The following is a 57,671-nucleotide window of genomic DNA, read 5'->3' as shown; positions in this document are numbered from 1 at the left end:
CTGTCTGTTCATAAAATGTTTCTTTTCTATTCTCTGACTGAACCGTGACACCCGTCAAGACTTGATGTGTCTTTCCTGATAATAATTGAAGCATGAAAGCCGCTTCTTTCTTATCTTTTGGTTTCCCAAGACATTTGCCGTCAATTGCAACAATTGTATCTGCACCAATGATCACAGCTTTAGGATTTAATCTTTGAATATCATTTGCTTTTTGTTCTGCCAACCATTGGACGTTCTCAGCAGGAGAAAGGTTTCGATTTATTTCTTCTTTTAAATGACTTGCTTGAATGTCATAAGAAAACCCTGCTAGATCAAGCAATTCTTTTCTTCTAGGTGATTGAGATGCGAGAATCAATTGGTTCATGTTTGTTCATCCTTTCAGGGTTTAGCCTAAGAAGTAAGATACCCATTCATCCTAGCAAATGTACATCTTACCGACAATCTACGAAAATTCATTTTTCATGTACCTTCATCATTATGTTGGATGTAAAAGAAAAAAACTAGTCATTTTTTGACTAGTTTCGTTTCTAAAAAAATGATTTTACGTATTTAATTGATCAAGCAGTGCCTGCTGAGATTTCCAGCCGTTTTCAGCAGTTGGGTCATTTAATAGCTGCACAGCTTTTAGCAAACTGCTTTTAGCCGATGCGTCCGCTGTTTTGGCACTTTCAAGCTCAGAAACCAGCTGCGTGACTTCCTTTTGATCCACTTCATCGCCGGCAATCACTTTAGAGGATAATACAGATGCCTTTTCTATTAAACTAGTCAGCTCATCCGGTACTTGAAATGAGAGCTCCTTTCCTCCCCACGCCTCAAAGTGCTGATCGATCAGCTTCTTCCCTACAGCGCTTGTCATTCCCTGCTCTGTCGCAAGCCCAGCAATGACATAATATCCATCATCCATTGAGACCTTTTTCCCTGCATACCCTGCATCTTTTAAACTGCCAACTAAGTCATCTGCTCCTTTTTCAGAAGAAAATTTCCCAGCCTGTACAACAAAGGTTGATAAACTGCCAGAGGCACTTTTTTCATCGTTGTTCTCTTTTGAGTCATCCGTAGTACCTGCTTTCGGCGCATCCCCGCCGGCTTTCATCGATGATTGATTTCCAGATCCAGATGCCGAGACACTGATATCTCCTCCTGATGGACTTGGTGTACCATCTTGACTTAAACTAAGCGCAAACACCCCAAGGCCTGTCCCAAGAACCACCGCAAACACAATCGTTGTCATCACTCTCTTGAAGGGGCCGCGGTTTTTACCAAACTTCTGATCAAAGGAGCCTTTTTTCTTTTGATAAGGCGTGACGACCTTTGGATCAGAATGATAAATATGATCAGCTGCATCATCCCACTGGAAATCTTCTTCTTTCGGTTTAGACGAATCTTCCTGAGAAGCCGCTGTCTCCTGTTCCGACTGCCTCTTTTCCTCCCAATTCGAAAACGTCACTTGATCTTCCTGCTTTTTTGGCGGCTGATGATCATCTTCATGCAGCATTTCTTCCTTGCCATTAATATTGACCTTGAGCCCTTGTTTTTTTGCCTGCCTCTTTTTCACTGTCATTCCCCGCTTTCTGACATGTTTGTAAGAAAGACCTTTCTGTCCAATGAATCAGCGCGAATTTAACCCGTCCTTCTTTCTGTTTCACACTTTAACATAGCAGTAAAAAAAAAGAACAAGACTTTTGTCGGCAGGGCAAAAAAGTGTTCGCCAATTTTTTCACCCCTTCGACTAGCCAAATAGAAACAAGACAGGAGCACCAAAGAGATACAGCCAAAAAGAAAAAGCGATCGCAGGAACAAAGGGGAATGGCTCGTCTAATTGAAAGGAAAAGACCTTCGCATAGACCATTCCAGCGATACATGAGAGAAAAAGCATGAGAAGGAACGGCTTGAATCCAAAGCAAAACGCAAGCAAACTGAACAGCTTCATATCAGCTCCGCCCATGCTATTTGGCTTAAAATAATCTAGACTAGAAAACAAAAGAATGCAAAAAATCAGAGAAGCCGCTCCTTCCCACCAAATAAGGAGCGGTTCCAGCGTGCGGTATATGACGAAAAGAGGGAAAAAGAAGAGAAACAGCTCGTTCGGCACCCTCATATAGAGAAGATCACTCACGACAGCAATCACGAATAAACTACAAAGAATCACAAGGAAAAGACCTTCAAACGAAAAACCAGCGATCCTATAAACGAACAAAAAAAGACCGCCTGTCAGCAGCTCAACCGTTGGATATAGCCAAGACAACCGAGTGCCGCAATGTTTACAAGACCCCCTCCATACAACATAAGAAACGAGCGGGATCATCTCATGCAGGGAAAGCGGCTGTTTACAGACTGTGCAGTGAGAGCGAGGGAAGAGAATAGACCGCTTCACTGGCAGCCTTTCGCCAACGAGATGAAAGAACGACCCCATCGTGATGCCTGCAAGAAACAGAAAAATCTCAATCATACATGGTGCTCCTTCCGGGAATAAGATAGACCGGATTTTACCATGACCCTATCCACTAAAGCATCTAGTGAAAATATGATTTTCCCCCTTTTCTACATATAAAAAGAAAAAGACGCAGGAGGCATCAAAGCCATTTGCGTCTTTTCGTTACCCGATCATACGATTTCGTATATCTGAAATAAAATAAAGAGAACCTGTCACAAGGAGCACCGCTAAAGGATCATCACTCTTTTTCTGAATCCATTCAAGCACTGCACGAGGGTCATCACCATATGATTTTGCCTCTAACTGACTGCACGCATAAAGTTTTTCAGCTGATTCCGCTCTTGGAAAGTCAAACGAAACAAAATGAATAGATGAACTAACAGCTTCAAGCTTTTGAATCATTTGCTTGTACGGCTTATCCTTTAAAGCACTAAAACAAACATGCACTTGTTTACCAGAAAAATGAGCTTGTACCGTTTCAATTAAACGGTCGATTCCCTCTTCATTATGAGCGCCGTCTAAATAAACTGCTGGATGGTCTTTGACTTTTTCAAATCTTCCAGCCCAAACTGCATTCCGAATACCTTCATATACCTGTTCTTCTGTCACACTAATATAGCCTTCTTGCTCCAGCCATTCAATGAGTAGAACGGCAAGAGAAGCATTTTGCCGTTGATGCGTTCCAATTAATCCTGTTTCAAGCTGCGGATACTGCCTTTTTGATGTGTGTAACGTAAACCGTTCGCCTGTTTCTGTTGGCTGCTGCTCACCGAAGGTACAAGTATGCTGTAATGAGATGCATTCCGCATTCTTTTCTTTTGCGATGTTTTGAATGACCCCAAGTGCTTCCGGTTGATGAACAGCAGTGATCATCGGAATATTCTCTTTGATAATGCCCGCTTTTTCAGATACAATCTGTTCAAGTTTGTCACCTAAAATTGCCATATGATCATGACCAATTGACGTAATCGCTGTTAAAATAGGTACGGCAACATTTGTTGAATCAAGTCTTCCGCCAAGCCCTGTCTCTAATAGGACAAAGTCTACTTGGTGCACATCGGCAAAATAAGCAAATGCACATGCGGTAATGATTTCAAATTCTGTTGCTGCGCCAAGCTCGGTTTGATCTAATTCATCAACAAAAGGCTTGATCTTATTCACCAAACTCAGCCATTCTTCATCCTGTATAGGCGCTCCGTTCACGCTGATTCGTTCATTGAACGTTAAAATAAACGGGGAGGTGAAGGTTCCGACCGAATAGCCTGCAGCCTGTAAAACGGAACGAGTAAACGCAATGGTTGAACCTTTTCCATTTGTCCCTGCAACATGCACCGCTTTTATGCGTTGTTCCGGATGGCCTAGTCTGTTCATCAGCCACTTCATTCTTTCAAGACCCGGTTTTACACCAAAGGCCAGTCTACTGTGAATCCACTCAATGGCTTCATGATAGGTTGTAAACAATGTCATCTCTCATTTCATACGAAATTTTCAAAAAAGACGACTCCATTTTGTTAGGAGCCGTCTTTTCAACTTTATGCTTTCAGCTCTTCAATCCGCTTTTGAACAGCTTCGCGTTTTGCGACATAATCACGTTCTTTCGCACGCTCTTCTTCTACGACACTTTCAGGCGCTTTTTTCATAAAGCCTTCGTTGCCAAGCTTTTTCTGGACGCGTTCTACTTCTTTTGTCAGCTTATCAAACTCTTTTTGCAGACGAGCAATTTCCTCATCTAAGTTAATTAAGCCTTCAAGCGGCAGAATGAGCTCTGCTCCAGAAATAACAGCCGTCATCGCTTTATCACTAGCTGGGACATCTGTGCCAATTTCAAGAACACTTGGGTTCGTGAAGCGCTCAATATATGAACGATTCTTCTCTAAACGTTCTTGTACATCAGATGTGGATGCTTTGATGTAAAGTTCGACTTGTTTGCTCATTGGTGTGTTTACTTCACTGCGAATGTTACGAACAGAGCGAATGAGTTCAACAAGCAGTTTCATGTCAGCAGAAGCTTGATCATTTGAAAGCTCCGGCTTCACCTCAGGCCAAGCTGCTACAGTAATGGACTCACCTTCATGCGGAAGATGCTGCCAGATTTCTTCTGTTAAGAACGGCATAAACGGATGAAGAAGTCTCATCGTTTGATCTAATACGTACGCAAGGATCGAACGAGTCGTTTTTTTCGCTGCTTCATCTTCACCATAAAGTGGAAGCTTCGCCATCTCAATGTACCAATCACAGAAATCATCCCAAATGAAGTTGTATAAATGTCTGCCCACTTCACCGAATTCATACTTGTCAGCTAGCTGTGTGACACTTTCAATCGTTTCATTTAAGCGGGTTAAAATCCATTGGTCAGCGACTGATTTTTCTCCAGTCAAATCAAGTTCATCATACGTTAAGCCATCCATGTTCATTAAAGCAAAACGCGATGCGTTCCAAATTTTGTTCGCAAAGTTCCAAGTGGATTCAACCTTTTCAAAGCTAAAGCGAAGATCCTGACCTGGTGAGCTTCCAGTCGCTAAGAAATATCTTAATGAATCTGCACCGTATTGATCAATGACCTCCATTGGATCAATTCCGTTGCCGAGCGACTTACTCATTTTACGTCCTTGTTCGTCGCGGATCAGTCCATGAATCAGAACGTCTTTGAACGGTTTTTCTCCTGTGAATTCAAGACCCTGGAAGATCATGCGAGAGACCCAGAAGAAAATGATGTCATAGCCTGTAACAAGCAGGTTTGTTGGATAGTAGCGCTTGAAGTCTTCACTGTCTGCATCTGGCCAGCCCATTGTAGAGAAAGGCCAAAGCGCTGAACTAAACCATGTATCAAGCACATCGTTATCCTGTTCCCAGTTCTCCAGATCTTCTGGCGCTTCCAGTCCAACATATACTTCTTTCGTTTCTTTATGATACCAAGCCGGAATGCGGTGTCCCCACCATAGCTGACGAGAAATACACCAGTCACGGATATTTTCCATCCAGTGTAAATACGTCTTTTCAAAGCGGTCTGGAACAAATTGAACTTGGTCGTCCCCATTTTGAAGGTTGATGGCTTCGTCTGCCAGCGGCTGCATTTTTACAAACCATTGAGTAGATAAATAAGGCTCAACGACAGCTCCGCTTCGCTCACTATGACCAACTGAATGCATGTGGTCCTCAATTTTGAACAAAATACCCTCTTCTTGTAAATCTTTCACAAGCTGTTTACGGCATTCGAAGCGGTCCATTCCTTTGTATTGCAGTGCATTTGCATTCATTGTGCCATCTTCATTCATGACAAGAATACGCTCTAGCTCATGGCGGTTTCCAAGCTCAAAGTCATTCGGGTCATGGGCAGGTGTAATTTTCACAGCTCCTGAACCAAACTCCATATCGACATAGTCATCACCAACGATTGGAATCTCTCGGCCTGTAATTGGTAAGACCACTGTTTTTCCAATCAAATGCTGATAGCGTTCGTCATCAGGGTGCACGGCAACGGCTGTATCCCCAAGCATGGTTTCAGGTCTTGTCGTCGCAATTTCAATTGAACCCGTGCCATCTGAAAGCGGGTATCTCAAGTGATAAAACGCACCTTGAACATCTTTATAAATGACTTCAATATCAGAAAGTGCCGTTTTCGTCGCTGGATCCCAGTTAATGATGTACTCTCCGCGATAGATAAGTCCTTTTTCATACAATTGGACAAACACTTGGCGTACCGCTTTATTCAGACCTTCATCTAATGTAAAACGTTCACGTGAATAATCAAGACCAAGTCCCATTTTCGCCCACTGGCTGCGAATAAAGTCCGCATATTCTTCTTTCCATTTCCACGTTTCTTCCACAAATTTCTCCCGGCCAAGGTCATAACGGCTCACGCCTTCTTCGCGAAGCTTTGCCTCTACCTTTGCTTGGGTCGCAATACCGGCATGGTCCATTCCTGGAAGCCATAGAACATCATAGCCCTGCATCCGTTTCATACGCGTCACAATATCTTGAAGTGTAGAATCCCATGCATGCCCAAGGTGCAGTTTTCCCGTCACGTTTGGTGGAGGAATGACGACTGTATATGGATCTTTCGTTTTGTCATTTTGTGCTTCGAAGAATTTCCCTTCAAGCCAGTACGTATAGCGGTCTTTTTCAATCGCATTTGGATCGTACTTTGTTGGCATTTCTTGATTATTTGTTCCCATTTGTGTAACCTCCACATTTTTTCGGCTGATGAAACATAAAAAAAGCCTTTCCATCCTTATAAAAGGACGAAAAAGCTTTTTCGCGGTACCACCTTTTTTCATGGAACACATAGACGTGTCCCATACACTCTAAAGGATAACGGGGTTCTCCCGAATTTCTCTACTTGTTCATTCAAGAAATTAAGCTCACAGGCGACCTTCCAAACAAGTACATCCTAGGAAACCTTTCAGCTCATGGTCTCCCTCTCTTTAGGGTCTTGCTCGTACTCTTCCTGATCCACGCTTACGATATATCACGTTCATCAGCACATACTCATCTTTTATTTATATTACTAAATGCCTTTTGTTTTCGTCAATCATCTTTTCCGCTTTTCTTCTTCTTTATACAAATTGGGCAGGCACCCTTTGCCCTATTACCCATATGATAATAACAAAATGAAGAAGGAGGGCGTTTGCTTTGAAGAAGATCAATCCTTACACACTTCCCCCCTGGCTGAGACAAATTCGGGCAGTGGCCTCCCAAGTCGTTCTCCCGATTGCGATATTTCAAGGGTTTCGTACGATCATTTTCCCCACGACATTTGACGTCCTCATCCTAGGTATTTTGATTTTTCTCGCCTGCGCCTTTCACCTTGATTGGTTTTAAACTCTCGCGCTTATGTACCGGCCAATATGAACACAAAACAACCTCGTCATTCCGCTGATGACGAGGCACTTTGTTCTTCTTCAAGCCGTCTAGCCTGCTCAATCTCATGAATCTTCATGACGATCGGCTCTGAATTTTTCATCTGCCAATACGCTCTTAACAGCCGCTGACAGCTCTCCATTTCATCCTGCCCGCCTGCTTCATAGGCTTTTACTGTATCAAACAGACCTTGCGGATAAGCAAGGTAACTAAGAAACAAATGCAGCTCTTCCTCCCGAAGAGGATTTCCTTTTTGGTACGTATAAAACAAGGAAGTGCATTCAGGACAAGACGTAGGATAGGTTTTGAATGTCCGAAAGTAAAAGGTTAGAAGGTCATAAATGGGGGCGGCTTTTTTAGACCGCTCAAAATTGGTGAAATGTCCTGTGCCCACATCATTATACAAAAAGTGATGAATCGACAGCTGCCCATGATTTAACACAACACGTGTTGTCTCTTGATCTTTCATTTCTTCATGCCAATCTTCTAATCGTTCAAGCGCAAATTCGCTGGCAGACATCGCCTCTGAAAAATACATCGCAGCAGCCAGCTCAAATGGTGACATATACCAAGTCTGCTCTGCCCGCTCTATGAATCGTTCATACATGTCTTTCTCTGTTTCCCATTTGGTCTTGATTTGTGTGTAGTGCGCTTCTATCTCTTGCTCTGTGATATCCATCATCACTTCAGTCCGCTTATGAAGTCTTGCAATCTCTTGAAATAAATATTCATGTTTATCGTCCTGCTCTTCTCTCTTTTCATTCGTCAGCCACGGCATGAGATAGTATGCGTACTGGCTTTCTCGATGACTTGAGAAAAAAGAACCGCTCTTCGTCCGATAAATCGGCACAAAAGAGCGATAGCCCTTTGATTCTAGTTCAAGCATTTGCTCTGTAAACTGCATATGTCGACTGGCTTTTACTCGCTTTAGGGCAAATATGCCCTGCTTTGTATATACTTTGACAACAGCAGGACTGACAGGTTCAATGTATTCCGCCTCAAGCCCGTATTCGTATAGGATAGATTGGATTTCATCCACGTTCACTCACCACATTTTCTCGGTCGGTCATCGCTTGTTATGCATTGCTTTTTTGATATTCAGGAATATAAAGAATCTGCCCTTCTTCAAGCTCCGCATCAACCGATAATGAGTTTGTGCGAAGGAGCTGCTGCACATTCAACTGATATCGCTCACAAATAAGATCGACCGTATCTTCTTGCTGAACTATACATATTTTCATGCGAGAAAAATCTTCCTCCTCCTGCTTAGCAAATAGCTTTGTTAAATAAAGAGAGTTCTCACTGCCAGACGTTTCTCTCTCGTCATATTCAGGCTCCTCTTCTTCTTGAGCTGACTCATATACTTTTGGTGCTTCTCGTTCATATAACCGTCCGAGCTGGTTCGTATCATCCTGTTCCTGTTCCTCTTGCTCCTCTTCTACGTGGTAAGTGGGTGATTCAAATATTGGATACGGCTGAACCGTTTCTTCCAGCTCTTCGGCTGCTTCCGGATCTTTTCTCACTTCCACCTCAAAGAACGTATCTTCCCGCTTCTCTTCTTCTAAGAGCTTAGGCGGTTCAAAAAATGGTGGTTCTTGCACCTGAGCTTCAGGTAAGGAGCGATAACCAAGCGCCACTTCTTCTTGGCTCTCCGTTTCCTCCAGTTCTTCCGATTCTTCCGGTTCTTCGGTTTCTCCCTCTTCTTCCCTACTCACCAGCTCTATCTCAATTTCTTCTTCCTGTTCTTCTTGCTGTTCTTCTTGCTCGGCGCGTGTGTCATGCTGTAATACAGCCTGTTCCTCATATTCTTGGCTCTCCGTTTCCTCCAGTTCTTCCGATTCTTCCAGTTCTTCGGTTTCTCCCTCTTCTTCCCTACTCACCAGCTCTATCTCAATTTCTTCTTCCCGTTCTTCTTCCTGTTCTTCTTGCTCGGCGCGTGTATCATGCTGTAATACAGCCTGTTCCTCATAGACCTCACGTTCATTGCCTTGCAGCTCTTCTTGTTCCTCATGCTCTGGCTGCAGCTGATAATTGTAGGTCACATCGCCATATTCTTCTTCAGGACGATGGACAAATTCATACGGCTCCTCTACCTCTACAGGCGCTTGAGGCATTTTCTCGTCTAATAGACCCTCAATCGCCAGATCAGCTTGAATGGTGAGCAAACGATTTTCTGTCAGCTGGTAATCAAACGCATCAATAAACACAAACACATCATTTAAATGACTGATTTTATTCTTAGGGATGGTGATATCAACCGGGAATTGATGCAGAAGCTCCGCCGTTCCGTCTTCTCTTACCTTCACCTCATCAGCTTCCCTGTATGATGCATAGGAACTCAATTCACCCAATAGCTCCTCTTGATTTATGTTGTATTCTCCTGTTAGCTCGAGTGAACCTCTAATCGAAACATAATCATTCACTTCTTGAACGAGAATGTCAGGATCGAGAGAAATTGACAGCAGCTCACTGACTTCCTGTCCGCTTTTGAAATAAATGGATTCTTCTACCGAAAACTGTAATCGATTGTTTTGAGACAAGTCGGTGTCCTCCTTTCATCTAATCCTTCAAAATAAAATTAGATGTCAATACAGATGTATGTGAGAGGCAGTGAAAATATGATTGGTTTTCAGCAACACAAAAAAGCCGATATGTCCCCATACCGGCTTTCGTTTATCGACGCAGTTTTTGAAATACCTTTTCCACTGTCTCAATCGTATATTCGATGTCTTCATCTGTATGAGCTGTTGACAGGAACAGTCCTTCGAATTGAGAAGGAGGAAGGAAGATGCCGCGATCCGCCATTTCCTTGTAAAATTCAGCGAATAAAGCGAGATCAGCGGTTTTTGCTTTGTCATAATTGACCACTTCTTCATTTGTAAAGAAGAATCCAATCATCGAACCCGCACGGTTAAACGTTAATGGAATTCCGTGTACTTTCGCCGCTTTTGAAATGCCTTCTTCCAGCCGGTCTCCTTTTCGTCTAAACTCTTCATAAGACTCAGGTGTCAGCTGTTTTAAGGTTTCTAAGCCTGCTGTCATCGCAAGAGGGTTACCAGATAACGTTCCTGCTTGATAAATTGGACCGCTTGGTGCAATTTGTCTCATGATATCCGCTCTTCCGCCATAAGCACCGACCGGGAGACCGCCTCCGATCACTTTACCAAGGCACGTCAGATCAGGTGTGATGCCAAAATAGCCTTGCGCGCAGTGATAATCCACACGGAAGCCAGTCATGACCTCATCAAAAATGAGTAAAGCTCCGTATTGCTCCGTGATGTCTCTCAGCCCTTGTAAGAAACCTTCTTGCGGAGGAACAACCCCCATATTTCCTGCAACCGGCTCGACAATGACACCTGCAATATCGTCTCCAAACTCCTGAAAAGCAACTTGAATGCTCTCTAAATCATTGTACGGCACTGTGATCGTGTTGCTTGCAGTCCCTTCAGGTACACCTGGGCTATCTGGAAGCCCTAGCGTTGCGACACCTGAACCCGCTTTAATGAGCAAAGAATCGCCGTGGCCATGATAGCAGCCTTCAAATTTCACAATTTTATTTCTGCCTGTAAAGCCGCGAGCTAGACGAAGTGCACTCATGGTCGCCTCTGTACCAGAGCTGACCATACGAATGACTTCAATGGAAGGAACTCGCTCTGATACAAGCTTAGCTAATTCATTTTCAACTAACGTGGAAGCACCAAAGCTTGTCCCCTGTTCCGCAACTCGTTGAATACTTTCAACCACACGGTCATTCGTATGCCCTAAAATTAGCGGTCCCCATGATAAGACATAATCGATGTATTCATTTCCATCAATATCATATATCTTGGCGCCTTTGCCTCGTTCCATAAAAATCGGGTCTGTGTTAACTGATTTAAATGCACGCACAGGGCTGTTGACACCACCAGGCATTAAATGCTGCGCTTCTTCAAATGCTTGCTTTGATTTTTCATAGCTACGTCCCATTTCAACGTCCTCCTGTCTATCCGTTCTTTATTCTGAGAGCCATTTGGCTGCATCTTTTGCATGATACGTAATGATGAGCTCTGCTCCTGCACGTTTCATGCTTGTCAGCATTTCAAGAACAAGCTCTTTTTCAGAAATCCAGCCATTTTGAGCAGCGGCTTTGACCATTGCATATTCTCCGCTCACATTGTAAGCAACAACAGGGAGTGTAAATTCATTTTTGACATCACGCATAATATCTAAATAAGAAAGGGATGGTTTGACAATGAGGAAATCAGCCCCCTCTTCTACATCAGACTGCGCTTCTCTGAGTGCCTCTAAACGGTTTGCAGGGTCCATTTGGTATGTTTTACGATCTCCAAACTGCGGTGTGCTATGCGCCGCGTCACGAAACGGGCCGTAAAAAGCACTTGCATATTTCACAGCATATGACATGACAGGTACATGAATAAAGCCAGCTTCATCAAGTGCCTCACGAATGGCCACAACAAATCCATCCATCATATTGGAAGGAGCAATGATATCTGCACCTGCGCGCGCTTGGCTAACAGCTGTTTTCGCTAAAAGCTGAAGAGATTCATCATTTAAAATTTCACCATCTTCAACGATGCCGCAATGTCCATGATCTGTATATTGGCATAAGCAAGTGTCTGCAATGACCACAAGTTCTGGGAAATGCTTTTTGATCTCAAGCGTCGCTCTTTGAACAATGCCATGGTCGTGATACGCCTCACTGCCCACATGGTCTTTATGATCTGGAACACCAAATACAATAATTGATTTGATGCCTAGGTCGACAAGTTCTTGGACTTCTTCTTTTACAAGGTCCACTGAAATGTGATAAACACCCGGCATTGAAGGGACTTCTTTTCGGACATTTTCTCCCTCTACAAAAAAGATCGGATAAATGAAATCAGATGGTCTTAAAAAGGTTTCTCTGACTAATTCTCTCATTCCTGCGCTTGTCCGCAGTCTGCGGTGTCTGTTAAATTTCATCATTGGTTCAACTTCCTTTCAGATAAACGGCACATCAATTCAAGCATTCCGTCTACCGTATAAGTATCTGGGGTTTCAGAAGAAATCCCGTATTGAAGCAGTGCCTCTTTTGTCAGAGGACCGATCGTCACAAAACAGGTGCCAGAAGCAGCCAGCTTCGCTGCATCTGCCTCCATGGCATGCATAAATGAATGGACAGTGGATGAGCTCGTAAATGTAATAAAATCAAATGATTGCTTCGTCATCGCCGTTTTGAGAGCGGCAATACCTTCCTCATCCTTGACGGTTTCATATAAAATCCATTCCTTTACTTCTATGCCAAGCGGAATGAGGGTTTTCTTCACGACATCTCGAGACAGGTGTCCTTTTGCTACAAACACACGCTCTCCCCGACGCACATGGTCAAGTAACGCATCTGCGAGCTCTTCCGCTATGAATCGTTCTGGTACCACATCCACCTTCAAGCCGTGCTGCTCAAGATAGGCAGAGGTTTTCTCACCTACAGCAGCCACTTTCAAATGCGATAAACTCTTATGTAAATGATGGTCCTTTATGTAGCTCAGAAAAAAAGACGCACCATTCACACTCGTGAAAACAAGCCATTGGCTATTTTCTAAGTCCTTTAAAAAGGCCTGCGCTTTTTCTTTTGTGAGCGTAGGCTCAAACCGAATAAGAGAGGTTAAAACAGCATGGCCGTTCAGCTCTTCAATCTTTTGCTGAAACACACCCGCTTGACGTTCATTTCGAGTGACAAGCACCGTCTGTCCGTGAAGCGATTTGCCTATGGTCATTGGGAGGACAGATCCTTTTTCACCTTGTCGATTAAATCCTTTGCTCCCTTATCAGCCATCTGCTTCGCACATGCTGTCCCAATTGCCTCAGGGTCAGTGCCTGATACAGTTTCTCGAATAATCGTGTGTCCGTCAGCAGATGCCACAAGACCCGTCAGTTCAATTTCATCACGCTCATTCATCGTTGCATAGCCAGCGATCGGCACCTGACAGCTGCCATCCATTTGTTTGAGGAAGGCTCTTTCAGTGAGAACCGTTTTCTTCGTATATTCATTCGTAAATTGAGCGAGGAGCTGCAATAGCTCTTCATCATCCCCGCGGCACTCAATCGACAAAGCGCCTTGGCCAACGGCGGGCAGGCAAGTCTCAGGAGATAAAAATTCCGACACAACCTCTTTGCTCCATCCCATTCTGGACAGCCCAGCAGCCGCTAGAATAATGGCATCATATTCTTCATTTTTCAGCTTTTCCAATCTTGTATCAATGTTTCCTCGAATCCATTTAATTTCAAGATCTGGTCTTTCCTGAAGAAGCTGGGCACTGCGCCGTAAGCTGCTTGTTCCCACAATAGCACCCTTCGGCAGCTCATGAAGACGCAGATGATCCTTCGAAATAAGAGCGTCCCTTACATCTTCACGCTCAGGAATACAGCCGATGACTAAACCTTCAGGAAGAGCAGCCGGCATATCCTTCATACTGTGAACCGCCATATCGATGTCATGATTCAGCATCGCCTGTTCAATTTCTTTGACAAACAGTCCTTTTCCGCCAACCTTTGATAAGGTCACATCTAAAATTTGATCACCCTTTGTCACAATCTCTTTTATTTCAAAAGAATAAGAAGGGTTTAGTTCAGACAGCTTTTGAATAACCCATTTTGTTTGTGTAATTGCAAGCTTACTTCTTCTAGAACCTACTTTAATTGTACGCAATACGTCTTCCTCCCGACAATGCCCTTTAGACTCATCATTATTTATTGAAACCAATGAAAGGTTGATAAGCTACCAAGCAGAAAATAATTGATCATCAGCACAATGAATGAACCGACATTCCACAGTGCCACGATTTTGCCCTGCATATTTCTCACCAATCTGATATATAAGTAAAAGCCGTATAAAAACAGCATAATAAACGAACCAAGCACCTTTGCATCTGTCCAGTACAACGTATCATACGAAATATATGCCCAAATGATGCCAAGAATCAAACTAAGCAAGAGCATTGGCACACCAATAATGTTTAATACGTACGCCATATGATCAAGCTTCGATAAATCTTCAATTCTCAGAAGCCATTTTCCCCATTTTTTCTTTTTCAGCAAACGATATTGAAAGAGATAGAGAAGGGAGAAAGCAAATGAAAGTGAAAAAGCACCGTATGATAAAATCGCCATCGTAATATGAATCACAAGCAGTTCACTCGTCAGCTTCCCCGTTAGTTCTGCTGAGTGGAGATCAGATGGTGTAAAGGTGTGAATCGCCATCATGGAAAAACCGATGACATTTGTAAAAAAGACAATAAATTCAACACGCAATACTTTTGTGAGAACAAGTGAAAGTGTCACAAGCACCCACGTATAAAAATATAAACCCTCTGCTACATTCAACACAGGGAATCGGTCTGTTTCCATCATAATATAGAACATGTAGACTGTTTGCAGCAGCCAGACAATAGAAAGCAACCAGAAAGCCATTTTTCCAGCCTTCCGGTTGTGTTGAAGAAAATCTATGAAATAGAACAAGACACTTAGTGCATAGATCAAGGTCGTCGCTTCGCCTAGTCTCGCTACAATGGATTCCATCATCGCTTAATCACTCACTGGCAACTGTAGCAAAGCCTTGTGCCATATTTGGTTTGAACAGCTGAAATGACCCTTGCTCCACCTGTACAGGCTCCACCTTTTGCTCTTCATCTTCAACCTGTAAATCAAAGATTTCTTTGAAGAGTAAAAGTTTTTCCTCTGCATTCGGCTCCGCGGCAATTTCTTTTGCCTTTAAGATAGGATCTTTCAGCATTTGATTAATAATGCTTTTCGTATGTTTATTTAATAGCTTCATTTCACGGTGTGTGAGGTTCGGAAGCTTTCGTTCAATACTCTGCATCGTATCCGCTTGAATCGTCAGCGCCTTTTCTCTAAGTGCAGAAATGACAGGAACCACACCAAGCGTATTCAGCCATTGCTTAAATTCCACAATTTCTGCTTCAATGAGGAGCTCAACCTGCTCAGCCACCGCACGGCGCTCTTTTAAGTTGGCTGCCACGATGCCCTCAAGGTCATCAATGTCATACAAAAAAGCACCTTCTACTTCAGAAATGGCTGGATCTAAATCACGGGGCACAGCAATATCCACCATAAATAGAGGTCTGCCCTTCCGCTTTTTATTCGCACTTTCGACCATTTCCTTTGTAATGACAAATTGTTTCGCACCAGTGGAGCTAATTAAAATGTCCGCTTCGGATAATGTTTTTTCCAATTGGTTTAAGCTTTTAGGCTCTCCTGAAAAACGACCCGCCAATTCTTTTGCTTTCTCATACGTTCGATTGATGACCGTTACTTGACCAATCCCTTGACCTTGAAGGTTTTGAGCCGCTAGTTCGCCCATTTTACCCGCACCAAGAATCAGGACATGTTTATCAGAAAGACGTCCAAAGATTTTTTTTGCAAGCTCGACAGCTGCATAGCTGACAGACACGGCATTAGACGCAATGTCTGTTTCCGCATGAGAGCGTTTTGCAACGGTGACCGCCTGTTTAAATAAATAATTGAAAACGGTACCAATGGTCTTCTCCTCTTGAGCTACTTTAAAGCTAGAGCGCACTTGACCAAGTATTTGTGTTTCGCCAATCACCATGGAATCAAGTCCACAGGCCACACGGAATAAATGCTCAACCGCTCCATCATTTTCATAGAACTTCAAATAAGGAGAGACATCTTCTTTTTCTAAACCGAACCAATCGGCTAAAAATCTTTTTATATAAAACCGTCCAGTATGAAGCTGATCTACCACTGCGTAGATCTCTGTTCGATTACATGTTGAGATGACGATATTCTCTAGAATGCTTTTTTCTTCTTTAAGCTTGGACATCGCTGTTCCGAGCTCGCTCGGTTCAAAGCTCAGCTGTTCCCGTATCTCAACAGGGGCTGTTTTATAATCTAAACCCACAACAAGAATATGCATAACTTCAGCTTGCACCCCCAACGCCCTGTCTAATTTATAATAATTACAATATAGAATTTATTATTTATAATGATTATAACATATATTCATTTTTAACTGGATGAAAATTGTGAACAGATTTCAAAAATGTTGTGATATAGTAGAAAAATGTTCGACACTAATTATGCCATATCATCACTTCAAGCAATTTACCAGATTTGGCGCGTGCGGACAAATGATCTGCTTAAAAGAAGGTGACATCTTTGAAGAAAAAATCCATTTTGCTGCCGCTCACTTTGCTGGCTGTAGCGCTATATGCCATTCTCTCAGGAGGTCAATTTGACATTTGGAAGGATCAAGAGAAATGGTATACACTCATACTGCTTTTTGGCCTCGCTTTCTTATATCAAGGAAAGAAGGAGCAAGAAAGCGCTCATGTGTTTATCGGTATGCTTATGACGGGCCTTTCGCTACACTTTATTCTTCAACCAAAATTAGACCACTGGCCAGACACATTTACGATGATCGTATTCATCGTTGGACTTGCACTCTTTATGAAATCATCTCAGAAAAAAGAATATCGTATTGAAAGTGTTGTTCTCATTGCACTCGGTCTGTTCCTTTATTTCTTTCAGCAAATTACAAAACAGCTAAGTTCCCTTTCGATCCCTACTTCCGGTTTTGAATTGTACTGGCCTTATGTACTGATTGCTGTCAGTCTCCTCTTATTATTTTTAAAAAGGAAATAACTTATACAATAAAAAGGCATCTGTCCATGACAGATGCCTTTTCTTTTAGCTGTTAATCTTCGCAAGGATGGCATTCCAGGCTTCGTCTTTTCCCTTTTTCGTTTCAGAAGAGAACAGGACTAGTTCGTCTGATGGGTCAATGTCGAGTGTCTGTTTGACGACTTTCGCATGTTTTTCCCATTTGCCTTTTGGAATTTTGTCCGCCTTTGTTGCGATGACGATCACGGGAACTCCGTAATATTTCAGGAATTCATACATGTTCACATCATCTACTGATGGCTTATGACGTAGGTCCACAATTTGGACGACTGCTTTTAATTCTTCACGCATTGTAATATACGTTTCGATCATTCTACCCCAGGCTTCGCGCTCTGTCTTTGATACTTTAGCAAAGCCGTAGCCTGGAACGTCCACAAAATGGAGCATATCATTGATGATGTAGAAATTAAGCGTTTGAGTCTTACCTGGTTTAGAAGACGTACGCGCTAAATTTTTACGATTAATCAATGAGTTGATGAACGAGGACTTCCCAACATTTGATCGTCCAGCAAGAGCGATTTCAGGCAGTCCCCCGCTCGGGTACTGCTCTGGTTTTACCGCACTAATGACGATATCTGATTTTGTTACTTTCATCTTCCCTCTCCTACCAACGCTTTCTCAAGCACCTCATCTAAATGTGAGACCGGAATAAAGGTTAGTCCTTCTCTCACACTTTCAGGAATATCATCAATATCCTTCTCATTGTCCTTTGGAAGAATAATGGTTTTCAGTCCTGCGCGATGTGCGCCTAATGCTTTTTCTTTTAGTCCGCCAATTGGAAGCACTCTTCCTCTTAACGTAATCTCTCCTGTCATACCAACCTCTTTTGACACAGGTCGTCCTGTGAGTGCTGATACAAGAGCCGTCGCAATGGTGATACCAGCTGATGGCCCGTCCTTTGGAACCGCACCCTCTGGAACATGGATATGAATATCATGCTTTTCATTAAAATTAGGATCAATGTTCAGTTCATCTGCTTTCGAACGAATATAACTGAATGCCGCCTGTGCAGATTCTCTCATGACATCACCAAGCTTCCCTGTTAACAAGAGCTTGCCTTTACCCGGTGAGAGTGATACCTCAATCGACAAGGTGTCTCCGCCAACAGTGGTATACGCAAGTCCTGTGACAACCCCCACTTGGTCTGTCGTTTCAGCCTGGCCATAACGGTAAAGTCTTTTTCCGAGAAATTCAGATAAATTCTTTTCCGTCACCGTGATGCGTTTGCGGTCTTCAGCCACAATCGCTCTTGCCGCTTTTCGGCAAATCGCCGCAAGCTGACGCTCTAATCCACGAACACCCGCTTCTCTTGTGTAATAGCGAATCGTATCATAAATCGCTGCTTCACGAAGCTGCAAGTTCCCTTTCTTTAATCCGTGCTCCTTTAGCTGCTTCGGCAGAAGGTGATCTTTCACAATTTCTGCTTTTTCAACCTCTGTATACCCTGCAATCGTGATAATCTCCATTCTATCACGAAGTGGACCTGGAATGGTTGCTAAATTGTTGGCAGTGGCAATAAATAGCACCTGAGACAAATCAAATGTTTCTTCAATATAGTGATCGCTAAAGTTATGATTTTGCTCTGGGTCTAAGACTTCGAGCATCGCTGAAGATGGATCACCTCTAAAATCAGAGGACATCTTATCGATTTCATCTAAAAGGAACACCGGATTCATCGTTCCTGCCTTGCTCATTCCGCGAATGATACGGCCTGGCATCGCACCTACATACGTTCTTCTATGTCCACGAATCTCAGACTCATCGCGCACACCGCCAAGGGAGATCCGGATAAACTTTCGGTCAAGTGATTTGGCAATGGATTTGGCAAGTGACGTTTTCCCTACCCCAGGAGGTCCTGCTAAGCAAAGAATCGGTCCTTTTAATGAATTGGTCAGCTTCTGTACAGCAAGATATTCAAGCACTCGTTCTTTGACCTTTTCCAGCCCGTGATGCTCATCATCTAAAATTTCACTTGCAAGCTTTAAATCTAGACGATCTTCTGTATAGATGCCCCATGGAAGGCTGATCAGCCAATCAATATAATTTCGAATCACAGAGCTCTCAGCAGAGCTTGAAGGAATTTTTTCATAACGATTCAATTCTTTGAGCGCCGTTTCACGAACAGAATCCGGCATGCTCGACTCTTCGATTTTAGACATTAAAGAACTGACTTCTCCAGTTTTTCCTTCTTTGTCTCCAAGCTCCTTTTGAATGGCTTTCATTTGTTCACGCAAATAATATTCTTTTTGCGTTCGTTCCATTGAACGTTTCACGCGCTGCCCGATTTTCTTTTCAATCTCGAGTACTTCTTTTTCATTGTGAATTAAGCTGATGACCCGGTTCAGCCGTTTTTTGACATCCACTGTTTCCAGTACTTCTTGTTTGTCCTTTAATTTGAGCGGCAGGTGAGAAGCAACGATATCTGCCATTCTCCCTGGTTCCTCAATATCCGTCACTGTTGCATATGTTTCAGCTGAGATTTTTTTTGAAATTTTTATGTATTGATCAAAGTGATCTAACAATGTACGCATGAGTGCTTCTGCTTCTGCGTCCTTTAAATCTTCTTCTGCCAATTCTTTTATGTCGACGGACGTATAGTCCTCCAGCTCTACGTATGATTCGATCTGCGCTCGATTCAAGCCTTCAACGAGTACACGAATCGTTCCATTTGGCAGCTTCAGCATTTGTTTAATTTTTGTGTAGGTGCCGACTTTGAAAATTTCCTCTTCACCTGGTTCATCTATTGAAATTTCCCGCTGTGTTGCTAGAAAAATCATATGATCGTTCATCATCGCCTGTTCTAATGCTTGAACAGACTTCTCGCGTCCAACGTCCAAATGCAAGACCATTGTTGGATAAACAAGTAAACCTCGCAATGGAAGGAGCGGAACATTCTTTTTGATTTCATCTGCCATGTTGATTGACACCTCCGTCACTAGTATGAATCATTATAATATACCTGTTTCAGTCTTGTACAATGTAAAAGACTTGAGAAATGTTGATCTTACCGTAGTATACCCTTTCTTTTTATCATGAAAAAGAAAAAAAGATCTATTTCACTAAAAAATCCCCATATGTGATGGGGATTAAACAGATTTTCTTTTCATTTCGTCTTCTAGTCCATCTTTCTTCTCGTCTGGCGGGTTGACCAAACACTGATCCAGCACTTCTTGGAAGTGCTTCACAGGCACAATGGTGACCCCTTCAATCTCTTTTAAGATCGACTGCTGGTTGTCATAAGGAATAATGACGGTTGTGGCACCAGCTTGTTTCGCTGCCTTAATCTTCGGTATCACACCGCCGATCGGCTTCACCTGACCCTGCAATCCGATTTCACCCGTCATGGCTGTCAGATGATCGATCGGGATTTGATGTATGGCTGAGAAGATCGCGGTCGCCATGGCAATCCCAGCAGACGGTCCATCAATAGGGGCACCGCCTGGAAAATTAATATGGATGTCATATTCATTTGTCCGAATGCCTAAATTTCGAAGCACCGTTAATACATTTTCAACTGACCCTTTGGCCATACTTTTTCGTCTAATGGATTTCGACTGATTGCCAATGCTTTCTTCTTCTGCAATGCCTGTAATGTTGATACTGCCTTTTTCAAGCGCCTTACAGATATTCACTTCAATCTCAAGCAGGGCGCCGCTGTTTGGTCCATAAACGGCCAGTCCATTGACTACCCCCACTTTTGGCTTTTCTGGTACTTTTTGTTCATATCTTGGTGTCAGCTGGCTTGAATGAATGACCCATTCTACATCTTCGATCGTGATGTCTTTTCGGTTTTCCGTGACAGCCATACCAGCGGCAATCTGCACCATGTTGACCGCTTCACGTCCATTTTTCACATAGGATGTTAAAAGGTTCAGCCCTTCATCACTTAATTCCTTTTGAATTTTTTGGACAGCCTTGGCAGCGACGATTTTCAGTTCATGCTGGTCAAGGTCCTTAAAGAAAATTTCCAGACACCTTGACCGGATTGCTGGTGGAATTTCGTCAGGCGTTCTTGTCGTGGCACCAATCAATCGAAAATCGGCCGGAAGCCCATTTTGGAAAATATCATGAATGTGATTTGGGATTTGGGTATTTTCTTCACTGTAGTAGGCACTGTCTAAAAAGACTTTCCGATCTTCAAGCACTTTGAGCATTTTGTTCATTTGGATCGGATGCAGCTCGCCAATTTCATCGATAAACAGAACCCCGCCATGAGCATGTGTGACGGCTCCTTGTTTTGGCTGCGGAATGCCTGCCTGTCCCATTGCTCCAGCCCCTTGGTAAATCGGGTCATGCACGGAACCAATGAGCGGGTCTGCGATGCCTCGTTCATCGAATCTCGCGGTTGTGGCATCGAGCTCTACAAAGACCGCATCTTTCTTAAACGGTGAATCAGCGTGACGCTTCGCTTCTTCCATCACAAGACGGGCAGCGGCTGTTTTACCGACTCCCGGTGGTCCGTAGACGATGACATGCTGAGGATTCGGCCCGCATAGTGCCGCTTTTAGTGCACGAATGCCGTCTTCCTGCCCTACAATATCTTGAAACCCCTTTGGCCGGACTCTCTCTGATAAAGGTTCACTCAGCTTGATTGACCGCATCTTTCTGAGTGCTTCCATTTCTTTCTTTGACTCTTTGTCTATCGTCACCTTTTGTGTGCGCTGATTTCGCAGTAAGTTCCAAAAGTACAGCCCGATGACGATACCAAAGAACAGCTGTATGAATAATACGATTCCTGTCCAGCTCAATCGGTGCTCCCTCCTTCATCTATCGTATGTATTGGTTTCTGTCTGCTAGTATTTCCTAGAGCTGGACGGAATAAACACAACTTCCACGATAAATAAAAAACTCCTGAATCAAAAAGATTCAGGAGTGAGACTACCCTTATGCAGATGTTTTCGTATCTTTATTGACGACTGTGCCGTCCTTTAACACAAGACGCGGCGACTCGCCATCGGCAACCGTTGCACCAGTGATCACACATTTTTCAATATCATCACGTGATGGAAGGTCAAACATCACATCAAGCATGATGCCTTCAATGATTGAACGTAGACCACGAGCTCCTGTTTTACGCTCAATTGCTTTTTTCGCAATTTCGCTAAGAGCATCTTCTTCAAACTCAAGCTCTACATCATCAAGCTCAAGCATTTTTGTATACTGCTTAACGAGCGCATTTTTAGGCTTCGTCAAGATCTCTACAAGTGCTTTTTCATCTAACGGCTCTAGGCTTGCAATAACCGGTAGACGACCGATGAATTCCGGGATTAAACCGAAGCGAAGCAAGTCTTCTGGGAGTACTTTTGATAGAAGGACTTCTTTTTCAAGATCTTCGATTTTATTTTCCGCACCGAATCCAATGACTTTTTGACCTAGGCGGCGTTTGATGATTTGCTCAATGCCGTCAAAGGCTCCACCACAAATAAAGAGGATATTTGTTGTATCGATTTGAATGAATTCTTGATGAGGATGCTTACGTCCACCTTGAGGCGGTACACTAGCGACAGTTCCTTCAAGAATTTTCAATAGTGCTTGCTGAACACCTTCCCCAGATACATCACGAGTGATAGAAGGGTTTTCTGATTTTCTTGCTACTTTATCGATTTCATCGATGTAGATAATGCCTTTTTCCGCTTTTTCTACATCATAATCGGCTGCTTGGATCAGCTTTAGTAAAATATTCTCTACGTCTTCACCAACATAACCTGCTTCAGTTAATGATGTTGCATCTGCAATCGCAAATGGCACATTTAAAATACGAGCAAGCGTTTGAGCAAGTAAAGTTTTACCGCTTCCTGTTGGCCCAATCATAGAGATATTACTTTTTGAAAGCTCAACATCATCAATCTTGCTGTTGGAATTGATCCGTTTGTAGTGGTTATACACCGCTACAGCTAAGGATTTCTTCGCATTTTCTTGTCCGATGACATATTCATCAAGAATCTCCCGAATTTCATGAGGCTTCGGAACATCCTTGAATTCAACTTCTTCCTCAGTGCCGAGCTCTTCTTCAACTATTTCCGTGCAAAGCTCGATACATTCATCACATATATATACGCCAGGTCCTGCGACCAGTTTACGCACTTGATCTTGCGTTTTTCCGCAAAACGAGCATTTTAATTGACCTTTTTCCTCGTTGAATTTAAACATTCTTTCACCCCTTATTCTTCTTCACTTGCCTGTAGCTAACAGTCAGCTACCTTTCTGGGTCCAGTATGTATGCATTTTACCATACTTTCCTAAAAGACGGTAATGATGTGTTTCTAACACTGCACATTGAGATATGTATAACAGAAAGATGCGACTTACACTATCGTTTCCAAAAGAAGCGATGATAAGTCAAAAATTGTACAAAACAAGGCACGAGTCACTCGCGCCCTGTTTTATTATTATGCACCATATTAACGGTTTTCTACAAGAAAATCAATTGCTTTGCGAACTTTTAGATCTTCTTTCATTGCGTCAGTAGATCCGATCGCTTGTTTGATATTTTCAATTGGCATGTTGTATGCTTCAGCCATTTTTGAAAGTTCTTCTTCTACTTCTTCATCAGACACTTGTAAGTTTTCTGCAGCAGCAATTGCTTCAAGTGTTAGGTTAGATTTCACGCGTTTAGCAGCATCTTCTTTCATTTGCTCTTTCAGCGCATTTTCATCTTGTCCTGAGAATTGGAAGTAAAGCTCAAGGTTCATTCCTTGCATTTGAAGGCGTTGTTCGAATTCTTTCATCATACGGTCTAGCTCTGTGTCAACCATCGCTTGAGGGATGTCAACTTCCGCATTTTCTGAAGCTTTCTCCACTAGCTCTTCACGAAGTTTACCTTCTGCTTCGTTTTCTTTCGCTTCTTCAAGACGTTTCTTCGTTTTTTCAGTTAGTTCAGCAAGAGTTTCTACTTCTTCATCAGCATCTTTCGCGAACTCATCGTCAAGTGCTGGAAGTTCTTTTGCTTTGATTTCGTGAATTTTCACTTTGAATACAGCTGGTTTACCTGCAAGGTCTTCAGCATGATATTCTTCTGGGAAAGTGACTTCTACGTCTTTTTCAGCGCCTGCTTCAAGACCAACTAACTGCTCTTCGAAACCAGGGATGAATGAACCTGAACCTACTTCAAGAGAGTAGTTTTCAGCTTTTCCGCCTTCGAATGCTTCTCCATCAACGAATCCTTCGAAATCAAGCACAACTGTATCGCCGTTTTCGATTGCGCCTTCTTCTTTGACAACAAGCTCAGCTTGACGGTTTTGCATGCCTTTTAACTCTTCTTGTACATCTTCATCAGTGACAGTAGCGTCGTCTTTTTCTACGTTAAGACCTTTGTAGTCACCAAGTTTCACTTCAGGCTTCACTGTTACTTTTGCAGTGAAGATTAAGCTTTCGCCTTTTTCGATTTTCTCAACATCGATTTCAGGGCGGTCAACTGGCTCGATACCAGCTTCGTCGATTGCTTTTGGATATTCAACTGGAAGAAGAATATCTAATGCATCTTGATAAAGAGATTCTACACCAAAACGCTGTTCGAAAAGACCACGTGGTACTTTCCCTTTACGGAATCCAGGGATCGATACTTGCTTGACAACCTTCTTAAACGCATCATCAAGTGCTTTGTTAAATGTTTCAGCATCAACTTCTACAGTTAGGACGCCTTCGTTACCTTCTTGTTTTTCCCATTTTACTGACATGTGTGTTTCCCTCCAAAAATCTATTCAGATTGTGCGTTGTTACATTCTAAAGCATCATAAAGACTTCGTCCAATCAAAAACCACGCACGCCGCTCAAGAAGCGGTATTATGTATACAACATTTGACTTGATTATACATATCGTCTTTCAACCGTTGGAATCTACAACTGCACGATATATGCACAAATACAACCATTATATTATAACATAACAAGTCCGTCTTTCAACTAAATCGACAAATTACAAATAAGAAATTTCTTCAATATCTTTCAGCATTGTGCAAGCTTCTCTCAGCTCTCGTTCATTAAATTCATACAATAGATGCAATTCTTCGAGGTCAATCTCAATCCCGTGCATTTCATAGCCGACTTTATGAAGTGCTGCTGCCCAAAGATTCGGATCTGTGTATTTAGGAAGAAATGGATAAAGCACAAATAAGTGCCGGCGCCATAACTCTTCCACGCCTTGGTAAAGGGTTGGGTTCTCATTGCCGAGTGTGTCATCGAGCTTACGAAGGACTTGCTGAAGTAGCGGCATCTGCTCTGGCTTAACAGCCTCAGAAGGAACAAGCGTTAAAGAATCACCGAATTTCGTCACATGAACCGGCTTTGCCACATCATGATCTGACAGAAGCTGCAGGATTAATGATTTGACCAAAGGGTTTCCATCAGGCTTTTGTAAGATCGTATTTAATAGACCCATGTGTGGTGTGATGTTCCGGTCTTTCAACGAATGGATGAACTGCACCTGCTCTTCTGGCCGCTCAAGCATATCATCTATATTGATTTCGCCGCCGTCCTCCTCATCATCATCTAAAATCTGTTCAGGCGATTCAATCATTTTTCTACTAAATTCGAGCAGCTTGTAAAAATGCTCCGCGCTTTCTGCTGGAAGGTGGTTTTCCTCAAGTACTGCCTCAATTGTCTGCTTCACTTCTTCATATTCTTTCAGCTGAATTAAAATCGTCATATACACTTGAAGCACGGTGAAGTAATGACCATATCCCTCATGCAGCATCTTTTCACAAACACGTTTTGCATCCTGCAGCTCGCCCAGCTCCAGAAAACAAATCGCCATGCCGAGGTGAATATCGGATTCTTCATCGTCATCATAAGATTTAGCTTCTGAAAACAAGTGAAGCGCCTCTTGATACTGTTTATCTTTTAATGCTGCCATTCCTTTTTCAATCAGTCTTTCTTTCAGACCAGGAAACAAAATGACATTATCTTTCTTCTTGTCATGTTTCATGCTTACGTTCCTTTCGGGCGCATATTTTTTATCAGTTTACCAACGAAGGTTAGTAAACACAAGTAACGAGAGGTTTTCATGCAAAAAAGAAGCCGTCACACCTCGGGCGGACGGCTTCTTGTTGTTTACGCACGCAGCCAGCTGCTGCGCTTATCTTCAAATGCTTGAATGTCATCTTCTAGTAGTAAAGTTAATGAGATCTCATCATAGCCATTCAGGAGCATTTCTCTCCAGTGAGGATCCACATCAAAAGGAGTGATATTCCCTTCATGATCTTCTATTTGCTGTTTTTCCAGATCAACCGTCATCTCATACCCTTTGTTCTCATATGACGCAGCGAATGTTTTCCACACATCATAATCAAGACGAATCGGAAGCATCCCATTTTTAAAGCAGTTTTGGTGAAAAATATCTGCGAATGATGGTGCGATGACAATTTTGAAACCATAATCATCAAGTGCCCAAGGGGCATGTTCCCTTGATGATCCGCAGCCAAAGTTTTCTCCTGCGATCAAAATGGATGCTCCTTCATAAATCGGCTGATTCAGCTCGAAATCAGGATTTGGGCTGCCATCGGCTAAATACCGCCAGTCGAAAAAGGCAAACCGGCCATATCCTGTTCGTTCAATTCTTTTCAAAAATTGCTTCGGAATAATTTGATCTGTATCTACGTTGATACGGTTAAGCACAGCGGCTTTCCCTTTGTGTGTGACTAAAGGCTCCATCTATGACAACTCCTTACACGACTGTTTTCTCTTGATTAAACTTCCTGACATCGACAAATCGGCCATGTATTGCAGCCATTGCAGCCATTGCCGGGCTGACAAGATGCGTTCTCGCACCTTTTCCTTGACGTCCCTCAAAGTTACGGTTTGATGTGGATGCGCAGCGTTCGCCTTCTGGTACCACATCGTTATTCATGCTAAGACACATACTGCAGCCAGATTCTCTCCATTCAAATCCTGCTTCAAGGAAGATTTCATGAAGACCTTCTTCTTCTGCTTGCAATTTGACGCTTTGAGAGCCAGGCACGACAATCGCTCTGACATGATCAGCTACCTTTTGTCCTTCTATCATAGAAGCTGCTTGGCGTAAATCAGTCATTCTTGAGTTTGTACATGAGCCGATAAACACATGCTCAATCGTAATATCTTCAATACGCTGATGCGGATGAACACCCATGTATTCGTACGCACGAATCGCTTCTTTTTGATCATCCTCTTGTGCAAAATCCTCAGGTCCTGGGATCGACGCATCTACAGGCAGCACCATTCCTGGGTTAATTCCCCATGTGACCATTGGTGAAATCTCATTCCCATCTAAAACAATCGTTTTATCATAGGTTGCACCTGGATCTGTTTTAAGTTCTTCCCATTCTTTAATCGCTGCTTCGAAGTCTTCTTTCTGCGGTGCATATTTGCGGCCGCGGCAATATTCAAAGGTGACTTCATCAGGTGCAATCAATCCTGCTCTTGCGCCTGCTTCAATCGACATATTACAAACCGTCATGCGTTCATCCATCGTCATGTTTCTGAATACTTCCCCAGTGTATTCAATCACATAACCTGATCCGAACTTCACGCCATGCGCACCAATGACTGCTAAAATGACATCTTTGGCCGTTACCCCTTTTTGCAGCTTTCCGTCTACTCTAATTTCTAATGTTTTCGGACGCTGCTGCCAAAGCGTTTGTGTGGAAAGTACATGTTCAACCTCACTTGTACCGATTCCAAAAGCAAGTGCGCCAAACGCGCCATGAGTTGATGTATGACTATCTCCGCAAACGATTGTTTTCCCTGGCAGTGTCAACCCAAGCTCCGGTCCAACAACATGGACGATCCCTTGATCTACACTGTGAAGGTCAGCTAGACGGACACCAAATTCAGCACAGTTGCGCTCTAGAGCACTCACTTGTTTTTTAGCAATCTCATCTTTGATCACAAATCGATTCACAGTCGGGATATTGTGATCCATGGTCGCAAACGTGTTTTGAGGTCTTCTCACCTTTCGTCCTTTTTGTCTTAATCCTTCAAATGCTTGAGGTGATGTCACTTCATGCACTAAGTGCAGATCAATATATAAAAGGTCTGGTTTCCCCTCGCCGCTTTTGACAACGTGCTGATCCCATATTTTTTCGATGATTGTTCGAGGCATAACCCTTTTCCTCCCTCTACCTAATTCCACAAGATTCTATTTATACAATTGTTTTCACGCGCTGCTTGAGTGCGTCTACAACTGCATGAGTGATGTCTTCAGTTGTTTGATACGTTCCCTCTTTTGCCGATAAGTCCTTTGTTCGTTTGCCAGAGGCAAGAACAGCTTCCACAGCTTCTTCTATTGCAGCCGCTTCTTCTTCTAACGCAAAAGATGTTCTAAGCAAGCTAGCTGCCGACAAAATGGTTGCTAGAGGGTTTGCGACGTTTTGCCCCGCAATATCGGGTGCTGAACCATGAATCGGCTCATATAAATGGAGGCCGGTGCTTGATAGACTGGCAGATGGCAGCATACCGAGTGACCCAGTAATCATCGAAGCCTCGTCACTTAAAATGTCACCAAACATATTCTCTGTCACAATGACATCAAATTGAGCAGGCTTATAAATCAGCTGCATGGCGGCATTATCAACGAGCATGTGCTCATATTCGACGTCTGGATGTTGAGAAGCCACTTCTTCTACCGCATCCCGCCATAGTTTACTAGAAGCAAGAACATTCGCTTTATCCACAGACGTTACTTTTTTCCGTCTCGTTAAGGCCATGTCGAATGCTTCTTTTAATACACGGACAATCTCTTGCTTTGTATAAAGAAGCGTATCAACCGCAGCTTCTTTTCCTTCTTCATCCGTGTAACGCTCGCTTGGTTCACCAAAATAGAGACCGCCTGTTAATTCACGAACGATGACAAAATCGACTCCGCTAATGTGATCCTGTTTTAACGGTGACGCCTCGCTTAAGCTATCGAACACTTTGACAGGACGGATGTTTGCAAATAAGTCCAGTTGTTTACGAATAGCGAGCAAGCCTTTTTCCGGACGAAGCTCTGGCGGGTTTTGATCCCATTTTGGTCCGCCGACTGCTCCTAATAAAATCGCATCAGCGCTCTTGCATACATCAACCGTTTCTTTTGGGAGCGGATTGTTTTTTTCATCTATTGCGATACCGCCAATGAGCGCCGTTTCGAATTCGAATTCGTGTTGAAATTGAGCCGCTGTCTCTTTGAGGACAGCGACCGCTGATGTCACAACTTCCGGTCCGATTCCATCGCCGGGCAAAAGTGCAATTTTCTTTTTCATGAGAACCTACCTCCTTTCCTATGAAATCGCGTGATGTTTCTCAATTTCAATGAGATTTGATTTAAAGATTAAATGCCTGTTTACTGCATTGACGTAGGCTTTCGCCGATGCTTCCAGCACATCTTGCGCCACACCGCGTCCAGCTGTTTCTTTTCCTTCTATTGAAACAGTGACATATACTTCCGCTAGTGCATCTCTGCCTTTTCCATTCGATTGAATACGGTAGTCTAGCAAATGAATTCTTTCCTCCATACAGCGCTCCAGCGTGTTGTACACAGCTTCTACACTGCCTGCGCCTGTAGCTGCTTCTTGAATGACTTCCTGCGTTTCTTGATTTTTCAGAGAGACCGTTGCTGTTGGCATTTGTTCTGTCCCATAGTGCACTTGAAGACTTTCAAATTCGTAGCCAATTTTTCGGTCTGCTACTTTTTCTTCTAATATAATAGAGATCAAATCATCATCAGTGATTTCTTTTTTCTTCTCCGTCAAGTTCTTGAAGGTTTCGAAGAACTTATTGATTTCTTCTTCTGTTAGTTTAAAGCCTAGCGTTTTCATACGGTCTTTAAACGCATGTCTTCCGGAGTGTTTCCCAAGGACAAGTACATCTGTTGTCACACCGACAAGCTCTGGAGATATGATTTCATAGGTTGTTTTTTCTTTGAGGAAACCATCTTGGTGAATACCTGATTCATGTGCAAAAGCGTTGTTGCCAACGACTGCTTTATTGCGCGGCACAATCATTCCTGAGTATTTGCTCACTACATCACTTGTACGCTTAATTTCATTCAATTGAATCGTTGATTCGACCTGGTAGAAGTCTTTTCGAATATGAAGAGCGACTGCAATTTCTTCTAAAGCGGCATTCCCTGCACGTTCTCCAATTCCGTTAACAGCTGTTTCAATTTGATTTGCTCCATTTTCAATGGCTGCAAGTGAGTTTGCTACAGCCATTCCTAGATCATCATGACAGTGAGCAGACAAATTGACGCGGTCGATATTTGGAACGTGTTCCTTCATATATTTAAAGATATTGCCGTACTCTTTTGGCGCTAAGTATCCAACTGTATCTGGCAAGTTAATGACACTTGCCCCAGCGTCAATGACCTTCTCTACAATTTCTGCTAAGAAAGCTAGATCTGTACGACACGCATCTTCTGCGGACCACTGGACAACCGGAAAACGTTCTTTCGCGTATTTCACCATTGAGACAGCCTGTTCTACGACTTCTTCACGTGTTTTCTTTAGTTTATGCTTCAGATGAATATCAGAAGTAGCGATAAAGATATGAATTCTTGGTTCCACTCCATCTTTTAACGCTTCCCATGCAGCATCGATGTCACCTTTCACACATCGTGCAAGACCAGCAACTGAACAGTTTTTGATCGTTCTAGCAATTTCTTGTACGCCTAAGAAATCCCCTCGGGATGAAGCGGGAAAACCCGCTTCAATGATATTAACCCCAAGGCGCTCAAGCTGCTTTGCAATGATTAGCTTTTCTTGTGCATTTAAGTTCACTCCTGGTGATTGCTCTCCATCTCGAAGTGTTGTGTCAAAAAAATTAATTTTCCGCACCGACGCTCACCGCTTCCTTTTTCTTTCCTTGTTTGACGAAAGGCATCATTTCACGAAGCTTTCTTCCGACGATTTCAATTTGGTGCTCATTTTCATTTGCATTGATCGCATTGAAACGTGGACGATTCACTTGGTTTTCAACAATCCATTCTTTTGCAAATGTTCCGTTTTGGATATCAGTCAAGACGGCTTTCATAGATTCTTTTACGTTTGCATCCACAACGCGTGGTCCTGATACGAAGTCACCCCATTGTGCTGTATCAGAGATTGAATATCTCATGCCTTCTAATCCTTCTTCATACATTAGGTCAACAATTAATTTCAGTTCATGCAGACACTCGAAGTATGCAAGCTCTGGCTGATAACCAGCTTCTGTTAACGTTTCGAAACCTGCTTTCACTAGTGAAGTAAGACCTCCACAAAGGACCGCTTGCTCACCGAATAGATCCGTTTCCGTTTCTTCTTTAAATGTTGTTTCAAGGACGCCTGCTCTTGCTCCGCCGATTGCTTTTGCATAAGCAAGTGCTTTGTCTTTCGCTTGGCCAGATACATCTTGATAGATAGCAAATAGGGCAGGTACACCAGCGCCTTGTTCATATGTTCTTCTCACAAGATGTCCTGGACCTTTTGGAGCCACAAGATACACATCTACCTCACTTGGAGGAACAATTTGATGGAAGTGAACGTTGAATCCGTGTGCGAAAACAAGTGAGTTGCCTGCTTCTAATTGATCTTTGATTTCTTCGTCATATACTTTCTTTTGCTGCTCATCTGGTAGTAGTACCATGACGACATCTGCTTGTGCTGCCGCTTCTTTTACTGTGAATACTTGATGGCCGTCTTCTTGTGCTTTTGTATAAGATCCGCCTTTTCTCACGCCGACGATCACATCTACGCCGCTTTCTTTTAAGTTCAATGCATGTGCATGACCTTGTGATCCATACCCAATGATAGCAACCTTTTGACCATTTAATACGTTTTCTTGAATATCACCGTTATAATATACTTTTACCATTTGACTCTCTCCTTTTGTTTAGACAATTGAAATTGTTTTATTTGATTGCGGCTTTTGCTGATTATCTCTCGCAAAGGCCGTGGTGCCAGTTCTGGCGACTTCTTTAATGCCGTATGGCTTAAGTAATTCAATGAGTGCTTCAATTTTTGAAGACTCACCTGTCACCTGAATGACGACACTCTCTCTGCTTACATCTACAATAGAAGCTCTAAACGGTTCAATGACCCCTGTGATCTCCATTCTAGATGCCGGTGCAGAAACGACTTTTATCAAAGCCAGCTCTCGCTGAACGATTGATTGGTTTGTAATGTCTGTTACTTTGAGAACATCAATTTGCTTGTTCAGCTGTTTTGTCAGCTGTTCGATGTCTTTCTCTTGGTCTACATGGACGACGAACGTGATGCGTGATACATCTTGAATCTCAGAATGGCCGACCGTAATGCTTTCAATGTTGTAGTGTCTTTTGGTAAAAAGGCCAGTGATTCGGTTCAGTACGCCTGATCGATTTAATACAGTCAACACAATAATTCTTTTCAAGGTTTCACCCCCACCATCTCATGAAGTCCTTTCCCCGGTGCGACCATCGGGAATACTTTTTCATCTCTCGCTACATTGACATCGATGAAAACAGGCTCTCTAGAGGTTAACGCTTCTTCAAGCTTTTCTTTCGCCTCTTCGTCTGATGAGATTCTGATTCCTTTAATGCCATAAGCTTCAGATAATTTAACGAAGTCTGGCTGCTCTGAAAATTTAGAATATGAGTAGCGTTCTTCGTAGAAAATTTCTTGCCATTGTCTTACCATTCCAAGGCTGTGATTATTCAGAACAATCACTTTCACTGGAAGGTTCAGCTCACGGATAACGGCAAGTTCTTGCAAGGTCATTTGGAAACCTCCGTCTCCTAAAATCGCCACAACCGTTGCCTCTTGATCAGCCAACTGAGCGCCGATGGCTGCCGGTAAACCGAAGCCCATCGTACCAAGGCCGCCAGATGTGACCCACTTATCTGCATTTTCAAATGGATAGAACTGAGCTGCCCACATTTGATGCTGTCCGACATCAGTTGCCACAATGGCTTCACCTTTTGTGAATTGATGAATGTATTCAATCAGCTTTTGAGGCTTAAAGCCCTCTGCTTCGTTTTCAACGTACCAGAGCGGATATTCTGCCTTCCACTCATCTAATTGGTTTTTCCATTTGTCTGATTCCCCTTGCTTCCCGTCTTGCTTGATCAGCTCTTCAAGGACTAGCTTACTGTCTCCAACAACCGGGATATGGGTATGAATGTTCTTACCAATTTCCGCTGGATCGATATCAATGTGTGCTACCTTCGCATGTTTCGCAAAGTGATTGAGGTTGCCAGTTACCCTGTCATCAAATCTTGCACCGATTGAAATGAGCAGATCACATTGGTGAAGGGCCATATTCGCCGCATATGTGCCATGCATACCAGCCATCCCTAGAAATAGAGGATGCTTTGCTGGGAATCCGCCAAGTCCAAGCAGTGTATGAGCGACTGGGATTTGCTGCTGCTCTACATACTGCCTTAATTCTTCAGATGCTTTGCCATGAAGAACGCCAGCTCCTGCTAGAATGACTGGTTTCTTCGCTCTGCTTACAGCTTCTACTAATTTGCGAATTTGCAAATAGTTCGGCTCGACTTTTGGCTGATAACCAGGTAAATCAATTGGCTGATCATATTCAAACGTTCCTTCAATGCCTGCCACATCTTTTGGAATATCAATCAAGACTGGACCAGGTCTGCCTGTTGTTGCGATGTGGAACGCCTCTTTAATGACACCCGGTAATTCCTCTGGATTTCTTACTTGGTAGCTGTGCTTTGTGATTGGCATTGTGATGCCGAGCACATCTGCTTCCTGGAAAGCATCCGATCCAATAACTGAGGTTGCCACCTGTCCTGTGAAGACAACAAGAGGAAGTGAATCAATCATTGCATCTGCAATTCCTGTAACAAGGTTTGTCGCTCCAGGTCCTGATGTCGCAATGACAACACCCGGTTTGCCAGATACTCTTGCGTATCCTTCTGCTGCGTGAATCGCTCCCTGCTCATGCCTTGGCAGGACATGAAATAAACCAGAATCATAAATTTTATCGTAGATCGGTAAAACCGCTCCGCCTGGATATCCGAAAATGACTTCTACTTTTTCTCTTTTGAGTGCTTCAATTAACATGAGTGCACCGTTCATCGTTTGTGGTGCTTTAGATGTTTCCGTCTCCACTTGTACATTTGTCCCCATTTGATTTCCTCCTCTTTGTCTTGCTTCAGTCAAGTCTTTTCACCCTTTTCTATTCAAGATCGAGATTTTAGACCATATAAAAAAGCCTTCTCACCCCACAATGACACTACTTTTCACTAGGTCAAAGGGGCGAAAAAGCTTTGTTTTTCGCGGTACCACCCTTGTTCACGGCAAAATCTGCTGCCGTCTCATGGACATCTTTCATCCATTTTGGTAACGAGTGAGCAATGTCACTCGGTCTGCCCTACTATCATTTCAAGCAGACACTCAGAGGTGAGTTCACTTTAGAAAGTAACACCGGTTTCCAGCTACCACCGGCTCTCTGTAGATACTGACTCTAAAGCTACTAGTCCTCTTCAACGTTTATCGATATCTATTTAGCTTGCGTGAATGTTTTCATCTGTAAATACGACTTTTTCTCCTTCTTCAACCACTCGCTTGCGGAATTGTTCAAGAAGTTTGTTTGTGTGGACCCCAGGTTTCCCTTCACCGATTGTACGGCCGTCAACCTTTACAACAGCGATCACTTCGGCTGCGGTTCCTGTCAGAAAAACTTCTTCTGCTGTATACACATCGTGCCTTGTGAATGGTTCTTCTTTCACTTCGTAGCCTAAGTCTTCTGCAATCTCCATGATGGCATTTCTTGTGATGCCTTCAAGAGCGCCGATATAACCTGGCGGTGTATAAAGCTTACCTTTTTTATAAATAAACACATTGTCTGCAGAACCTTCTGCCACGTACCCTTGATCGTTCAGCATCAGCGCTTCACTCACACCGGCCATATGGGCTTCGATTCGGACAAGGATGTTATTCAAATAATTTAATGATTTCACTTTTGGGCTCAGTACATCGGGACGATTTCGTCTCGTCGGTACCGTTACAATATCAATACCCGTTTCATATAGGTGCTTTGGAAAGATGGCCAGCGGCTCTACAATGATCACTGTGTTGGCTCTCCCGCAGTTGTTTGGATCTAAACCAAGATCACCAGCTCCTCTTGAGACAACAAGACGAATATAGGCATCCTTTAGGCCGTTCCTTTCAACTGTATGAATCATTTTTTCCGTGAGTTCCTCAAGTGAATATGGAATGTTCAGCATAATGGATCTGGCGGAATCATACAGGCGGTCTAAATGTTCTTTCATTCGAAAGATATTTCCGTTATACACGCGTATCCCTTCGAACACACCGTCACCATATAAGAAGCCATGATCATAAACTGAAATTTTTGCATCCTCTTTTTTCACGAGTTCATCGTTTAAAAAGATCCACTGTTCCTTTTGGTCTTCCATTTTCAGTGAGCACCCTCTCTTTCAAGCAAAAAGTAGTTGAATTTTCAGACACTTTTTATTGAAGCCTCTCACGCTTGCTCTGCGTGTTTGTTTAGCTTTTGTTGAACCCATCTTACGCCGCTTTCCATACAGTGTCAACAGCATTTTTAAAATTATTAGACAATTTAGACTAATCAAAATTAAATGTATACGCTTACACCTTTGCTAGACAAGGAATGAAAAAACTTAAAATTTTTTGTATTTTTTCTTCAATTTATTTACTTTACCTGAACGCTTTTCTTTTGAGAAAACGTTTGTCATATTTTTTCACATCGTTTTTAATGAATACTGGTAGATTTCAACGCTTTTGATTTTCTTTCGGCATGCCTTTCTAAAGCGTTTTCCTATGAATTTATGATAGAATGAGAGCATCTTATAGAAGGAGGGCAATACATGGCTAACATCAGAGGTTATATCGGAACATATACAAAGGGAGACAGTAAAGGCATTTATACTTTTACATTAAATACGGACAAGCAGCAGATCGAACAAGTAAAAGTAGCTGCTGAACTTGAAAATCCTACATATTTAACCGTCTCAGATTCTCAAAAATTTGTGTATTCTGTTGTGAAAGAAGGATCACAGGGCGGCGTGGCTGCGTATCAAATTGATGCAGAAACCGGCACACTTCGTTTCATCAACCAAGAGCTTGCCGATGGCGCTTCTCCTTGCCACGTCAGCGTGGACAATCAAACAAAAACAGCTTTTACAGCAAACTATCATAAAGGAACAGCAGAGATGTATGAAATCGATGCTGAAAATGGCTCAGTCATCCGCACGCTGTCACAGGCGCAGCATGAAGGAACTGGACCAAACGAAGACCGTCAGGAAAAACCGCACACTCACTTTATGGGTCTGACACCAGATGAACAATTTGCAGTGGCTGTTGACCTTGGGACAGATGGCATTTATACGTATAAGAAAGAGGGCGGCAAACTCGAGCTCGCTCATACATTTGAAACAAAACCAGGCACCGGTCCTCGCCATATCACATTCCATCCAACGAAACCTGTGGCATATGTGATGACAGAGCTAAGCTCAGAGGTGATTGTGCTTCGTTACTTTGAAGATGGTCATTTCGAAGAGATCCAAACGATCGCAACCATTCCAAGCGACTTTACAGAGAACAATCAAGGCAGTGCCATTCACGTCTCTTCAGACGGGCAATTTGTTTATGCAGGAAACCGCGGACATGACAGCATTGCGATTTTTAAAGCAGACGCCGACGGCCAATTAAGTCTTGTCGAGATTGCTTCATCTGAAGGAAACTGGCCTAGAGACTTTGTGCTTGATCCAACTGAAGAATTCCTCGTCGGTTCAAACCAAGAATCTAGCAACCTAGTGTTATACAAACGCGACAAAGAAACAGGACGACTCACTGTCTTACAATCAGACATCACTGTTCCTCATCCAGTTTGCGTGAAATTTTTAGGATAATGAAAAAAGCCTCCGTTTTGGAGGCTTCAGCTTGTTGACAAAGGGCTAAAATGAACTTTATTTTAGCCCTTTGTCTTCTTTTCAGCGTGCAGACGGCATCCCGCCATCTTCAAGCTTTTGATCAATAAGAGACGTATCGGTTTTTTCACCGAACCATTTTGACAGCCTGTCCTTCGCTTTTCCTTTCACATCATCATCAATGTACATCGCTACTTGGAGCAGAGCAAATGTGATCGCTCCTAAATCATCTGTGTAGCCGACACCAATCAATGTATCAGGGATGAGGTCAATAGGAAGGATAAAGTATCCGAGTGCCCCAATAATAAGGGTTTTTGCTTTGACAGGCACTTCGGGTTTTTGCAATGTATAGTAAAGTAATAGCACAGCATAGACAAGAGAGACACCAGCCTTTTGTGCCGTCTTTTTTAACTTTTCCCAAAAGGCATGATCATTAAAATGCTTCTTCGAACGCTTTAATAGTTCTTTTTTCTCAGAACGGTTCATCATATCGCCTCCATCTACAGCATAGCCCTTTTCCCTTCGTTATACAAGATATCCGCCGATTCGACAAACAAAAAGCAGCAGAAAGCTGCTGCATTCTACTGCTCTTTGTAAAACTTTTCGATCGCCTTATCGATGTACACCCATCCTTTATAAGACACATGAATTGTATCTTTAAAGAAGTAAGGATCGTATTCATGTTTAGTCAAATCTGCGACTTCATACCCGTTATCTCGAATTTGACGATTGATTTTCTCATAATACTCTGTACGCCCCTCTTTCGGGAAACCGGTATAATCATACCATTTTCCATTGACAGGAATCGTCACAAACAAAGGCTTCGCCCCTGCCTGTTTTAAAATATCCAGCATGATTTGAAAATCTTTGTATTCTGGTGATTCCGCATAAGAGTGGTCTTCACGAGAATCTTTCATCTTTTTCATGATCGGTTTCAGCTTGCGGTCAAACAGTTTTTGATTAATATAAAACGGGTTGTTCCCTGCTTTTTCCGCACCTAAGACACTTGCTTCTTTTTCAAGCTCAGTCCATGTTTTTCCTTTGACAGAAGGAGACGGATGAAGCTTACGCTCTTTCCCCGATCCAATTGTATAGTACATGTCTTTCTTTTGAAGCATGCCATAATACATTTTTGCAATAGGAGAAATCGCGCCATAAGCGAATTTGTTCCCAGAAAGCTCTGCTTTAAAAAGTTCTGTGATGACCATGTCGTTCTTTACAGCTTTAAACGTCATGATTCTCTTGATCAGCTCTTTTTTCACAGCTGGATCAATTTCTTTATTATAAGCGAGATTAAGCGCTTGAAGCGCTGAATAGTTCGGTGCAAAGTGATTCTCGTCAGATCCCCATTTCACAAACCATTGCGGGGACACGATAAACACAAGCTTCTTCCCTTTTAATTCATCCATATGCGCTGCGAAGTTCATCGCATGAATTAATGATTGTGACCCACCTTTTCCAATAAGATAAGGTGTAAACCCTTGAGAATTCTCATGAAAGAAATTCGAAGGGTGATATGGATCAAAACGTGATAGTTCAGAAGATCCATAGATCGGCAAATAAGTTGGATCTTTTAGCATTTCATCTTGTAAATAAAGCCCCTGGAACATCCCTGGATCTAATTCTGTGGCTGACTTTTGTAATTTGTCTTTTGGGATCAGATGTGAGAGCCATGCATTTGGTACAAGAAGAACACCAATGAATAGAACAGCCGCTAAAATAAGCGGCCCAAAAAAACGCTTTTTCATTACTTCATCTCTGCCAGCTGCTCAGCAATGTGATTCGGTGTATCCCACACATCACGATCGAACTCTGTAATCGGAACAGTGATTCCGAGCTGACTTTCAATTGCCATAAGCAGTTCTACTGTACCAAATGAATCTAGAAGACCTTCTTCAAAAATTGCAATCTCTGGATTTTCTTTCACAACGTCGTCCTGACAAACCTCTGCAATAATACCGTATACTTGATTTTTAAATTCCATAATTTTCTACTCCCTTAATGATTAATGATGAAATGGTTTTCCTGAAAAAATATAAAATCCGAAACAAATCACATGGAATGTAATAATGATCGACACAACCATTGTGACCTTATTATCCGGCCACCACTTGTGCTTTTTATTCCATTTCTCAAATAAATTGTAACCGGACATCACAACTGCGTGATATAGTCCGTAAATAATATATTGAAGTGCTAGACCATGCCAAGCACCCATCAATAGAAAGAGGACAAAGTACCCAATATTTGATACAGCCATACGGTTCTTGATCCACTTCTTTTTTGTCATAAAGAACACAAATCTCATAAACACGTAGTCTCTGAACCAGAAGGAGAGGGACATGTGCCAGCGATTCCAGAAGTCTTTAATGTTCCGGCTGATAAACGGTTTGTTAAAGTTTTCTGGTGATTTAATGCCCATCATATAACTCACACCAACAGCAAATGCTGTATATCCAGCAAAGTCAAAGAACAAATACATACTGTACGCATACATATACGTTAACTGTTGAACAAAGTGACTGCTGCTAATGTGATGAATATTCATGAGAATATACGTGTGAATCAGATAACCAATAATGAACTTATATAAGAAGCCGATAAAAATTTTATGAATACCGGCGTATAGAAGATCACTGTACGCTTCCTTTTCAGGCGGCGTATCCATATCCTTTTCAAACCGGCGGTAACGATCAATCGGACCTGATGAAATCGTCGGGAAAAAGACAATGAAATAGACCAAACGATGAATCGGAATTTTCTTCTTAATCAAGCCGTCTCTTGTCTCGATAATTAACTGGACACCTTTAAATGTTAGGTACGAGATTCCTAAAAAACTCAGCCAGTTCATTGGCGGCGGTTGATGCGGCTGATGAGTTAAAAAGAACGGTAAAACCTTTGAGAGTACAAGCGGCAAAATAGATGCCACCACTGCCATATAGAAGACAGACGCTTGATTCGCCTTCAGCCGGTACGAAAGGTACAAGCGGATGATCAAGATTTGCCACACTGTAAACAAGAAGAGCAGCAATGCGCCATGTGCATCCTTTGAGAAAATAAGCGCGAGCGCCACAACCGTTGCAAACATGTTGTAGCCCTGCATTCTTTTGCCGCGAAGACCAAGAATGATCGTCGGCAAAAGAAGAACACCAATTAGAATGAAGAAAAAGAATGAACTAAACGGAATCATAGAAGAACCTCTTTCGCGATTCTTTTACGATCAACCTTCCCGTTTGGCGTCATGTACAGCTGCTCAAGATAGACAAACTTTCTTGGAATCATGTACGCAGGCAGTGAATCCGCCATTTCTTTCTTAATTGCACTTGTCAGCTGATATTCTTTTTCAAATGAATGCGCTGCTGGAACAATGGCTGCAATTAAGTACTCCACATGACCGTTTGGCTGGAACGGCACAATCACACAAGCATTGACATACGTTGTCTCGCTCACATGATATTCAATTTCTTCAAGCTCCATCCGGTATCCATGCAGCTTAATTTGATAGTCCAGACGGCCGTGGCATGTAATCAAACCATCCTGTGCCACACCCGCGTCACCTGTACGGTAAGCAGGGCGTCCTTCGTATTTAAAGAACACTTTATCTGTTAAGGCTTGTTCACCTAAGTAGCCTCTTGTGACGCTTGGCCCCACGATGACAATTTCTCCTTTTTCACCATCAGGAAGGGTCTTGCCTTCTTCATCTAAAATGACGATATCTGTATCTGGCTTCGCATAGCCGACTGGTAAAGAATCGTGCTGATCAAGAATCGCCTGCGTGACTTCAATCGATGTGATCGCAACAGTTGCTTCAGTCGGACCATACGTATTAAAGACCTGCGCCTTTGGAAAACGCTCAAGGAGCGCACTTGCTACAGATACAGGAAGTGCCTCTCCGCAGAACAAGAAGACTTTCAGCTCTGGTAAAAGCTCCCCTGTAAAGGAAGGATCCATTAAGCACATTTGCACAAAGGAAGGTGTTGATGTCCACACTTCAACGTCAGATTGACCAAGTGCTGCAAACATATCCTTCGGCTTATTCACTAGATCTTTCACTAAACAGTACAGAGTACCGCCTGATTGAAGCGCTGGATACAAATCCATCACTGATAAGTCAAAAGAAAATGGTGCTTGATTTAAGAAGGTGCGCCCCCCGCCAATTGGGAAGTCTCGGCACATCCACTCTGTAAAGCTTTCTAAATTATTGGCTGTTACCTGAACGCCTTTCGGTTTTCCGGTACTGCCAGACGTATAAATGATGTAAAAAACATCATCCTGTTGAACCCACTGCGAGGATGGCGGTGCTTCTTTTTCAAGAGCTAAAAGAGATGCCGCACTTTTCACTTCAATGTGTTCTTCTACATCTAGTACATTCTGCTCATTTGCACAAATCAACAGACTGGCTTTTGAGCTTTCAATAATTGAGACGATACGCTCGGCAGGGATTGAGATGTCGACCGGAATATAAGGTCTGCCTGATTTCACACTACCTAAGAAAGAAATCAGCATCTCTGGCTCCATATGACCGTATACAATGACAGGTGCACTGCCAGTTGCGACTGCATCGATCGCACCAGCCATTTGGTCTGATAGATGCCAAAGCTCATCATATGTGATCGAAGCATGTTGAGAAACAAATGCTGGCTGTGTTGGTTTCGTTTGTTGGTATTCATGAATCGTGTGTAATAGTTTCATAGTTTAATCTCCAATTAAAAATCGTTGTAAATGAATGATCCCGTATTTGCTGTATGGAATCCGTAAATAAAGAACAATAATAGCAAAATAAGTAAGTAAAAACTCGTATATCCTATCCATTTTACAGACTTATTTTCTGATAGCTTTTTGAATAGCATATTGATAACCTCTTTTCTTTTGACACTTATAGAGACGCATGAATCATTAAAAGAGTTTCATACCAAAACATAAAAATTTTAAGAAATGATGAAAAAAGATGTCGAATCGATAAGCGTGTCTTTAGGCAAAGCTGTCTTATTGTAACAAAGATTTAATGTATTTGAAATGAAATTCGAGCTTAAATTTGCCTTAAAATTGCTGAAAGCTGTCGAATAAACGCAAAAGCCACCTAGTTTGCCTAGATGGCTTTGATTTCAATTACTTCTTATATTTATTGACTTCGAACATGAGAATGTTTTTGAACACCACATAATCCTTTTTACTTTCAAAGGGACCTTTATTGTTGTCATGCTCATCAATTTCATAAAAACCTGGCCCTTCTCCGGCATCACGCTTTTTGTACCAGGATAGGAAAGCGTTGACTTCTTTCATGGAGAGATCATACTCTTTTTGCAAACCGTTGACCATTGTGATGATGAGAAGGGCATCGCCGTCTTCATCGGTTGCATCGTCTTTAGGCGGTGTGGTTGGTTCTGGGTGTTTGTCGCCTGGATTTGTTGAATCATCTTTTGGTGGGGTTGCTGGATCCGGGTCTTTGTCACCGGGTGTTTCTGTGTTGTTTGGAAATTTTAGGTCTTTTAAAGATAAAGAGATAACAGATTTGTAGTTTTTGTCTGCAGTCTCTGTATAATTCAAATTATAATCTCGACCGCCTAAAAGGTATAACATATCCCCAACAACTACTGATGAAGCTCCTATACGCATATTGTGGTAAGGCACATCTATTCTAACTAATTCTTCTTGTTCAGTATCATATACAATTAAATTTCTTGGTGAACTAGCGGGAAACACCATGTTATTTTTATAAGATACACCATTCAAATAACCATTGACAAATCCTTTTTTCTTTGCAGTCCAAACTTCTTTTTTAGCGTCAAATTCAAAAACTTCACGGTTATCGTTTTGGCCAAAGATGTAAAACTTCTCATCTAATACTAGACCGATTGCTCCTTTGATTTTAACATTTAGAGGGGCTTCTTCTTTCCATGTTTGCTCAGAAAGGTCATAGCTAAAAAACTCTTTTCCACCAAATACATAAATTTTATTTCCAATAACACCCGCTTGAACGTTATATGAGCCTTTTGATTTGCTAACAAAGGGAATATCAGGTAGCGTTTCCCATTCATCATTTTTTGTATCATACACTTCGAACTTATCATAAGTAAAACCCGTATGTTTTCCAGCAAGGACATAAATTTTTGAACCTACTACTACTGATGCTGCTCCTCCTCTACCAGTAGGTATATCTTTCTTTTTAGTCCACTTATCGATAGAAGGATCATATTCTAACGTTTCATTAAACGCATTGAACCCACCAATCACATAAATTTTCCCATCCACAGCATTAGCTACAGCTCCCACTCTAGCTGTGGGCAAATCAGCTAATTGATTCCATTCATCCTTCGCCGCATGTACCATTTGAAATGACTGCGTGAATGAAAGGATTACTAGTAATATCATGACGATCCATTTTTTCAAAAATAACACTCCCTTTTCATTATCTTACTTCTTCATTATCGGAGTGTTTTTTAATTTTTATAGAATAATTGATCTTTTTAAGAGAAATTAATAGTAAAAAGGCATCAAAATTACTAAAGAAATCCGCTTAAAAAGATAAATTCTATTAAACATTGCCTGAGTCTATATACAAAGAACCCATGATTTCATGGGTTTCTCATAATCCATTATTAGAAAATCCGTCACAAGGCAAGCAGGTTCTCCGTTTTCATCCAGCCCCCAAAAGCTTGGATACATCCCGTCACCGAAGCCTGTTGTAAACATAGCAATGTCCACCTTGTCATGCTATGTTATTAACTATTTCTTTTGAATATTTCTTAATCAATGTTTCGCTAATACTGCTTACGATATAGATCGCAATCGCTAAAATCAGCATCAACGGAAACATGCTCAACCGATCATCTGCAACATAAACAATGATAGCCACTACGATTGCCGTTAAAAAATGCTTCACCGCCTCCTCACCCCTTTGTATATATCATATACATTTTATTACACAAAAGATTCAATTGAAATAATTTCCACAAAATTAACAAGTTTCGTTTGTTCCGCTCTTAAAGTAGATTGCTATCCGACCTTATGTTGTTCGTACAATCTCCATATGCTAAAATTAACTAAAATATACATATAATGGATCAACCAGGAGGTCATTCAGTGACGCAGCAAATCAAGCCATCCAAAATGTTATTAATTACTTTACCCAGCGCTATTATTGCCCTTGTGATGATCTTAGGGAAAATTGATACACCTGTAACAAATGTTTTATTTTATATTGTGGCTTTCGGTGTTATGGGTTTAGTTGTTTCAAGCTTAATAAAGGACTACAGGAAAAAGAAAAATTAACTCCACGTTTAGGGAGCTATAGTTCCTAACTGATTGTAACCTCTCAATCCATTACTGTTGGAAGATAAATGGCCGTTAAAAATCCGCCCTCAACCCGCTCCCAAAAAACTAATTTTAAGCAAAAAACCGAACTTAAGTTTCAACAAACGAAAAAAGCTTGAAATCCTTTCATATCAAGGATTTCAAGCTTTTAATTTAGTACGTCCCAGGAGAGATTCGAACTCCCGACCGACGCCTTAGAAGGGCGTTGCTCTATCCAGCTGAGCTACTGGGACATGTTGTTATGTAGTGTTCTGTTGGTGAGTACCTCACCGACAAGATTTATTATATTACTATTGTTCTTTAAAGTCAACGGTTTTTCGAAAGTTTTTTTCATAAGGGGCAAATGCTGCACCCTTATGAAATACCTTCCAATGTGACAGTGTTTTCGAGGTCTTGTATGACCAGACCTTCGCCTGTGAAAAACTGTACGTTTGCTTCGCTTCCATCTAGTGTCAGTATCGCATAGCTGCGCTCTTTACGCATTCTTGGCAGGTGCACGCTGCCTGGGTTAATGAGCAGTTTTCCTCTTAGCAGCTCACTGCCTGGGATGTGCGAGTGGCCAAAGCAGATAATGTCTGCGCCTAGCTCTTCTGCACGGTAGTAGACTTGAAGCAAGGATTGTTTGATGCCATGCAGATGTCCGTGAGTGAGAAATAGTTTTCCGCCTCCATCAAGTGGGAGCAGGAGCTCTTCTTCAAAATCGCCCATAAAGTCACAATTTCCTTTGACGACTTTGTATCCTTCGAGTGCTGGGTGGTTCGTTTCGAGTTCTGAATCTCCGCAGTGAATCATCATATCGACTTCATCCGCGTGCCGTTTGGCAATGGTTTGAAGTTCGTCTGTGAGTCCATGACTGTCACTCATGATGAGTATCTTCATGGCTTCATTCCCCCTTATTCATTTGCGTCTAGCAGTGATGAAAGCTTTTGAAGCGCGACCGCTCGATGGCTGATCTTGTTTTTCTCCTCTGGTGATAATTCGGCCATCGTCTGGTCTTTGTCTTTGACGATGAAAATGGGGTCATATCCGAAGCCGTTTTCGCCGATTGGTTCCTCTGCGATGAAGCCTTCTACTGATCCTTCTACCGTCTTTGTTTCTTTGCCCGGTATGCTGACAGCCAGGGCACATCTGAATCTGGCTGTGCGGTCTTCTTTTTCAATGCCTTGAAGTTCGCTCAGCACTTTTTCCACATTCTCAGCATCGTTTTTATGCTCACCAGCGTATCTCGCTGAATATACGCCAGGTTTTCCGCCAAGATAGTCAATCGACAAACCGGAATCGTCTGCAATGACCATTTCACCTGCTTTGGCTTGAATCGCCTCGGCTTTGATGATGGCATTTTCTTCGAAGGTTTGTCCTGTTTCTTCAATCTCTTCAGTAAAGCCGATGTCTGCTAGTGTTTTGACCGTGAATCCTTTTGGCTCAAGAATGGCTTTGAATTCTTTCGCTTTGCCTGCATTGTGCGTTGCAATGATGGCTGTTTTCATCCTGATCAAACCCTTCTTTTTATTCGATGACTTCTCCTGTAACCGCTTTTTGCTTTTCGATTAATTCTTTGATGCCCTTTTCGGCTAAATCAAGCAGTCCGTTTAGCTGTTCTCTTGAGAATGTCGCTTCTTCGCCTGTCCCTTGAAGTTCAACAAAGCGTCCAGCACCTGTCATGATGACATTCATATCTACTTCAGCTGAAGAATCTTCTTCATAATTTAAATCTAACAGAAGACCCTGCTGAGAATCAATTCCGACGGATATCGCCGCTAAATAATCAGTGATCGGGTTTTCTTTGATAACTCCTTCTGCTCGAAGCTTCTGAATCGCAAGTGTCATGGCGACAAAAGCACCTGTAATGGATGCTGTGCGTGTTCCGCCGTCTGCTTGAATGACATCACAGTCAATCCAAATCGTGCGTTCGCCAAGCTTTTCTAAGTCAACGACTGCGCGGAGTGCTCGTCCAATTAAGCGTTGAATCTCCATTGTACGTCCTGTCACTTTTCCTTTAGAAGATTCTCTCATCGTTCTTTGTGCGGTTGCTCTTGGAAGCATGCTATATTCTGCTGTAATCCAGCCTTTTCCTTCTCCTCTTAAAAAAGGAGGTACACGGTCTTCGATGGATGCGTTACAAATCACCTTCGTATTTCCCGATGAGATTAAGACAGAGCCTTCTGGATGCTTAATGTAGCCTGCCTCTATTTCAACTTTTCTTAATTCGTCATATTGTCTTTCATCTAATCTCATGATTTACCTCCATTACGATATACATTCCGCGCGGGTGCCAGCGGGGTTCTCCTACTAACTTTGACAACCTAGGCTCGTTCTAATCGCTTGGAATAAAAAAGAGGCAGCGAATATGCATGCCTCTTTTTCTCCATTATATCAATGTGTGCCGTTAAAAACTACCTGTATTCACTTGTTCTGGTCTTGAAACCGGCTTTGTCAGCTCTGCTCCTTTTTCGTTCACAAGCTCAGCCTTGCCGTTTACCTTAACCGATACGCTTTTGACGTCCGGCAGCTCTGTTAATGTGAGCACAATGCTATCAAGAACTTTTTGTGAAATGACCTTTTTCTTTTCATCTGCACTGCCAAAAATGGATTCGTTGAAATCAAGTGTCACATGTCCGTCTTTTACTTTCGGGACATCATTCAGCTTTACATCTTGATCAAAGTCTGTGAGCAAATGGCTTTTTTTGCTTGGTCCAGAGACGAGCTCATCAATGGCTGCTGTAATCGGATCATCCTCGTCTTTTGGCGCTCTTTTGGTCACAGGAACATAGTACGTCTGTTCATCAGATTCAGCTAAGTAGTAAACCGTCACTGGCTTTGTCGATGTCATATCAGCGGCAGCCTCGTGCTGAATATTTATACCGTCTTCTCTGCTTAAATCATCGGAGATCGGTGTACCGTTCACAGGCATTTCTTTTAGTTCATGTCCATTCATTTTCAATTTGACTTTGGCGACAGAATCAAACTGCGTTAACGTCCAAGTGACAGATTGCAGGATGCGCTGTTCGTCTTCTTTTTTATAGTTTTTAAATTCATTTGAAAAATCCACTACGGCCGTTCCGTCTTTAATGTCGACAGATACGCTCGTGTCGGCCGGCAAAACAGCTCGGAACCCATTTGGCATGAGGTTAGAAATCGGTCCTCCGTCCACGAGATATTCAAGGGTTTGTTTGGCACTTCCTTCGTTTTTCGGCAGCGGAATGGATTGAGAGACGACATACCCGTTTTTATCAATTAAATATAATTCTCTCATGACTGTATCTGCCTTCTTCTCTTCTTTTCCTTCTTTGGCTGTTTGTTTATCTTCTTTATTTTCTTTCACATATGTGACGTTTTGTGGCGGGTCAATCTCTGTTTTCGCTTGGTCTGTTTGAAACAATCCGCATCCTGACAAAAGCATGGCTGACGCGATACACGTCACAGCTGCTGTAGATCCTTTTTTCAGCATACTTCACCCTCCTCTAGTAGTTTGTACTACTATGTATACGAGCTCCTCATGTGGATTAGACCCTTTTCATAAAAAAATAACCCACCTCAAGAAGAAGCGGGTTATTGCTGATAGACGTGTTCAAGTGATACGGTTTCGACCTTCCCTGGGAGGTAGCCAAACCAGTCACGAGCGATGTTTTGAAAATTTTGCTGCTGCCCTGTTGTATAAAATGTATGAACAGGTGCTTCTTGAGAAGTGTTTAACAGCCCTTTATACGAAAGAATCGTACTGGCTTCTCTAGCTGTCTCATCCCCTGATGAAATAATGCTCACATCACTGCCCATAAAGCGCTGAATCGACTCTTTTAAAATCGGATAGTGCGTGCAGCCAAGAATGAGCGTATCAATTCCTGTTTCTTTCATTGGTTCAAGGGAATCTTTCACCACTTCATCTGCTGTCTGATCTAAAAACGTACCGCTTTCCACAAATGGGACAAGCAGCGGACATGCCAGACTTTGAACCGCTAGTCCTGCTTTTAGGGATAGCAGTGCTTCTTTGTATGCCTCGCTTTTGATCGTATTGGCTGTACCAATGACACCAATCTGCTGATTGTTTGTCACCTTGATGGCTGTACGGGCGCCGGGCTGAATCACGCCAATGACCGGAATATCAAGCGTTGCTTTGATTTCATCAAGTGCGATCGCCGTCGCTGTGTTGCATGCGATGACGAGCATTTTAATATGGTGATTTCTTAATAAGTAGTGTGCCATTTCCCAAGTATATTGAAGAACCTCTTCTTCTTTCCGCGGGCCATACGGACACCGTTTTGTATCGCCTACGTAAATGATCTTTTCTTTTGGCAGTTGTCTCATGATTTCCTTTGCAACGGTTAAACCGCCGACGCCGGAATCAATCACGCCGATTGGTTGATCCAACAAAATCGCCTCATTTTCTTTTCATTTGCTGCTGTAGTTTCGTTAAGGATTGGTTGAAAACGATGGCTTCTTCTTCTGAGAAAGCCCCTAGAAGTTCACTGACGTATTCTTGGCGTTTGACAATCACTTCTTGAATGATCCGCTCGCCTTCAGGTAATAAATGAATGCGAACCACGCGGCGGTCAGAAGGATCTTTTACTCGTTCAACAAGTTCACTTTTCTCCATTCGATCAATTAAGTCGGTGGTTGTACTGCAAGCCAAATACATCTTTTGTGATAGCTCACCTATTGTCATATCTCCGAATTCATAAAGCCACTGAAGCCCTACAAATTGAGGAGGTGTAATCGTATATTGATTCAGGATTTCTCTGCCTTTTTGCTTAATAATTGCAGCAATATGGCGCAATGATTTCTCAATCTCTGCTACATGGTCGAACTCATTCGTTTCCATTTCATTGATACCTCACTATAGCATCTCACTTTGATTAAAACGTACATTCCTATTTTCCTCGTTTTTCAGAGAAAATGCAAGAAGAGACTCATGGAAACCATATAGAAATAACCGGTTCCTCCCTAGTGTGGAAGGAAAACCGGCTGACTTTAGAGCTCTAGCTCACCCATACGCAGAAGCTCGACGACGGCCTGTGAACGACCTTTGACTCCTAGCTTTTGCATGGCATTCGAAATATGATTTCGAACAGTCTTTTCGCTAATAAAAAGCTCGCTTGCAATTTCTTTAGTTGTTTTATCTTGGACGAGCAATTCGAATACTTCTCTTTCTCTTTTGGTTAATAGCGGCTTGGATTGAAACTCTTTCTCCTTCAAGTATTGTAACCCTCCTTGCTAAGGTGAGAGCTCTAGTCTCTATAGAATGGGATTCTGTATAGTCGAGATATCATATGCCGGGTGCCCGAGGTAGGTGACGTTAAAATCGAGAATTCCCGCATATGAGCGTCCAATTTGTGCGCTTTTATCAGCACAAAAAAGGACGAGTCTCCTATCCGAGACATCGTCCTTTTCATACACGTATTCAAAAGATAGAAATGGCTCCTGTTAACAAAGCGATCAATGTTGTAAAAAGGGCTGTTAACACAGTCCACAGCAGTGCGTATTTTTGCAAATCGCCAATATCTTTGTTCAGCATACTGACAAGAAGCAGCGTTGAAGCCACAAGAGGGCTCAGCAAGTGAACAGGCTGTCCTATAATAGAGGCACGTGCAATCTCCACCGGATCAATTCCGTATGCTGCGCCGGCTTCAGCCAAGATTGGCAGCACTCCGAAATAGTAAGCATCATTTGAAAGAACAAATGTAAATGGCATACTCGTTAAAGCGACAATGAGTGGAAAAAATGAGCTGTAGGAATCCGGAATCATGTAAATGACCAAATTAGCAATGGACTCCACCATTTTTGTCCCCGAAAAAATGCCTGTGAAAATTCCTGCTGCAAACACAAGGGTAATGACCGTTAAGGCATTTCCTGCATGCGATAAAATTCGCTCGCGCTGATCTTCAACCTTTGGATAGTTGATCATGAGAGCGATGACAAATCCAATTAAAAAGAGAACTGGAATCGGTACGATATCTAAAACAAGTGTCGCCATCACCGCAATCGTCAAGAAGAAGTTCACCCAAATGAGGTTGGGTCTTTTCATGTCTTCTACTCCATCTTCGATTGACGCTGCCAATTCAGGGGAGATCGAGGCCTCTTCTTTGTGCTGAATCTCTGCGATCCCAATCCGTTTTCTTTCTTTTTTCCCAAGTACATAAGCAGTAAAAAGTATAAAAAGACCGCCTCCAACCATCGTTGGGAGTAATGGAATGAAAAATTCGCCTGCATCCAAGCCAAGCGCAGCAATTGCACGAGTAGCTGGACCGCCCCATGGCGTCATTCCGCTCATAATTCCTAATGATAATAATGAAACTGTTCCTAAAATTAACGGGTTCATCCCAATTCTTAAGAAAAGTGGCAGCATAGCTGATACGGTAATCATGTAAGTTGTTGTTCCATCACCATCTAATGCAACAAGCATAGACAAAATTGCTACCCCAAAAGCAATTTTGACAGGATCACCTTTCACAATACGTAAAATGAGTTTAATCAGTGGATCAAACAGCCCAGCATCCAGCATGACACCAAAGAATAAAATCGCAAATAACAATAAAGCAGCTGATGGTGCAACAGTTTTCAGTCCATCAAGCATCATGTCCCCTAATCCTTTGTTAAAGCCACCGATCAATGCAAATATGATAGGTACAACGGTTAGAGCCACCACCGGATGCATACGTTTCGTCATAATAAGAAATGTAAATGTCAAGACCATCAAGATCCCTAAAATAGCTAGCACTTCATATCCCTCCATCCTCTTCTTCACATGATCTGCAAGCGCCCCTTTGCACTTGCAACCTACATGTTAGCGCTTTCTATTTCAAGGATATAATAGCTTTTTTTATAATGAAAATATCGATTTTTTCGTATATTCAATAAATTTCTTTTATAATTAACCTTGCTGATTTCTTAAAAACTCAATGAACGCTTTCACAACAGATAAATGAAGGGAGTCTGGCTGGTACATAAGCCATGTATCTCTTAAAACAGGCTGTCCATCTTTATACGAAAGACCTTTTACAAATAACTCATCACTTGGTCTGAGGCAAATTTCTGGGACAATGGCATAACCTAAACCATGCTTGACCATCTCTTTTGATGTATCCTGGCGGTCTGTCTCCATCGTCACAAGTGGAGGCATGGTGAACGTTTCCTGCCACCATCTGTTAATCAATCGTTTTAATGAACTATCTGTATGATAGTCAATGAGCGGCAGCTTTGGGAGGTCTTTCAGCTGGATTTCTGATTTTGAAATGATACAAAGCCGCTCTTTATCGAGCAAAAACCGCTCTCCATTCCAGTCGTAATCCCCTCTTAAAATCCCTAAATGGACACTTGATGTGCCTAATAAGTCCATGACTTTCGTGCTCCAGCCTGTATTCACCATAAATTGAACATGTGGATACTGCTTAGAAAATTCTTTTAAAATTTCTGGCAGTTTATACTGGGCAAAGTTACTTGAGACCCCTAACCGAATTGTTCCTTTGACCTTTTTTTGCATATTGAGCATGCCATCTTTCGTTTGCTGGAGCTGTTTGAGCATGTCATTTGCGTATTTAGCCAAGTACTCGCCCTCTGACGTAAATTCAATTCCTCGTTTTCTTTTAAAGAAAAGCTTCATATCAAACTCCTCTTCAAGCTGTTTCAATCGATAGCTTAAGGCAGGCTGAGAGACAAATAATTTTTCTGCCGCTTTTGTGATGTTCTTTTCTTCATAGAGCACCTTTAGAAACCGCCAATCTTTTTCATCCATTATATGCCCTCCTTTTTTACTAATTATAAAATATTTTTATCGATTATTCTCAAAATAATGTATTTAACTTATTTCTTATTATACTTTACCATTTTGGTTAGATAAACAGTTCATTAAAAAATTGAGGGTGAGAGTAATGAGAAAAGTTCCAATCACAATCATGCGAGGCGGTACAAGTAAAGGGGTATTCATTCAAGCAAACAATGCACCATTTGAACACGATGAGCTCGAGGCATTTCTACTAGACATTATGGGCAGCCCTGACCGGTTGCAGGTCGATGGAATCGGCGGCGGTAATTCTTTAACAAGCAAAGTGGCCATTATCGATAAAGCCACCCGCCCAGATGTGGATGTGAACTATACATTTGCACAAGTCAGCATTAATGAGAGATTTGTCGACTTTAAAGGAAACTGTGGGAACATCTCATCAGCTGTTGGACCATATGCCATCATTAAAGGACTTGTTCAAGCGGTCGAGCCCATTACGACTGTACGTATCCTCAATACCAACACAAATAAAGTCATTACAGCAGAGGTCGAAGTCGAAAATGGAGAAGTAAAATTTGAGGGACAGGCAGAAATTCCAGGAGTAAAAGGGACAGGTTCTCCCATTTATTTATCTTTTGAAAATCCTGAAGGTGCTGTCACAGGTAAAACCTTTCCGACTGGAAACAAAATTGATACGATTCAAACAAAGTTTGGAGAGATTCCCATCTCGATTGTTGACATTGCAAATCCAATTGCCTTTATTCGTGCCAAAGATATTCAATTAAAAGGAACTGAATTGCCTGAAGAGTTTACAGACGAATTATTGGATGATTTAGAAGAAATTCGTTCTATCGCTGCTGAAATGTGTCACTTTGCACCAAAAGAAATGGCGACATTACAGTCTCCAGCTGTTCCAAAGCTTGCGCTCATTAGCGAGCCTGCTGATTATGTAGATACTAATGGAATCTTGAGAAGAGCAGCCGATATGGACATCATCGTTCGTATGCTATCGATGCAAAGACCGCACCAAGCACTTGCCATTACCGGCTCTGTCTGCGTGACAGCCAGCTGTTTCTTGGATGAAACGCTTCCGGCTCAGCTGTTTAAAGGGCATGACGACACACTTCGTATTGGACATCCTGCTGGTATTATGCAAACTGAAATTGACATCTCTCAAAACAGAGTCAAAGTCATTCGAACCGCAAGAGAAATTCTAGACGGAGTTGTCTTTACAAAACAAGATTATATTGTGCAGCCTCATATTAAAAGAGAAGCCTAAAGCAGACGAGAACATCGTCTGCTTTTTTTAATGCTGAAGCGGGGCATCAATATCTCCAGCAGAATGAGCTTTTATCTGCCCTTTCTCATCTTTTAACTGGAGATGACCGTAGCGGTTGACCCCGCAGCAAATGCCTTCTTCCCATGTTTGTTTTTCACGATCTAACGAAATGCGTAGGGGCTTGTTGAGACGATATAACCGTTTGTTATAGAGGGCAGTGAGTGCTTCAAACCCTTCATTCTGCCAGCGTGAATGGTACTTTTCAAAAGCCGCTGCCAGTTCTTTCACTAGCTGATCGGCTTTCACCTCTGTCAGCTCTGATAAGCAAATGGTTTTGTACGGGACATGCTCCGGCTTCGTCTCTACATTGATGCCAACACCGATATAAATGGAACTGCGGTCTGCTTCAATTAATGTGCCGGATACCTTTGCTTCATTAATGAGAATATCATTAGGCCATTTGATCGCCAGCCGATCCTCCGCTCTCATGAGTGGTTTCAGAACATCATAGATTGCTAGTGCTGTCAGCGGGGCGATCGTTGACTGGGTGGAGAGTTCTGCTGGCGGTAAGACTGTCATGGTCACCGCCACATTCCCTAAAGGCGTTTCCCACGGCCTGCCGAGTCTGCCTCTTCCTGCTGTCTGCTGGCGTGCATAGACAGCAAATGAGGGCTTTTCTCCTTGCTGCATGAGCCTTTTCGCTTCATTATTTGTACTATCAATGGTGTCATATTGAAAAATCTTCATGTGTTCTCCTCTTGTTTCTTCTTGATATGATGCTTTTATTATAACAAAATGAAGCGTGCATGTTGATGAGCCAGCATGTTACTCATTTCGCTGCGCCTGAAACGTCTCTTTTTCTTCCTCTGTAAACGGGACAGATGCGCCTGTGTCTTTACTAATTTGCACCATGGTGACTGAGCCTGTAAAGCAAGGTTCCTGCTGCTCATTTTCTCCTAAATAATGAAGGATGAGTGAGCTTGATCCGACCTTTTCCGGCTTGACATACACACGAAGCCTCTCCCCAATCTCTACCTGCTTGATGTAATCACATTGCAGGTTTGCGACGACTGTAATGGTCTCCCTCACACGTTTCATCCGTTTATCAACAATTCCCGTCTTTTGAAAAAAGGCAATTCGTGCCTCTTCGAAATACACAAAAGGGGTGACATTGTTCATATGGCCAAACATATCCGTTTCTGAAAAACGAACGGTGGTTTCGACATAAAATCGAAAGGATGCCCTCCACTCTTCAAATGGTTCTTCAATATATGACGGCAATCTCACTTGATCATCTCCTTATTTGGAAACAAAACGCCTCTCCCGTATTGGAAGAGGCGTTTGTTTATATGTTGCATCCAGCCTCTTAAACACTCATCATGATTGGCAAAGAGGACTGAATGTGATGTTATTCTGCGTGATCGCTTCCGAAGAAGTTACGGAATGCTTGTAAAGTTGTATCTCGGTTAAGTGCTGCAATTGACGTTGTCAGCGGGATTCCTTTCGGACAAGCCTGCACACAGTTTTGGGAGTTCCCGCAGTTCGCAAGACCGCCGTCCCCCATAATTTCTTCTAGACGGTCAGACTTATTCATCGCACCTGTCGGATGTGCGTTAAATAAACGGACTTGTGAAAGCGGTGCAGGGCCCATAAAGGAAGACTTATCATTCACGTTTGGACAAGCTTCAAGGCAGACACCACATGTCATACATTTAGAAAGCTCATACGCCCATTGACGTTTTTTCTCAGGCATTCTTGGTCCAGGACCGAGATCATATGTGCCATCGATCGGTACCCATGCTTTCACCTTTTTCAAGGAATTGAACATCCGGCTTCTATCAACCTGCAAGTCTCTCACAACCGGGAATGTCTTCATCGGCTGAAGACGAATCGGCTGATCTAACTGATCGATGAGTGCTGTACATGACTGGCGCGGTGTTCCATTAATGACCATGGAACAAGCTCCGCACACCTCTTCAAGACAGTTCATATCCCAGTTAATCGCTGTTGTTTTTTCCCCTTGTTTATTGACCGGGTTCCGTCTTATTTCCATAAGGGCGGAAATGACGTTCATATTTGGGCGGTAAGGGATTTCGAATTCTTCATCATAAGGCTTTCCATCTGCTGTATCTTGACGTGTGATAATGAATTGAATCGTGTTTTTTTCACTCATCTTATTTCTCCACCTTTTTCTTCGAGTAATCTCGTTTACGAGGTGCAATTAACGATACATCGACGTCCTCATAGTGGAATGCAGGCTTTTGATTTTTCCCTTTGAACGTAGCCATCGTTGTTTTTAGGAATTCTTCATCGTTTCTCTCTGGGAAATCCGGTTTGTAGTGTGCGCCTCGGCTTTCATTCCGGTTGTATGCCCCGATCGTAATGACTCTTGCCAGCTGAAGCATGTTGTCAAGCTGACGTGTGAAGGCAGCGCCTTGGTTGCTCCATGAAGCTGTATCGTTGATGTTAATCTGCTTGTAGCGCTCCATTAATTCTTCGATCTTCTGATCTGTTTTTAAGAGTTTGTCATTGTAACGAACCACTGTGACGTTATCCGTCATCCATTCTCCAAGCTCTTTATGAAGCACGTATGCATTTTCTGTTCCGTCCATGCTGAGGATGTTGTCCCATTTCTCCTGCTCTTTCTTCACAGCGCTGTCAAATGTTGCAGAAGATAGGTCTTCCGCAGATTTTTCAAGGCCGCTAATGTACTTGACCGCATTTGGTCCAGCGACCATCCCGCCGTAAATCGCAGAAAGCAGTGAGTTTGCACCAAGTCTGTTTCCGCCGTGCATAGAGTAATCACATTCTCCGGCAGCGAATAGACCTTTGATATTCGTCATTTGATCATAATCAACCCATAATCCGCCCATTGAATAATGAACAGCAGGGAAAATTTTCATTGGAAGCTTACGCGGGTCATCACCCATGAACTTTTCATAGATTTCAATGATGCCGCCAAGTTTAATATCAAGTTCTTTTGGATCTTTATGAGAAAGATCGAGGTATACCATGTTCTCTCCGTTGATGCCAAGCTTTTGCTCGACACATACGTCGAAGATTTCACGCGTTGCGATATCACGCGGTACAAGGTTCCCGTATGCTGGGTATTTTTCTTCAAGGAAGTACCAAGGTTTCCCGTCTTTATATGTCCAAACACGTCCGCCTTCACCACGAGCCGATTCACTCATGAGACGAAGCTTGTCATCTCCAGGGATCGCTGTTGGGTGAATTTGAATGAATTCTCCATTTGCGTAATGAGCACCTTGCTGATAGACGATGGATGCAGCAGATCCAGTGTTGATCATCGAGTTCGTTGATTTACCGAACACAATTCCAGGACCACCAGTTGCCATGATCACTGCATCTGAACGGAAGGATTCAATTTCCATTGTCGTCAAGTTCTGCGCGACAATGCCTCGGCATACTTCCTCGTCATCTAACACAGCGCCAAGGAATTCCCAGCCTTCATATTTCGTGACAAGCCCTGCTACTTCATAGCGGCGAACCTGCTCATCTAGTGCATATAATAGCTGCTGACCTGTTGTAGCTCCAGCAAATGCTGTACGGTGGTGCTGTGTTCCCCCGAAGCGGCGGAAGTCCAGTAATCCCTCTGGTGTTCTGTTAAACATGACACCCATCCGATCAAGTAAGTGGATAATGGACGGCGCTGCTTCACACATTGCCTTTACTGGCGGCTGGTTGGCTAAGAAATCTCCGCCATACACCGTGTCATCAAAATGCTCATAAGGTGAATCCCCTTCACCTTTTGTATTGACCGCTCCGTTGATTCCGCCCTGTGCACAGACAGAATGCGAACGTTTCACAGGTACGATTGAAAATAGTTTAACAGCTGTTCCCGCTTCTGCTGCTTTGATAGTTGCCATGAGACCAGCTAAGCCGCCTCCGACAACGATGATGCTAGAATTACTCATTGTAGCCCCTCTCCCTCTTCTACTAATCTATTTCCTCTTAAACAAAAGCGAAAATTGCTCTTAGCCCTACATATGAAAGCGCTATAAATATACCTAATGTCACATATGTGGAGATTCTTTGTGAGCGTGGTGAAACAGTAATTCCCCAGCTGACAGCAAATGACCACAAGCCATTAGCAAAGTGGAAAATAGTAGATAAAACGCCGACAATATAGAAGCCTAGCATAAATGGAGAGCTTAAAATATTCGCCATCATGTCATAGTTCACTTCAGCTCCAAGCTGAGCTTGAATTCGTGTTTCCCATACGTGCCAAGTGACAAAAATTAATGTGATGATACCTGAAATCCTTTGCAGTCTGAACAACCAGTTTCTTAAGTAACTGAAGCGAGACGTGTTGTTTTGTGCCGTAAAGGCTATGTACACCCCATAAACAGCATGATAGATCAGTGGTAAGAAAATCACGAACAGCTCAAGTGCATATCTGAATGGAAGCTGTTCCATAAAGTGTGCAGCTTTGTTAAACGCCTCTGGTCCATTCGTCGCAAAGTGGTTAATCACTAAGTGCTGTACTAAAAATAGACCGACCGGA

General features: G+C 42.6%; 55 protein-coding genes, 1 tRNA gene and 2 other annotated features (2 of these 58 cut by a window edge). Of the genes, 5 read left to right on the top strand and 51 right to left on the bottom strand.

Going from position 1 to position 57,671, the window contains the following annotated elements:
* From C6347_RS15085 to C6347_RS15065, 5 genes are all read right to left on the bottom strand, one after another.
* A protein-coding gene (locus C6347_RS15085) for a Maf family protein (RefSeq protein WP_034661651.1) crosses the window boundary here: on the bottom strand, window positions 1-364 show its 5' portion. It extends 206 nt beyond the left edge of the window; 364 of the gene's 570 nt are visible here — the first part of the coding sequence; its start codon is at window positions 362-364; the stop codon falls past the left edge of the window.
* Between the two features lie 177 nt (window positions 365-541).
* Window positions 542-1,561 (bottom strand): SPOR domain-containing protein, encoded by a 1,020-nt coding sequence (locus C6347_RS15080; RefSeq protein WP_060596888.1) that lies wholly within the window; start codon window positions 1,559-1,561, stop codon window positions 542-544.
* Between the two features lie 168 nt (window positions 1,562-1,729).
* Window positions 1,730-2,449 (bottom strand): prepilin peptidase, encoded by a 720-nt coding sequence (locus C6347_RS15075; RefSeq protein WP_106071780.1) that lies wholly within the window; start codon window positions 2,447-2,449, stop codon window positions 1,730-1,732.
* 147 nt (window positions 2,450-2,596) lie between these two features.
* Window positions 2,597-3,895: a bifunctional folylpolyglutamate synthase/dihydrofolate synthase gene (locus C6347_RS15070; protein ID WP_308729469.1), complete on the bottom strand. Its 1,299-nt coding sequence runs from the start codon at window positions 3,893-3,895 to the stop codon at window positions 2,597-2,599.
* Window positions 3,896-3,966: 71 nt separating this feature from the next.
* On the bottom strand, window positions 3,967-6,609 hold the full coding sequence (locus C6347_RS15065) for a valine--tRNA ligase (RefSeq protein WP_066030591.1): 2,643 nt from the start codon (window positions 6,607-6,609) through the stop codon (window positions 3,967-3,969).
* A 59-nt stretch (window positions 6,610-6,668) separates the two neighbouring features.
* Window positions 6,669-6,898: a binding site (T-box leader), on the bottom strand.
* Window positions 6,899-7,066: 168 nt separating this feature from the next.
* On the opposite strand from C6347_RS15065, the gene C6347_RS15060 reads away from it, so the two are divergent.
* Window positions 7,067-7,255 (top strand): hypothetical protein, encoded by a 189-nt coding sequence (locus C6347_RS15060; protein WP_003216497.1) that lies wholly within the window; start codon window positions 7,067-7,069, stop codon window positions 7,253-7,255.
* A gap of 46 nt (window positions 7,256-7,301) precedes the next feature.
* Here the strand turns inward: C6347_RS15060 and ysxE are convergent, their stop codons facing one another.
* The 8 genes from ysxE to hemA form a co-directional block, all read right to left on the bottom strand.
* Window positions 7,302-8,333 (bottom strand): spore coat protein YsxE, encoded by a 1,032-nt coding sequence (gene ysxE, locus C6347_RS15055; protein WP_066030590.1) that lies wholly within the window; start codon window positions 8,331-8,333, stop codon window positions 7,302-7,304.
* 37 nt (window positions 8,334-8,370) lie between these two features.
* Window positions 8,371-9,834, bottom strand: coding sequence for a LysM peptidoglycan-binding domain-containing protein (locus C6347_RS15050; protein WP_106071778.1), 1,464 nt, complete (start codon window positions 9,832-9,834; stop codon window positions 8,371-8,373).
* Window positions 9,835-9,967: 133 nt separating this feature from the next.
* Window positions 9,968-11,260, bottom strand: coding sequence for a glutamate-1-semialdehyde 2,1-aminomutase (gene hemL / locus C6347_RS15045; RefSeq protein WP_034661671.1), 1,293 nt, complete (start codon window positions 11,258-11,260; stop codon window positions 9,968-9,970).
* 27 nt (window positions 11,261-11,287) lie between these two features.
* Window positions 11,288-12,259, bottom strand: coding sequence for a porphobilinogen synthase (hemB, locus tag C6347_RS15040; protein WP_034661673.1), 972 nt, complete (start codon window positions 12,257-12,259; stop codon window positions 11,288-11,290).
* Window positions 12,256-13,047: a uroporphyrinogen-III synthase gene (locus C6347_RS15035; protein ID WP_106048519.1), complete on the bottom strand. Its 792-nt coding sequence runs from the start codon at window positions 13,045-13,047 to the stop codon at window positions 12,256-12,258. Before C6347_RS15035 ends, hemB begins: the two co-directional genes overlap by 4 nt.
* The gene (gene hemC / locus C6347_RS15030; RefSeq protein WP_106071777.1) at window positions 13,044-13,979 is read right to left on the bottom strand and encodes a hydroxymethylbilane synthase; all 936 of its coding nucleotides are present in this window, start codon (window positions 13,977-13,979) and stop codon (window positions 13,044-13,046) included. The genes C6347_RS15035 and hemC overlap by 4 nt, the downstream gene beginning before the upstream one ends.
* Window positions 13,980-14,020: 41 nt before the next feature.
* Window positions 14,021-14,851 carry a cytochrome c biogenesis protein gene (locus C6347_RS15025; RefSeq protein WP_034661681.1) on the bottom strand — a complete coding sequence of 277 codons (831 nt, stop codon included), beginning with the start codon at window positions 14,849-14,851 and terminating at the stop codon, window positions 14,021-14,023.
* Between the two features lie 7 nt (window positions 14,852-14,858).
* Entirely contained in the window at window positions 14,859-16,226 is a 1,368-nt protein-coding gene (gene hemA, locus C6347_RS15020; RefSeq protein ID WP_012010780.1) for a glutamyl-tRNA reductase, read from the bottom strand.
* 242 nt (window positions 16,227-16,468) lie between these two features.
* On the opposite strand from hemA, the gene C6347_RS15015 reads away from it, so the two are divergent.
* On the top strand, window positions 16,469-16,954 hold the full coding sequence (locus tag C6347_RS15015; RefSeq protein ID WP_060596895.1) for a hypothetical protein: 486 nt from the start codon (window positions 16,469-16,471) through the stop codon (window positions 16,952-16,954).
* 45 nt (window positions 16,955-16,999) lie between these two features.
* Here the strand turns inward: C6347_RS15015 and yihA are convergent, their stop codons facing one another.
* From yihA to ilvE, 14 genes are all read right to left on the bottom strand, one after another.
* Entirely contained in the window at window positions 17,000-17,587 is a 588-nt protein-coding gene (gene yihA, locus C6347_RS15010) for a ribosome biogenesis GTP-binding protein YihA/YsxC (protein ID WP_034661689.1), read from the bottom strand.
* The gene (lon, locus tag C6347_RS15005) at window positions 17,584-19,908 is read right to left on the bottom strand and encodes an endopeptidase La (RefSeq protein ID WP_066030587.1); all 2,325 of its coding nucleotides are present in this window, start codon (window positions 19,906-19,908) and stop codon (window positions 17,584-17,586) included. Before lon ends, yihA begins: the two co-directional genes overlap by 4 nt.
* Before the next feature lie 171 nt (window positions 19,909-20,079).
* A complete protein-coding gene (lonB, locus tag C6347_RS15000) occupies window positions 20,080-21,741 on the bottom strand; it encodes an ATP-dependent protease LonB (protein ID WP_012010784.1) in 1,662 nt (553 codons plus the stop codon).
* Window positions 21,742-21,877: 136 nt separating this feature from the next.
* A complete protein-coding gene (gene clpX / locus C6347_RS14995) occupies window positions 21,878-23,143 on the bottom strand; it encodes an ATP-dependent protease ATP-binding subunit ClpX (protein ID WP_012010785.1) in 1,266 nt (421 codons plus the stop codon).
* Window positions 23,144-23,394: 251 nt separating this feature from the next.
* Window positions 23,395-24,669 carry a trigger factor gene (gene tig, locus C6347_RS14990; protein WP_060596897.1) on the bottom strand — a complete coding sequence of 425 codons (1,275 nt, stop codon included), beginning with the start codon at window positions 24,667-24,669 and terminating at the stop codon, window positions 23,395-23,397.
* A 239-nt stretch (window positions 24,670-24,908) separates the two neighbouring features.
* On the bottom strand, window positions 24,909-25,916 hold the full coding sequence (ddcA, locus tag C6347_RS14985; protein WP_106042578.1) for a DNA damage checkpoint antagonist DdcA: 1,008 nt from the start codon (window positions 25,914-25,916) through the stop codon (window positions 24,909-24,911).
* Window positions 25,917-26,041: 125 nt separating this feature from the next.
* The gene (leuD, locus tag C6347_RS14980; protein WP_060596899.1) at window positions 26,042-26,641 is read right to left on the bottom strand and encodes a 3-isopropylmalate dehydratase small subunit; all 600 of its coding nucleotides are present in this window, start codon (window positions 26,639-26,641) and stop codon (window positions 26,042-26,044) included.
* Window positions 26,642-26,654: 13 nt separating this feature from the next.
* The gene (leuC, locus tag C6347_RS14975; RefSeq protein WP_106048517.1) at window positions 26,655-28,070 is read right to left on the bottom strand and encodes a 3-isopropylmalate dehydratase large subunit; all 1,416 of its coding nucleotides are present in this window, start codon (window positions 28,068-28,070) and stop codon (window positions 26,655-26,657) included.
* 40 nt (window positions 28,071-28,110) lie between these two features.
* Window positions 28,111-29,208, bottom strand: a complete 1,098-nt coding sequence (leuB, locus tag C6347_RS14970; protein WP_106071776.1) for a 3-isopropylmalate dehydrogenase — start codon at window positions 29,206-29,208, stop codon at window positions 28,111-28,113.
* 18 nt (window positions 29,209-29,226) lie between these two features.
* Window positions 29,227-30,780, bottom strand: coding sequence for a 2-isopropylmalate synthase (locus tag C6347_RS14965; protein WP_034661703.1), 1,554 nt, complete (start codon window positions 30,778-30,780; stop codon window positions 29,227-29,229).
* On the bottom strand, window positions 30,767-31,795 hold the full coding sequence (gene ilvC, locus C6347_RS14960; RefSeq protein WP_106048515.1) for a ketol-acid reductoisomerase: 1,029 nt from the start codon (window positions 31,793-31,795) through the stop codon (window positions 30,767-30,769). The genes C6347_RS14965 and ilvC overlap by 14 nt, the downstream gene beginning before the upstream one ends.
* An 18-nt stretch (window positions 31,796-31,813) precedes the next feature.
* The gene (ilvN, locus tag C6347_RS14955; RefSeq protein ID WP_034661705.1) at window positions 31,814-32,332 is read right to left on the bottom strand and encodes an acetolactate synthase small subunit; all 519 of its coding nucleotides are present in this window, start codon (window positions 32,330-32,332) and stop codon (window positions 31,814-31,816) included.
* Window positions 32,329-34,053 (bottom strand): acetolactate synthase large subunit, encoded by a 1,725-nt coding sequence (gene ilvB, locus C6347_RS14950; RefSeq protein ID WP_106061229.1) that lies wholly within the window; start codon window positions 34,051-34,053, stop codon window positions 32,329-32,331. Before ilvB ends, ilvN begins: the two co-directional genes overlap by 4 nt.
* 122 nt (window positions 34,054-34,175) lie before the next feature.
* Window positions 34,176-34,422 (bottom strand) — a binding site (T-box leader).
* 8 nt (window positions 34,423-34,430) lie between these two features.
* Window positions 34,431-35,345: a branched-chain-amino-acid transaminase gene (gene ilvE / locus C6347_RS14945; RefSeq protein WP_003216381.1), complete on the bottom strand. Its 915-nt coding sequence runs from the start codon at window positions 35,343-35,345 to the stop codon at window positions 34,431-34,433.
* 432 nt (window positions 35,346-35,777) lie between these two features.
* Between ilvE and C6347_RS14940 the strand changes: the two genes are divergently transcribed.
* A complete protein-coding gene (locus C6347_RS14940; protein ID WP_066030584.1) occupies window positions 35,778-36,821 on the top strand; it encodes a lactonase family protein in 1,044 nt (347 codons plus the stop codon).
* A gap of 81 nt (window positions 36,822-36,902) precedes the next feature.
* Here C6347_RS14940 and C6347_RS14935 read toward each other — a convergent pair whose 3' ends face one another.
* The 9 genes from C6347_RS14935 to C6347_RS14895 all read right to left on the bottom strand — a co-directional run bounded on the left by C6347_RS14935 (window position 36,903) and on the right by C6347_RS14895 (window position 43,722).
* Window positions 36,903-37,325: a YkvA family protein gene (locus C6347_RS14935; RefSeq protein ID WP_034661711.1), complete on the bottom strand. Its 423-nt coding sequence runs from the start codon at window positions 37,323-37,325 to the stop codon at window positions 36,903-36,905.
* Between the two features lie 95 nt (window positions 37,326-37,420).
* Window positions 37,421-38,587 carry a D-alanyl-lipoteichoic acid biosynthesis protein DltD gene (gene dltD / locus C6347_RS14930; protein ID WP_106071775.1) on the bottom strand — a complete coding sequence of 389 codons (1,167 nt, stop codon included), beginning with the start codon at window positions 38,585-38,587 and terminating at the stop codon, window positions 37,421-37,423.
* On the bottom strand, window positions 38,587-38,823 hold the full coding sequence (dltC, locus tag C6347_RS14925; protein ID WP_024423191.1) for a D-alanine--poly(phosphoribitol) ligase subunit 2: 237 nt from the start codon (window positions 38,821-38,823) through the stop codon (window positions 38,587-38,589). The genes dltD and dltC overlap by 1 nt, the downstream gene beginning before the upstream one ends.
* Before the next feature lie 21 nt (window positions 38,824-38,844).
* Window positions 38,845-40,029: a D-alanyl-lipoteichoic acid biosynthesis protein DltB gene (gene dltB, locus C6347_RS14920; protein ID WP_106031219.1), complete on the bottom strand. Its 1,185-nt coding sequence runs from the start codon at window positions 40,027-40,029 to the stop codon at window positions 38,845-38,847.
* Window positions 40,026-41,531, bottom strand: a complete 1,506-nt coding sequence (gene dltA / locus C6347_RS14915) for a D-alanine--poly(phosphoribitol) ligase subunit DltA (RefSeq protein WP_106031218.1) — start codon at window positions 41,529-41,531, stop codon at window positions 40,026-40,028. Before dltA ends, dltB begins: the two co-directional genes overlap by 4 nt.
* 14 nt (window positions 41,532-41,545) lie before the next feature.
* On the bottom strand, window positions 41,546-41,695 hold the full coding sequence (locus tag C6347_RS14910; RefSeq protein ID WP_024427820.1) for a teichoic acid D-Ala incorporation-associated protein DltX: 150 nt from the start codon (window positions 41,693-41,695) through the stop codon (window positions 41,546-41,548).
* A 253-nt stretch (window positions 41,696-41,948) separates the two neighbouring features.
* Window positions 41,949-43,238 (bottom strand): Kelch repeat-containing protein, encoded by a 1,290-nt coding sequence (locus tag C6347_RS14905; protein WP_374955740.1) that lies wholly within the window; start codon window positions 43,236-43,238, stop codon window positions 41,949-41,951.
* A 153-nt stretch (window positions 43,239-43,391) separates the two neighbouring features.
* Entirely contained in the window at window positions 43,392-43,544 is a 153-nt protein-coding gene (locus tag C6347_RS19660) for a DUF4241 domain-containing protein (protein ID WP_374955739.1), read from the bottom strand.
* Between the two features lie 4 nt (window positions 43,545-43,548).
* Window positions 43,549-43,722: a hypothetical protein gene (locus C6347_RS14895; RefSeq protein ID WP_223251544.1), complete on the bottom strand. Its 174-nt coding sequence runs from the start codon at window positions 43,720-43,722 to the stop codon at window positions 43,549-43,551.
* A gap of 200 nt (window positions 43,723-43,922) precedes the next feature.
* Here C6347_RS14895 and C6347_RS14890 point away from each other — a divergent pair, with 200 nt between their 5' ends.
* Window positions 43,923-44,111 (top strand): hypothetical protein, encoded by a 189-nt coding sequence (locus C6347_RS14890; RefSeq protein WP_106042595.1) that lies wholly within the window; start codon window positions 43,923-43,925, stop codon window positions 44,109-44,111.
* A 201-nt stretch (window positions 44,112-44,312) separates the two neighbouring features.
* On the opposite strand, the gene C6347_RS14885 is transcribed toward C6347_RS14890, so the two are convergent.
* From C6347_RS14885 to C6347_RS14840, 10 genes are all read right to left on the bottom strand, one after another.
* Window positions 44,313-44,386: transfer RNA gene (locus C6347_RS14885), tRNA-Arg, on the bottom strand.
* 121 nt (window positions 44,387-44,507) lie between these two features.
* Window positions 44,508-45,032, bottom strand: coding sequence for a YfcE family phosphodiesterase (locus C6347_RS14880; RefSeq protein ID WP_106071772.1), 525 nt, complete (start codon window positions 45,030-45,032; stop codon window positions 44,508-44,510).
* A gap of 14 nt (window positions 45,033-45,046) precedes the next feature.
* Window positions 45,047-45,649, bottom strand: coding sequence for an XTP/dITP diphosphatase (locus C6347_RS14875; RefSeq protein WP_181185471.1), 603 nt, complete (start codon window positions 45,647-45,649; stop codon window positions 45,047-45,049).
* A 10-nt stretch (window positions 45,650-45,659) separates the two neighbouring features.
* Complete coding sequence (gene rph / locus C6347_RS14870) at window positions 45,660-46,388, bottom strand: ribonuclease PH (protein ID WP_060596912.1); 729 nt, start codon at window positions 46,386-46,388, stop codon at window positions 45,660-45,662.
* Window positions 46,389-46,539: 151 nt separating this feature from the next.
* The gene (locus tag C6347_RS14865; protein WP_034661739.1) at window positions 46,540-47,601 is read right to left on the bottom strand and encodes a GerMN domain-containing protein; all 1,062 of its coding nucleotides are present in this window, start codon (window positions 47,599-47,601) and stop codon (window positions 46,540-46,542) included.
* Between the two features lie 101 nt (window positions 47,602-47,702).
* Window positions 47,703-48,521 (bottom strand): glutamate racemase, encoded by an 819-nt coding sequence (racE, locus tag C6347_RS14860; protein WP_106031212.1) that lies wholly within the window; start codon window positions 48,519-48,521, stop codon window positions 47,703-47,705.
* A 7-nt stretch (window positions 48,522-48,528) separates the two neighbouring features.
* A complete protein-coding gene (locus C6347_RS14855; protein WP_003216546.1) occupies window positions 48,529-48,969 on the bottom strand; it encodes a MarR family winged helix-turn-helix transcriptional regulator in 441 nt (146 codons plus the stop codon).
* A 149-nt stretch (window positions 48,970-49,118) separates the two neighbouring features.
* Window positions 49,119-49,343: a spore germination transcription factor GerE gene (gerE, locus tag C6347_RS14850; RefSeq protein WP_003184172.1), complete on the bottom strand. Its 225-nt coding sequence runs from the start codon at window positions 49,341-49,343 to the stop codon at window positions 49,119-49,121.
* A gap of 205 nt (window positions 49,344-49,548) precedes the next feature.
* Complete coding sequence (locus tag C6347_RS14845) at window positions 49,549-50,865, bottom strand: CitMHS family transporter (RefSeq protein WP_106071771.1); 1,317 nt, start codon at window positions 50,863-50,865, stop codon at window positions 49,549-49,551.
* Between the two features lie 153 nt (window positions 50,866-51,018).
* Window positions 51,019-51,879, bottom strand: coding sequence for a LysR family transcriptional regulator (locus C6347_RS14840; protein ID WP_095285545.1), 861 nt, complete (start codon window positions 51,877-51,879; stop codon window positions 51,019-51,021).
* Between the two features lie 136 nt (window positions 51,880-52,015).
* Here C6347_RS14840 and C6347_RS14835 point away from each other — a divergent pair, with 136 nt between their 5' ends.
* Complete coding sequence (locus C6347_RS14835; RefSeq protein WP_106071770.1) at window positions 52,016-53,146, top strand: 2-methylaconitate cis-trans isomerase PrpF family protein; 1,131 nt, start codon at window positions 52,016-52,018, stop codon at window positions 53,144-53,146.
* Between the two features lie 27 nt (window positions 53,147-53,173).
* Here C6347_RS14835 and C6347_RS14830 read toward each other — a convergent pair whose 3' ends face one another.
* From C6347_RS14830 to C6347_RS14810, 5 genes are all read right to left on the bottom strand, one after another.
* On the bottom strand, window positions 53,174-53,893 hold the full coding sequence (locus C6347_RS14830; protein WP_106061217.1) for a biotin--[acetyl-CoA-carboxylase] ligase: 720 nt from the start codon (window positions 53,891-53,893) through the stop codon (window positions 53,174-53,176).
* Between the two features lie 78 nt (window positions 53,894-53,971).
* Complete coding sequence (locus tag C6347_RS14825) at window positions 53,972-54,433, bottom strand: acyl-CoA thioesterase (RefSeq protein ID WP_060596955.1); 462 nt, start codon at window positions 54,431-54,433, stop codon at window positions 53,972-53,974.
* 121 nt (window positions 54,434-54,554) lie between these two features.
* Window positions 54,555-55,319 (bottom strand): succinate dehydrogenase iron-sulfur subunit, encoded by a 765-nt coding sequence (gene sdhB, locus C6347_RS14820; protein WP_060596956.1) that lies wholly within the window; start codon window positions 55,317-55,319, stop codon window positions 54,555-54,557.
* Window position 55,320: 1 nt separating this feature from the next.
* Entirely contained in the window at window positions 55,321-57,081 is a 1,761-nt protein-coding gene (sdhA, locus tag C6347_RS14815) for a succinate dehydrogenase flavoprotein subunit (RefSeq protein WP_012010817.1), read from the bottom strand.
* 37 nt (window positions 57,082-57,118) lie between these two features.
* Window positions 57,119-57,671, bottom strand: partial view of a succinate dehydrogenase cytochrome b558 subunit gene (locus C6347_RS14810; RefSeq protein WP_047945318.1) — the 3' portion only. It continues 56 nt past the right edge of the window; the window shows 553 of its 609 coding nt (coding positions 57-609); its start codon lies off the right edge, out of view; the stop codon is at window positions 57,119-57,121.

This window comes from Bacillus sp. NMTD17 (genome assembly GCF_002998735.1).
Lineage (GTDB): Bacteria > Bacillota > Bacilli > Bacillales > Bacillaceae > Bacillus.
This window is presented reverse-complemented; position numbering and strand designations above follow the sequence as displayed.

Excerpts from the sequence above, each read along its gene's own strand:
- C6347_RS15080 (WP_060596888.1), bottom strand. The coding sequence starts at position 1,561 with ATGACAGTGAAAAAGAGGCAGGCAAAAAAACAAGGGCTCAAGGTCAAT.
- C6347_RS15075 (WP_106071780.1), bottom strand. The coding sequence starts at position 2,449 with ATGATTGAGATTTTTCTGTTTCTTGCAGGCATCACGATGGGGTCGTTC.
- C6347_RS15065 (WP_066030591.1), bottom strand. The coding sequence starts at position 6,609 with ATGGGAACAAATAATCAAGAAATGCCAACAAAGTACGATCCAAATGCG.
- hemL (WP_034661671.1), bottom strand. The coding sequence starts at position 11,260 with ATGGGACGTAGCTATGAAAAATCAAAGCAAGCATTTGAAGAAGCGCAG.
- hemB (WP_034661673.1), bottom strand. The coding sequence starts at position 12,259 with ATGATGAAATTTAACAGACACCGCAGACTGCGGACAAGCGCAGGAATG.
- C6347_RS15035 (WP_106048519.1), bottom strand. The coding sequence starts at position 13,047 with ATGACCATAGGCAAATCGCTTCACGGACAGACGGTGCTTGTCACTCGA.
- C6347_RS15025 (WP_034661681.1), bottom strand. The coding sequence starts at position 14,851 with ATGATGGAATCCATTGTAGCGAGACTAGGCGAAGCGACGACCTTGATC.
- hemA (WP_012010780.1), bottom strand. The coding sequence starts at position 16,226 with ATGCATATTCTTGTTGTGGGTTTAGATTATAAAACAGCCCCTGTTGAG.
- yihA (WP_034661689.1), bottom strand. The coding sequence starts at position 17,587 with ATGAAAGTAACAAAATCAGATATCGTCATTAGTGCGGTAAAACCAGAG.
- lon (WP_066030587.1), bottom strand. The coding sequence starts at position 19,908 with ATGGCAGATGAAATCAAAAAGAATGTTCCGCTCCTTCCATTGCGAGGT.
- clpX (WP_012010785.1), bottom strand. The coding sequence starts at position 23,143 with ATGTTTAAATTCAACGAGGAAAAAGGTCAATTAAAATGCTCGTTTTGC.
- tig (WP_060596897.1), bottom strand. The coding sequence starts at position 24,669 with ATGTCAGTAAAATGGGAAAAACAAGAAGGTAACGAAGGCGTCCTAACT.
- ddcA (WP_106042578.1), bottom strand. The coding sequence starts at position 25,916 with ATGAAACATGACAAGAAGAAAGATAATGTCATTTTGTTTCCTGGTCTG.
- leuD (WP_060596899.1), bottom strand. The coding sequence starts at position 26,641 with ATGGAGCCTTTAGTCACACACAAAGGGAAAGCCGCTGTGCTTAACCGT.
- leuC (WP_106048517.1), bottom strand. The coding sequence starts at position 28,070 with ATGCCTCGAACAATCATCGAAAAAATATGGGATCAGCACGTTGTCAAA.
- leuB (WP_106071776.1), bottom strand. The coding sequence starts at position 29,208 with ATGAAAAAGAAAATTGCACTTTTGCCCGGCGATGGAATCGGACCGGAA.
- ilvC (WP_106048515.1), bottom strand. The coding sequence starts at position 31,795 with ATGGTAAAAGTATATTATAACGGTGATATTCAAGAAAACGTATTAAAT.
- ilvB (WP_106061229.1), bottom strand. The coding sequence starts at position 34,053 with ATGGGGACAAATGTACAAGTGGAGACGGAAACATCTAAAGCACCACAA.
- ilvE (WP_003216381.1), bottom strand. The coding sequence starts at position 35,345 with ATGGAAGACCAAAAGGAACAGTGGATCTTTTTAAACGATGAACTCGTG.
- C6347_RS14940 (WP_066030584.1), top strand. The coding sequence starts at position 35,778 with ATGGCTAACATCAGAGGTTATATCGGAACATATACAAAGGGAGACAGT.
- C6347_RS14935 (WP_034661711.1), bottom strand. The coding sequence starts at position 37,325 with ATGAACCGTTCTGAGAAAAAAGAACTATTAAAGCGTTCGAAGAAGCAT.
- dltD (WP_106071775.1), bottom strand. The coding sequence starts at position 38,587 with ATGAAAAAGCGTTTTTTTGGGCCGCTTATTTTAGCGGCTGTTCTATTC.
- dltC (WP_024423191.1), bottom strand. The coding sequence starts at position 38,823 with ATGGAATTTAAAAATCAAGTATACGGTATTATTGCAGAGGTTTGTCAG.
- dltB (WP_106031219.1), bottom strand. The coding sequence starts at position 40,029 with ATGATTCCGTTTAGTTCATTCTTTTTCTTCATTCTAATTGGTGTTCTT.
- dltA (WP_106031218.1), bottom strand. The coding sequence starts at position 41,531 with ATGAAACTATTACACACGATTCATGAATACCAACAAACGAAACCAACA.
- C6347_RS14880 (WP_106071772.1), bottom strand. The coding sequence starts at position 45,032 with ATGAAGATACTCATCATGAGTGACAGTCATGGACTCACAGACGAACTT.
- rph (WP_060596912.1), bottom strand. The coding sequence starts at position 46,388 with ATGAGATTAGATGAAAGACAATATGACGAATTAAGAAAAGTTGAAATA.
- C6347_RS14865 (WP_034661739.1), bottom strand. The coding sequence starts at position 47,601 with ATGCTGAAAAAAGGATCTACAGCAGCTGTGACGTGTATCGCGTCAGCC.
- C6347_RS14855 (WP_003216546.1), bottom strand. The coding sequence starts at position 48,969 with ATGGAAACGAATGAGTTCGACCATGTAGCAGAGATTGAGAAATCATTG.
- C6347_RS14840 (WP_095285545.1), bottom strand. The coding sequence starts at position 51,879 with ATGGATGAAAAAGATTGGCGGTTTCTAAAGGTGCTCTATGAAGAAAAG.
- C6347_RS14835 (WP_106071770.1), top strand. The coding sequence starts at position 52,016 with ATGAGAAAAGTTCCAATCACAATCATGCGAGGCGGTACAAGTAAAGGG.
- C6347_RS14830 (WP_106061217.1), bottom strand. The coding sequence starts at position 53,893 with ATGAAGATTTTTCAATATGACACCATTGATAGTACAAATAATGAAGCG.
- sdhB (WP_060596956.1), bottom strand. The coding sequence starts at position 55,319 with ATGAGTGAAAAAAACACGATTCAATTCATTATCACACGTCAAGATACA.
- sdhA (WP_012010817.1), bottom strand. The coding sequence starts at position 57,081 with ATGAGTAATTCTAGCATCATCGTTGTCGGAGGCGGCTTAGCTGGTCTC.